Origin of the sequence: Akkermansia sp. UNK.MGS-1, assembly GCF_000980515.1 — a bacterium.
Lineage (GTDB): Bacteria > Verrucomicrobiota > Verrucomicrobiia > Verrucomicrobiales > Akkermansiaceae > Akkermansia > Akkermansia muciniphila.
Map to the genome: position 1 here is coordinate 203,070 of NZ_LBCB01000014.1, position 48,413 is coordinate 251,482.

Annotated in this window: 43 protein-coding genes and 1 pseudogene; 21 read left to right on the forward strand and 23 right to left on the reverse strand. The window is 52.1% G+C overall.

Features of this window, described 5'->3' with window-relative positions:
• The first annotated feature begins 108 nt into the window (after nucleotides 1–108).
• The gene (locus WW58_RS09535) at nucleotides 109–6,237 is read left to right on the forward strand and encodes an autotransporter domain-containing protein (protein ID WP_046437135.1); all 6,129 of its coding nucleotides are present in this window, start codon (nucleotides 109–111) and stop codon (nucleotides 6,235–6,237) included.
• A 121-nt stretch (nucleotides 6,238–6,358) separates the two neighbouring features.
• Here WW58_RS09535 and WW58_RS09540 read toward each other — a convergent pair whose 3' ends face one another.
• The 3 genes from WW58_RS09540 to ykgO form a co-directional block, all read right to left on the reverse strand.
• On the reverse strand, nucleotides 6,359–6,769 hold the full coding sequence (locus WW58_RS09540) for an OsmC family protein (RefSeq protein WP_051729568.1): 411 nt from the start codon (nucleotides 6,767–6,769) through the stop codon (nucleotides 6,359–6,361).
• Between the two features lie 198 nt (nucleotides 6,770–6,967).
• Nucleotides 6,968–8,131, reverse strand: coding sequence for a homoserine O-acetyltransferase MetX (gene metX / locus WW58_RS09545; protein ID WP_046437137.1), 1,164 nt, complete (start codon nucleotides 8,129–8,131; stop codon nucleotides 6,968–6,970).
• Nucleotides 8,132–8,217: 86 nt separating this feature from the next.
• Nucleotides 8,218–8,382: a type B 50S ribosomal protein L36 gene (ykgO, locus tag WW58_RS13440; protein WP_065529996.1), complete on the reverse strand. Its 165-nt coding sequence runs from the start codon at nucleotides 8,380–8,382 to the stop codon at nucleotides 8,218–8,220.
• Nucleotides 8,383–8,669: 287 nt separating this feature from the next.
• Between ykgO and WW58_RS09555 the strand changes: the two genes are divergently transcribed.
• Nucleotides 8,670–10,595 (forward strand): LpxL/LpxP family acyltransferase, encoded by a 1,926-nt coding sequence (locus tag WW58_RS09555; RefSeq protein ID WP_046437140.1) that lies wholly within the window; start codon nucleotides 8,670–8,672, stop codon nucleotides 10,593–10,595.
• Nucleotides 10,596–10,695: 100 nt separating this feature from the next.
• Here WW58_RS09555 and pflA read toward each other — a convergent pair whose 3' ends face one another.
• Complete coding sequence (gene pflA / locus WW58_RS09560; protein ID WP_022197052.1) at nucleotides 10,696–11,475, reverse strand: pyruvate formate-lyase-activating protein; 780 nt, start codon at nucleotides 11,473–11,475, stop codon at nucleotides 10,696–10,698.
• 16 nt (nucleotides 11,476–11,491) lie between these two features.
• A complete protein-coding gene (gene pflB, locus WW58_RS09565; protein ID WP_046437142.1) occupies nucleotides 11,492–13,759 on the reverse strand; it encodes a formate C-acetyltransferase in 2,268 nt (755 codons plus the stop codon).
• 738 nt (nucleotides 13,760–14,497) lie between these two features.
• Here pflB and WW58_RS09570 point away from each other — a divergent pair.
• On the forward strand, nucleotides 14,498–15,238 hold the full coding sequence (locus WW58_RS09570) for a GDSL-type esterase/lipase family protein (protein ID WP_237970317.1): 741 nt from the start codon (nucleotides 14,498–14,500) through the stop codon (nucleotides 15,236–15,238).
• Between the two features lie 84 nt (nucleotides 15,239–15,322).
• Nucleotides 15,323–17,110: a sialidase family protein gene (locus tag WW58_RS09575; protein WP_046437144.1), complete on the forward strand. Its 1,788-nt coding sequence runs from the start codon at nucleotides 15,323–15,325 to the stop codon at nucleotides 17,108–17,110.
• Between the two features lie 10 nt (nucleotides 17,111–17,120).
• Here the strand turns inward: WW58_RS09575 and WW58_RS09580 are convergent, their stop codons facing one another.
• Entirely contained in the window at nucleotides 17,121–18,473 is a 1,353-nt protein-coding gene (locus WW58_RS09580) for an ankyrin repeat domain-containing protein (protein WP_180975794.1), read from the reverse strand.
• Nucleotides 18,474–18,959: 486 nt separating this feature from the next.
• Between WW58_RS09580 and WW58_RS09585 the strand changes: the two genes are divergently transcribed.
• From WW58_RS09585 to WW58_RS13445, 5 genes are all read left to right on the forward strand, one after another.
• Nucleotides 18,960–19,859 (forward strand): Cof-type HAD-IIB family hydrolase, encoded by a 900-nt coding sequence (locus WW58_RS09585; protein ID WP_022197045.1) that lies wholly within the window; start codon nucleotides 18,960–18,962, stop codon nucleotides 19,857–19,859.
• A 617-nt stretch (nucleotides 19,860–20,476) separates the two neighbouring features.
• A complete protein-coding gene (locus WW58_RS09595) occupies nucleotides 20,477–20,857 on the forward strand; it encodes an NADH-quinone oxidoreductase subunit A (RefSeq protein ID WP_012420587.1) in 381 nt (126 codons plus the stop codon).
• A 220-nt stretch (nucleotides 20,858–21,077) separates the two neighbouring features.
• Complete coding sequence (locus WW58_RS09600; RefSeq protein WP_046437149.1) at nucleotides 21,078–22,238, forward strand: MFS transporter; 1,161 nt, start codon at nucleotides 21,078–21,080, stop codon at nucleotides 22,236–22,238.
• 368 nt (nucleotides 22,239–22,606) lie between these two features.
• Nucleotides 22,607–23,302, forward strand: coding sequence for a hypothetical protein (locus WW58_RS09605; protein WP_237970316.1), 696 nt, complete (start codon nucleotides 22,607–22,609; stop codon nucleotides 23,300–23,302).
• A 38-nt stretch (nucleotides 23,303–23,340) separates the two neighbouring features.
• Entirely contained in the window at nucleotides 23,341–23,805 is a 465-nt protein-coding gene (locus WW58_RS13445; protein ID WP_237970315.1) for a tyrosine-type recombinase/integrase, read from the forward strand.
• On the opposite strand, the gene WW58_RS09610 is transcribed toward WW58_RS13445, so the two are convergent.
• Nucleotides 23,774–25,099, reverse strand: coding sequence for a hypothetical protein (locus WW58_RS09610; RefSeq protein WP_046437153.1), 1,326 nt, complete (start codon nucleotides 25,097–25,099; stop codon nucleotides 23,774–23,776). The genes WW58_RS13445 and WW58_RS09610 overlap by 32 nt on opposite strands.
• Nucleotides 25,100–25,242: 143 nt before the next feature.
• On the opposite strand from WW58_RS09610, the gene WW58_RS09615 reads away from it, so the two are divergent.
• The 3 genes from WW58_RS09615 to WW58_RS09625 all read left to right on the forward strand — a co-directional run bounded on the left by WW58_RS09615 (nucleotide 25,243) and on the right by WW58_RS09625 (nucleotide 27,767).
• Nucleotides 25,243–25,563: a helix-turn-helix domain-containing protein gene (locus WW58_RS09615; protein ID WP_046437260.1), complete on the forward strand. Its 321-nt coding sequence runs from the start codon at nucleotides 25,243–25,245 to the stop codon at nucleotides 25,561–25,563.
• On the forward strand, nucleotides 25,556–26,821 hold the full coding sequence (locus tag WW58_RS09620; RefSeq protein WP_046437155.1) for a type II toxin-antitoxin system HipA family toxin: 1,266 nt from the start codon (nucleotides 25,556–25,558) through the stop codon (nucleotides 26,819–26,821). The genes WW58_RS09615 and WW58_RS09620 overlap by 8 nt, the downstream gene beginning before the upstream one ends.
• Before the next feature lie 133 nt (nucleotides 26,822–26,954).
• Nucleotides 26,955–27,767, forward strand: coding sequence for a TIGR02391 family protein (locus WW58_RS09625; protein WP_046437157.1), 813 nt, complete (start codon nucleotides 26,955–26,957; stop codon nucleotides 27,765–27,767).
• Nucleotides 27,768–27,839: 72 nt separating this feature from the next.
• Here the strand turns inward: WW58_RS09625 and WW58_RS13450 are convergent, their stop codons facing one another.
• The 5 genes from WW58_RS13450 to WW58_RS09640 are packed head-to-tail and all read right to left on the reverse strand — an operon-like array spanning nucleotide 27,840 to nucleotide 29,834.
• Entirely contained in the window at nucleotides 27,840–27,971 is a 132-nt protein-coding gene (locus tag WW58_RS13450; RefSeq protein ID WP_256151000.1) for a hypothetical protein, read from the reverse strand.
• On the reverse strand, nucleotides 27,971–28,441 hold the full coding sequence (locus WW58_RS09630) for a hypothetical protein (protein ID WP_046437160.1): 471 nt from the start codon (nucleotides 28,439–28,441) through the stop codon (nucleotides 27,971–27,973). The genes WW58_RS13450 and WW58_RS09630 overlap by 1 nt, the downstream gene beginning before the upstream one ends.
• A 28-nt stretch (nucleotides 28,442–28,469) precedes the next feature.
• Nucleotides 28,470–28,628: a hypothetical protein gene (locus WW58_RS13455; RefSeq protein ID WP_180975796.1), complete on the reverse strand. Its 159-nt coding sequence runs from the start codon at nucleotides 28,626–28,628 to the stop codon at nucleotides 28,470–28,472.
• Nucleotides 28,629–28,637: 9 nt separating this feature from the next.
• On the reverse strand, nucleotides 28,638–28,937 hold the full coding sequence (locus WW58_RS09635) for a hypothetical protein (protein WP_146023913.1): 300 nt from the start codon (nucleotides 28,935–28,937) through the stop codon (nucleotides 28,638–28,640).
• Between the two features lie 45 nt (nucleotides 28,938–28,982).
• A complete protein-coding gene (locus WW58_RS09640; RefSeq protein ID WP_215833420.1) occupies nucleotides 28,983–29,834 on the reverse strand; it encodes a DUF932 domain-containing protein in 852 nt (283 codons plus the stop codon).
• Between the two features lie 215 nt (nucleotides 29,835–30,049).
• Here WW58_RS09640 and WW58_RS09645 point away from each other — a divergent pair, with 215 nt between their 5' ends.
• The 3 genes from WW58_RS09645 (at nucleotide 30,050) to WW58_RS09655 (ending at nucleotide 33,776) form a co-directional block, all read left to right on the forward strand.
• Complete coding sequence (locus tag WW58_RS09645; protein ID WP_046437166.1) at nucleotides 30,050–32,242, forward strand: Eco57I restriction-modification methylase domain-containing protein; 2,193 nt, start codon at nucleotides 30,050–30,052, stop codon at nucleotides 32,240–32,242.
• 237 nt (nucleotides 32,243–32,479) lie between these two features.
• Nucleotides 32,480–33,100, forward strand: coding sequence for a hypothetical protein (locus tag WW58_RS09650; RefSeq protein ID WP_182916044.1), 621 nt, complete (start codon nucleotides 32,480–32,482; stop codon nucleotides 33,098–33,100).
• Between the two features lie 76 nt (nucleotides 33,101–33,176).
• Nucleotides 33,177–33,776 carry a hypothetical protein gene (locus tag WW58_RS09655; RefSeq protein WP_146018666.1) on the forward strand — a complete coding sequence of 200 codons (600 nt, stop codon included), beginning with the start codon at nucleotides 33,177–33,179 and terminating at the stop codon, nucleotides 33,774–33,776.
• 15 nt (nucleotides 33,777–33,791) lie between these two features.
• Here the strand turns inward: WW58_RS09655 and WW58_RS09660 are convergent.
• The 4 genes and pseudogenes from WW58_RS09660 to WW58_RS09680 all read right to left on the reverse strand — a co-directional run bounded on the left by WW58_RS09660 (nucleotide 33,792) and on the right by WW58_RS09680 (nucleotide 37,331).
• Nucleotides 33,792–34,661: pseudogene (locus WW58_RS09660) on the reverse strand (RecB family exonuclease).
• Nucleotides 34,662–34,663: 2 nt separating this feature from the next.
• On the reverse strand, nucleotides 34,664–35,311 hold the full coding sequence (locus WW58_RS09670; protein ID WP_215833421.1) for a hypothetical protein: 648 nt from the start codon (nucleotides 35,309–35,311) through the stop codon (nucleotides 34,664–34,666).
• Between the two features lie 394 nt (nucleotides 35,312–35,705).
• Nucleotides 35,706–36,206, reverse strand: coding sequence for a hypothetical protein (locus tag WW58_RS09675; RefSeq protein WP_102737717.1), 501 nt, complete (start codon nucleotides 36,204–36,206; stop codon nucleotides 35,706–35,708).
• Nucleotides 36,207–36,215: 9 nt separating this feature from the next.
• Nucleotides 36,216–37,331: a helix-turn-helix domain-containing protein gene (locus WW58_RS09680; protein WP_180975798.1), complete on the reverse strand. Its 1,116-nt coding sequence runs from the start codon at nucleotides 37,329–37,331 to the stop codon at nucleotides 36,216–36,218.
• A 151-nt stretch (nucleotides 37,332–37,482) separates the two neighbouring features.
• Between WW58_RS09680 and WW58_RS09685 the strand changes: the two genes are divergently transcribed.
• Nucleotides 37,483–37,710, forward strand: a complete 228-nt coding sequence (locus WW58_RS09685) for a DUF2188 domain-containing protein (protein ID WP_102737716.1) — start codon at nucleotides 37,483–37,485, stop codon at nucleotides 37,708–37,710.
• Nucleotides 37,711–38,020: 310 nt separating this feature from the next.
• Here WW58_RS09685 and WW58_RS09690 read toward each other — a convergent pair whose 3' ends face one another.
• From WW58_RS09690 to WW58_RS09710, 5 genes are all read right to left on the reverse strand, one after another.
• The gene (locus WW58_RS09690; protein WP_046437182.1) at nucleotides 38,021–38,527 is read right to left on the reverse strand and encodes a hypothetical protein; all 507 of its coding nucleotides are present in this window, start codon (nucleotides 38,525–38,527) and stop codon (nucleotides 38,021–38,023) included.
• Nucleotides 38,528–38,554: 27 nt separating this feature from the next.
• Complete coding sequence (locus WW58_RS09695; RefSeq protein ID WP_102758540.1) at nucleotides 38,555–39,460, reverse strand: ankyrin repeat domain-containing protein; 906 nt, start codon at nucleotides 39,458–39,460, stop codon at nucleotides 38,555–38,557.
• 37 nt (nucleotides 39,461–39,497) lie between these two features.
• Nucleotides 39,498–40,082, reverse strand: coding sequence for an NINE protein (locus tag WW58_RS13460; protein ID WP_102739270.1), 585 nt, complete (start codon nucleotides 40,080–40,082; stop codon nucleotides 39,498–39,500).
• Between the two features lie 94 nt (nucleotides 40,083–40,176).
• On the reverse strand, nucleotides 40,177–40,416 hold the full coding sequence (locus WW58_RS09705; protein WP_046437183.1) for a hypothetical protein: 240 nt from the start codon (nucleotides 40,414–40,416) through the stop codon (nucleotides 40,177–40,179).
• 51 nt (nucleotides 40,417–40,467) lie between these two features.
• Nucleotides 40,468–41,001, reverse strand: coding sequence for a hypothetical protein (locus WW58_RS09710; protein ID WP_146023915.1), 534 nt, complete (start codon nucleotides 40,999–41,001; stop codon nucleotides 40,468–40,470).
• 139 nt (nucleotides 41,002–41,140) lie between these two features.
• Here WW58_RS09710 and WW58_RS09715 point away from each other — a divergent pair, with 139 nt between their 5' ends.
• The 3 genes from WW58_RS09715 to WW58_RS09725 all read left to right on the forward strand — a co-directional run bounded on the left by WW58_RS09715 (nucleotide 41,141) and on the right by WW58_RS09725 (nucleotide 43,895).
• Complete coding sequence (locus WW58_RS09715) at nucleotides 41,141–41,497, forward strand: hypothetical protein (protein ID WP_046437188.1); 357 nt, start codon at nucleotides 41,141–41,143, stop codon at nucleotides 41,495–41,497.
• A 4-nt stretch (nucleotides 41,498–41,501) separates the two neighbouring features.
• A complete protein-coding gene (locus WW58_RS09720; RefSeq protein ID WP_046437189.1) occupies nucleotides 41,502–42,602 on the forward strand; it encodes a serine/threonine-protein kinase in 1,101 nt (366 codons plus the stop codon).
• Between the two features lie 117 nt (nucleotides 42,603–42,719).
• Nucleotides 42,720–43,895, forward strand: coding sequence for a hypothetical protein (locus tag WW58_RS09725; protein ID WP_046437191.1), 1,176 nt, complete (start codon nucleotides 42,720–42,722; stop codon nucleotides 43,893–43,895).
• A 194-nt stretch (nucleotides 43,896–44,089) separates the two neighbouring features.
• Here WW58_RS09725 and WW58_RS09730 read toward each other — a convergent pair whose 3' ends face one another.
• Nucleotides 44,090–45,175, reverse strand: a complete 1,086-nt coding sequence (locus WW58_RS09730) for a virulence RhuM family protein (protein ID WP_046437193.1) — start codon at nucleotides 45,173–45,175, stop codon at nucleotides 44,090–44,092.
• A 248-nt stretch (nucleotides 45,176–45,423) separates the two neighbouring features.
• On the opposite strand from WW58_RS09730, the gene WW58_RS09735 reads away from it, so the two are divergent.
• Both WW58_RS09735 and WW58_RS09740 read left to right on the forward strand, forming a co-directional pair.
• Nucleotides 45,424–46,593, forward strand: coding sequence for a Fic family protein (locus WW58_RS09735; protein WP_046437195.1), 1,170 nt, complete (start codon nucleotides 45,424–45,426; stop codon nucleotides 46,591–46,593).
• Between the two features lie 184 nt (nucleotides 46,594–46,777).
• A complete protein-coding gene (locus WW58_RS09740; protein WP_146018663.1) occupies nucleotides 46,778–47,599 on the forward strand; it encodes a hypothetical protein in 822 nt (273 codons plus the stop codon).
• A 42-nt stretch (nucleotides 47,600–47,641) separates the two neighbouring features.
• On the opposite strand, the gene WW58_RS09745 is transcribed toward WW58_RS09740, so the two are convergent.
• Nucleotides 47,642–48,413, reverse strand: a 772-nt coding sequence (locus WW58_RS09745) for a vWA domain-containing protein (protein ID WP_288143441.1), incomplete at its 5' end; no start/stop codon positions are given.

Here is a 48,413-nt window from a genome sequence, read left to right on the forward strand (position 1 = left end):
GGCGGCGCTCCCGCCACATATGCGGATGGTATGGCGGTTTCCTTTGCAGACCAGGCTGGAGTCGCTAACTCTGTCGTACATCTGGATTCTGAGGTTTCTCCAAGCTCCATGCTTGTTCGCAACTCCACCACCCGTTATGAACTGACGGGGACGGGAGAAATTACCAATACGGCCATCACCAAGGAAGGCACGGGAACGTTGGTTCTCGGTACCTCTTCCATACTTGGCACGGGTACTACTGTGGCTGTATCGCAGGGTATTCTGGCATTCGGTTATGATACGGCCCTTCCCGGCACAGGAGTAACCTGGAATACCGGTTCCTTTTTGGGTGCGGCCAATGGAGCGACGGTGACGGTGGATTTGGGAACCGTCACTAACCCGGTATTCTCCCTTTCTCCGGATGCCAACTCTTTCATCACTCTGGCAACTCCGTCCGACATCGTTTTCGGCAATGCCATTACTGGGGAAGGAACTGTCCGGAAAACCGGCACGGGCTTGCTGAAACTGACAGGGAGCAACTCCGGTCACATCGTGGTGCAGGAGGGCAACCTCCAGGTAGGGAACGGAACCTCATCCATCCGCTGGGGAAGCGCAGGTTCTTCTGTCACCCTGGAAAACGGCACGTCGCTGATCATTGCCGGCAACAGTTCGGGAACCTCCCACCATACCATCAACTCCGATTTGATTTTGGGAACAAATGCGTCCGATGCCGTTTCCCTGAAATGGGTGGACGCCTCCCAGTCAAGCGCTACGGACTATCAGCATAGCTTCACCGGAACCGTTACCGTCAACGGGGCTGTCTCCCTGGTGGGCAGGGACAACTGGGCCAAGGAAATGGGCTTCACCGGGACGCTCACTGGAGCCGGCTCCCTGACGTACAGTCGCGGAGCGGGCGACGGCAGGTATAATTCCAACGGAAAACTCATCATCAGCGGAGACGCTTCCGGATTTACCGGAATGATCACCATGAATGCCTCCAACGGCTACAGCGCCGGGCTGGATTTGCGCACTTCCGTATCTCAGGGCGGCGTCACCCTGACATCCGGAACGGACACGACCGGATTCGCTTTCATGCGCGTGCTGGGGGATGTTGAAATTGCCTCTCTGGACGGAACGGAAAATTCCCAGGTGGGAGCCGTAGGCGGCGCGCGCACGCTGACGGTGGGGGCCGGCACGTATAACGGCACGCTCACAGACCGCGGTGTTGCTCTTGGGTACGGAGCCACTTCCATTTCGTATGACGAATCCGGCGTCCTGTCTCTGACCAAGGTCGGCGAGGAAACGCTGACGCTGGGAGGAACGGTCAGTTACACGGGGCTGACGGATATTCAGGGGGGAACGCTCGCTCTTACAGCTTCCGGGGCTACGTCCCTGCGGAACATCACGATGGCGGCCAATACGCGGATGACGACTGCGGGCGCCCTGAACCTGGCGGCCAACTCTACGCTGACTCTGGATATCAGCTCCTCGCTCGAAGTGGGCGGCGCTTTCGGGGCCGGAACGTTCAATCTTACGTTGAACGGACTTGAAGGCATCACGGATGCCGGGGAATATACCCTGATTTCCGCCGCCAGCGGTCTTGATGCCGCCAGCGCCGTCTTTAACTGGGCCGGATATACCGGGGACGAAACGCTGATTTATGAACTGGAGCAGACGGGAACATCCCTCAAGCTGGTAGTGACTTCCGCCGGGGACGTATGGATCTGGCAGGGAGCGGAAGGAGAGACCTGGAGCGATACGAACACGGGCGCCATGTGGGGCATTGAAGGTTCCACGGATACGGCTGCCGGGAAGAATCTGATCTTCAACAGTACCGGGGCGGGAACCGTCACCCTGTCCGGAGCGGTGAATCCTGCTTCCATCACAGTCAACAATGCTGCCGGCAGCGATTATGTCTTCGTTTCCGACGGCGCCGGAAAAATCGCTCAGGGAACGCTGACCAAGCGCGGCGAAGGGAAGTTGACCCTTAATTTGGATAACACGGGTTGGAACGGGGACATTTCCGTCCAGCAGGGCGAACTGGTGGCCCAGGTCGCCAACTCCCTGGGGTCCGGAGCCATTACCGTTACGGACGGCATGCTCACGCTGGCTACCGCGGAGGTTCAGCCGGGAATGGGCATGATCAACCTGCAGGGCGGCAGCCTCAATCTGGCTTCCGGCTCTTTTGCCACGGCGTTTACTGCAGACAACATGGCATGGACGGGCGGTTCCATGATACTGGGCGAGGAGGTGACCGCTACCGTCGCCAAGGCTCTGGTCAATGGAAAAACCGTGGAACTGGCGGACGGTTCCGTACTGACGGTCAGCGGGGCTAATGACAACTCGGCTCTGAACCTGAATGCCTCCGGCACCGGTACCGTTTCCGTAGGGCTGGGAACCAGTTATGGGGCCAATGTCCTGAACATGAGTACGGAATTCCAGGGCATCCTGTCCGTGACATCCGGCTATTTCCAATTGAATAACGTAACGATGGGTGCGGACGGCATCTTGAAACTGGCGGATTCCAACGTCCGTACGGAATGGAACGGAACAGCGGGAGGAACGTTTGCCAATGACGTTGTCTTTACGGGCAACCAGGTCTTTGCCACCAAGGATTTCACCTTCAGCGGCGATTTGAGCGGAACGGCGTTTTCTACCCAGGGCGCGGGCAATATTACCCTGGCGGGCGGCGTCAACCTAGACGGTCAGCTCAAGGTGCACCGCGGCACGGTTACCGTGAATTCCGCCAATGTGGCCAAGCTGGGGGACAGCATTGACATCCAGAACAACTCCACGCTGGCCTTTGCCCGCGATTTCTCCTACGGAGGCGTCATCAGCGGCACGGCCGGCAGCACGGTATCCGTAAACGCCGGAACGCTGGAACTCACCGGAGCGAACACCTTCCTGGGCGCACTCTCCATTGCGGACGGCGCTACGGCGCGGCTGGGTGACGGAAGTGCCTGGGCTGGGTCCCTCTCCGGAGCCGGTTCCCTGGTTATTGACACTGCCGGAGAGATAACGCTGGCGGCCGGCAACACCGGGTTCACCGGTTCCACGACGCTTTCCGGAACGGGCACCGTCACCTTGGCGGGGGCCGACTCCCTGGGGGCCGGACGGGTCACCGTCAATAACGGCGTTCTCAATCTGTCCTCTCTGGATGCGGCCAACGTTATTCTGATTACGAAGGGAAGCCTGGCAAACGCGGAAGCCAAAACCGCCGGAAACGTGGAAGTGGCCGCTTCCGCCGGAACGCAGGGAGCCCTGAATACCATCAATCTGGGCGGTCTGTCCGGCTCCATGGTCGGCTCCATCGTCATGGAGGATTACTCCCGGCTTACAGGCGTTTCCGGTGCTCTGGACATGACGGGCAAGACGGTGACGCTGAAACTGGATTCCGGCAGCCTTACAGCGGGCGGAACTACCGGACAGGGCGTTATTGATGCGGACAGCCTGACGCTTTCCGCCGCCGCCACAACCATCAACCTCAGCAACCAGGGCGTTCTGGACCTGCTTGCCGCCAACCGGGATTCCACTGACGGCGTAGGGCTTGTACTGACAACGGGAACCCTGGCTGTGGACAATTTCAAGCAAATCGGATTCTCTCCTCTCCTGGCTTCCCTCGGCTATACCGTGACGGAAGTCCTGGGTGCGGACGGGACGCTGATGGTCAGCGGCAATACGGACCTTGTCTATCTGGTGGACACCACCCCCAATTCAGACGACCCCAATATCAGCGATTACGCCGCACTGGATCCCTACAAGGCTGTCGGCATTAATGGCACCACGCTTCATGTGAGCTTGAATGGGGCTCCGGAAGCCTCCCGGAACGGGGACGGCCTGAAAGTCAGCAACCTGGTTGGCAGCGACGGTGCGCTGGTCGTGACGAATACGGCGGATGATGCGGCCTCCAACCACGCCGTGGTGGATCTGGTTCAGAACGTTGACGCCGGCGGCAACAGCTACGGCGGAACCATCAGCGGGGACCATGTGGATTTTGTCAAGAAAGGTGCGGAAACCCTCACCGTGGAAGGCAACTTCACCGGGAATGATTCCATGCTCAGTTCCGCGGAAGGAAACATCGTCCTGAACGGTGCAGGCAATAGCCTTACTGCGCTGGAACTCGCGGGCGGAGACATAACGCTGGGCGGACGGAATGACGGCGCCTCCCGTGTAACTACGGTGGAGACGCTGGCTGCCGGCGCGGGAGGGGGAACCCTGAATTTGGGTAACGGAGCTCAGATGGTTCTTACCGGCCAGCAGGCCGGCAGCCATGTCACGGAGGTGACTATCTCCGGGGACGGTACGCTGACCTTGGGAGGTACGGGAACGGACTCCTCCCTGACACTGGGCAACGGCTCTTCCCTGAACGGTGTCCTGCTGGATATCCGTGAAGGGTCCGCCCTGTCCGCCGCAACCGGTTCCGTGAATACCGTTTCCGGACTGGCGGGCGGCGGAGCTCTGAAGCTGAGCGGTGCGGAAATGACGATCAATTCTTCTGCCTCCCATGCCTTTACCGGTACGCTGGACGGGGCATCCGGAACGCTCAACGTCAAATCCGGCAACGGAAGCGTCCAGACTATCAAGGGTGCAGGCAATGCAGGTTATCACCTGAATGTGAGTGACGGCGGCGTGCTGACCCTGGCCGGAGCGGCAGGGGAGGGCGGCAATCCCGCCCAGGCTTCCTATCAGGGGATTACCGTGAATGGCGGCACGCTCAATATCGGCAGCGCGGACGATCCCAAAACCCAGCTGACGCTTGGCTCGGACGGCTTGAGCGTGACGGGGGACAGCACGGTCGCCATTACCACTTCCTCCACAACGGTGGACGGCCTGGGCAATCCCTTTGTCACCTCCAGCGGAAATATTACGCTGGGAGACGGGACGGGAGAAGTCACGCTGGTCATGAACAATCTGGATACCCTGGTTTCCGGGAGTTCGGAAACGCTGAATATGGAATTGTTCAAGACAACGGACGGCGCGCTTGTGTCCCTGGGTGACAATGTCACCCTCCAGGATATGATTCTTGGTTCCATGTATGAAAACCTGGAGCTGACCACCAATGACAGCATGACGGCCATCATCCTCACCGGTACGGCGCGCACGGAAAACATTTTCCGTGACTCTTCCCTGACGCGGAATGCCGCCACTGGAGCGGACATCCTTTGGAATTCCCGCTATCACATGGAAGAAGGCACTGCCTTGCGCGATTTCTATACCTCTGTTCTTCTTTCCCAGAATTCAGGCGACTATTCCGGCGCCGCCCGCAAACTGGCCGCCGCCGCCGGCAGCACGGTTACCAGCCTGGGCATCGCCCAGCGCGACTCCCTGCGCGACCAGATGGGCTGGATACGCAACCGCGTGGCGCAGATGGGCGTTAACCCTGCATATGTCCATGAAGACATGCCCTACTTCCATATGTGGATGCAGGGAACCGGGTCTTATGCCAAGCTGGACACCAGGGGGGATGAAAGCGGCTACGAACTCACCACCTGGGGAGGCACGGTAGGCATGGATGTGGATATCAACGACCGCTTCACTGCGGGAGCTGCGTTTACGGCCAATTACGGAAGTCTGACGGCCAGCGCGGCGGATACGGCGGACGGAGACCTGGACAGTTACTATGTCAATCTGTTCGCCCGCTACCAGTACCGTAAATGGTCCCATCTGCTGATTCTGACGGGCGGCTGGAATGATGCCTCGCTGACGCGCACGGTGGATTACGGTACGGGGTCTTACCAGGCCCGCGGCAATACGACGGGATCCGGTTTCGGCGCCATGTACGAGTTGGCGTATGACATCGCTCTCAATGAAGACAGGAGCGTGATTCTCCAGCCTTTGTTCAACGCTTCCATCGTGACGACCCGCATGGACGGCTATCGGGAAAGCGGTTCTGCAGGAAATGCCGGACTGAAGGTGGAAGACCAGGAACTGACTACGGCTGCTGTCGCTGTGGGCGCCCGGCTCTCCGGACTCATGGGGTCCAACGTCTTCGGGCGTGAAGCGCTGGGAGAAGTACGGGTGAACGTTTCCCAGGATATGGGAGACCGCCGCGGGCAGGCCAATGTGGGCTTCTTGGCGGATCCCTCCTATACGCGTCCGGTGTATGGCGCCAAGGTCGGAAGCACGGCCTTCCAGATTGGCGCGGGGCTGAGCGTTCCCGTGGGCACTCAGGGCGTCATTTTTGTGGACGGCAACGCGGATATCCGCAGCGGTTCCAGCTCCATCAACGGGAGTATCGGCTACCGCTACAACTTCTAAAGGAAAAAACGTCAGCCAATTGGAAAGCCGCTGCGGAATCATCCGCAGCGGCTTTTTTCATGAATGGACGGGATTTCTTTAAGGATAACTTCAAGCTTGGGTTGACTTCCCTGATGGCTGTTTACTTCCATTCCCATTCAATGGGCGTTTCCAGATCGGGCCGCAGCGCCTGGCGCACAGGGCAGGACAAGGCGGTTTTTTCCAGCATGGCGCGGAGAGGGTGGCTGCCTTCCAGGGGCATGATTGCCTTCAGTTCAATTTTTTCAATTCCCTTGGATGATTCCGCCGCACGCGCCAGAACGCGCATGCCTTTCAAATCCACTCCTTTTCTGGCCGCGACCACGGAAACCAGGCTCATCATGCAGGAGGCGAGCGTGGAACCGAGCAAAACTCCGGGGGAGGGGAATTCTGCGCGGCCTTCAAAAGAAGCGGGCAGGTCCGTGGCAAACGTAACGTTGGAAGGGATAAAGGTGGTTTCGCAGCGGAATTGTCCGACGTTTTCCGTTTCGGAGGTGTAATAATGATCAGTCATGAAGATGTGACAGCGAAAACCCTGTTCGGGTTCATCCGGCTCAGGTTATTGTCACGTTGAAGAGCCGTGAAGTTCCGCTTTGCAAGGAACCTGGCCGTTCCTTCATGACATGGTTGATTTTTCCCTCTCGCTTCCGGTTCCCGGCATCATTTCTTTTTAAGCGCTGCTCCGCCGTGTCTTCTTGCGGCGGAAAAAAGCTTACGCCGTCCCCTTCGGCTTCCTTGCGGCCAGAATGCGCCGGATGGGTTCCGCATAAAGCTCCGGCTCCAGCAGGAAGGAATCGTGTCCCTTGGTGGAAGCGATGGTATGGAACTCCGTGGGAATATGGGCGGCTTCAAGCTGCGCCGCGAAATCCTGCTGTTCCGCCGGGCGGAAACAGCAGTCTGTATCAATGGAAAAGATAAGCGCGGGAATCCCTGCGCGGCGGAAGCCTTCCAGGGCGGTTTGAAATGTTCCGTCCGGGGTGTGGTCGCGGATGTCGAACTCCGCCCACATATCCGCAATGCGGATATAGGAGTTGGCGTCAAAACGTTCCGCGAACTTGGTCCCCTGGTGAAGCATGTAGCTTTGCGTGCTGCGGGTGGGGGTCATCCACGTGAGCAGGCCGTAGTTGCCTCCCACGTCTTTTCTGGCGCGCTGTTCCAGCCCCGCCTGGTAGACAAATGATTTGTGGCCGATGATACGGGCGAATGCCAGCCCTTTTTTGGGCGCCGGCCCCCGGTAATAATCCCCGCCCTGGAAATCCGGGTCAAGCTCAATGGCCAGGATTTGTTCAAACAGGGACAGGCGGTGTTCAATGGAAGCCCGGTAACCGGAGCCGATGGAGATGAAGCTCCGGACGCGTTCCGGGAACTGGCACGCGAAGCTGAGGGCGATCAGGCCGCCCACGGAGGGGCCCACAAGATGAACGCGTTCTATGCCCAGGCTGTCCAGCAGAAGGGCCTGGAGGCGTGCCTGGTCTGCGATCTCCACGTGAGGGAAACGGGAAGCGTAGGGCCGGCCGTCCGCAGGGCAGGGGGTAGCGGGGCCTGTGGTGCCGTAGCACCCTCCCAGGTAATTGGCGCAGATGATACAGAAGCGGTCCGTGTCCAGCGGCTTGCCGGGGCCGATGATGCTGTTCCACCAGCCTTCGTGGTTTTCCGGTTTCCAGAGGGAGCCGGTGCCCGGGACTTCCGGATTGTAGCCGTAGGCGTGCTGGCTGCCGGAAAGGGCATGGAACAGCAGGATGGCGTTGTCTTTTTCCGGCGTCAGGGTTCCGTACTGTTCATAGGCGACGCATACCTTGTCAAGCGTAGCTCCATTTCTCAGGGAGAAGGAGTTGGGAAGATCCAGGAATTTGGTTTGGACGGCAGGAAGCTGCATGGATGTACGGAAAGGGGCTTGGTCAGCAAAAAAAGACCGGCACCCGGCGGGCGGCGGTCTTCTTGAAATCTGTGCTGGGCCAGGGATTACTTGACGCCCTTTTTAGAAAGGCGCGTGCCTGCCGTAGCGCCCTGGCGGGCCTTGAACTTGGGATTGCTCTTGCAGATCACATACAGCGTGCCCTTGCGCTTCACGATTTGGCAGTCTGCGTGGCGGCGCTTCATAGAGGCTAAGGAAGAAAGAACTTTCATGGTGTATAACTCCGGTTTGGTGTTCGGTTCGGGAGACGAAATATACCGTTTAGTTAAGAATTGTAAAGTCATTTCTTTGCCAAAAGTAAGATGCCGTCTCGGCAGAGATGCTTTTATGAGGAAGATGCAGTAAAGCATGGGATGGCTTTGGATTCCGCGCCGGCGGAAAAATTTAGGGAAGACGTCATTTATCCGAGAAAATAAAATGCGAGAAGGGAGCTCAGCCGGGGGAATAAAGGGTTTGTGGACCGGAGGGGATTCGTATAACATCTTTTCCGGTTTTCCTTATGACTGATTCTTCCTCTCCTGATTCCTCCCCGGCTTCCCGGAATACGTTTGCCCATCATTTGGGAATGAAAGGGTTTCTGCTCATGGAAGGGCTGTTGAAGCTCGTGGGCATGAAAACGCTGTACCGGCTGGGGCGCGCGGCAGGGGCCGTGGCGTGGTATCTGCTTCCCCAGCGCCGGAACATTGTGGAAAGGAATCTGCGCATCGTTTTGAATCCGGCCCTGCGCGGAAAGGAACTGCAGAAATTAAGCCGGGAAAATTTCAAAAGGACCATTGCCAATTTCCTGTGTTCCGCGAAGACGGCCACCCTGACGGATGAGCAGTTGAAGCATTGCGTGACGGTCGGAGGGCACGAACAGTTTGCCGCGCCTGTGCTGGAAGGGCGCGGGCAGGTTTGCGCCATAGCCCACTCCGGCAACTGGGAGGCGCTGGCGAGAATACGCGCATTTTACCCGGAGGTGGAGCGTTACGGGTCCATGTACCGCCAGTTTGACAATCCGCTGATGGAGGAATACGTGTACCAGCGGCGCACGGAACGTGGAACTCAGATGTTCTCCAAGGAGGGCGGCATCAAGGCTCCCATGAAAATGCTCAAGGAAGGGGGGGCCCTGGGCGTGCTGAGCGACCAGTTCGTATGGGAGGGGGTGTATGTCCCCTTTTTCGGCAAGGTGACCGGCACGACTCCGCTGCCCGCTCTGCTGCGAAAAAGGGCTGGCGCGGACATGGTGGCCATAGCGGTGCGTACGGATGCTCCCGGCCACTGGATAGCGGATATGGGGAATGTGGTGGATTTTTCCGGGTCGGACGGCTCTCTGGCGGGGGATACTATTGAAGTGAACAGGGGGCTGGAAACATTGATCCGGGAATCCGTGCTGGATGTGTTCTGGATGCACCACCGCTGGAAATCCGTTGACCGTTTTGCTCCGCAGGATAAAAAAACGGCTGCGCTTCTGGAAAATATGGAGCTGAAGCCGTACCGCATTCTTGTAGCCGTTCCCGGGGCGTTGGATGAAGCCCTGGCGACCGTTCCCCTGATTCGTGCCCTGAAAACCGTCCGGTGCGACATGCAGGTGAACGTTATCTGCCCGTCTGCCCAGATGGGAATATGGAAGACGGTGCCGGAGGTTACCCATGTGCTGCCGCACGATTCCCTGAAGCAGCTTCGGGAAGCTTTGGTGGCAGATGAATTTTACAATGACGGCCCGCTGGATATGGGCGTCATGCTGGATGGAGATATGGAAACCCTGAAAGCGCTGGAACCGTATGGCCCCATGATGTTCTCCGGGCTGGACACGCATCCCGGCGTCCGGAAATACAAATTCCGGGTAAAGGCCCCCGTCCTGCGCGCCGCCCCCCCGGCGCACCGGGTGCAGCTTTATCTGCAATTGGGGGGGCTGCATGGGCTGGACGTCGGTAAACCGTCTTTGTTCCCTGTGAAAAAAGCGGCCCCGGCGGAAGGCGCCCCCATTTTAATTGCTCCGTTTTCCCGTCTGGGAAGCGCCAGTGAATGGAGCCGGGAGCAGTGGACGGAACTGGTTTCCCTTTTGCCGGGACGGACGGTTCTGGTGGCTCTGGAAGAAGACCGGGAGCGCGCCGCCGCGCTGGCGGAACATTTGAATGTGGAACTGGCTGTGGGTGCGCCGGAGGCTCTGTTTTCCGTCATGGACGGCGCTTCGGTGGCGGTAGCCGTGGATGGCGATTTCCCGTCCCTCTGTTCCTTCCGCGGGCTTCCGGTGGTGACTCTGTTTTCCACCCGGCTTCCGGATGTGTACCGCCCTATGGGTACATTCAACCGTTCCCTTTACAGCCACCAGTGCTGTTCCCCCTGCTTCCGGAAGGATTGTGACCGGGATGTCCCCTGCAACCGCCACATTGCCGTGCGGGAAGTGCTGGATGCTTTGCGGGAAATTTCCGGAAAGGAATAATTTGGGAAAGGGGAGAAGGGCCTTTCATCCGGAAGATGAGGAGGGGAGATATCTGTATTCGGTTTGCTGCGGTTGATGGCGCCAAGGCGCGAAAATCCGGTTAATGCACGCAATCCGGAAAGCCTTCCCGCCGGAAAATGCCGCGGACCTGTTCCGCCAGTTTTGCGGACGCTTCCGGGGTGCCCTTCAAGGTATAATCCAGCTTCAATTCATCCCATTTGAATCTCCCCATCTGGTGGAAAGGGAGCACGTCCACGCGTTCCACGTTGCCCAGGAGCGCCGCATGGCGGGAGAGTCCCTCAATTTCTTCCAGATTATCCGTAACGCCGGGTACCAGCACATACCTCAGCCACACGGGCTTGCGGAGGGAGGCCAGGCGTTCCGCAAACTCCAGCGTAGGGCGCAGTTCCCCGCCTGTCAGGGAGCGGTACCGTTCCGGATTCCATGCCTTGATATCCAGCAGGACCAGGTCCGTATCCGCCAGCATTTCTTCGCCCGCATTCACGCCCAGATGGCCGGAGGTGTCCAGGCAGGTATGCAGTCCCAGTTTCCGGCAGCCTTTCAGCACGGCGCCGGTAAAATCAGGTTGGAAGAGGGGGTCCCCGCCGGAGAGGGTGACGCCGCCGCCCGCCGCCTGCAAAAAATCCCGGTAACGGGCTATTTCCCTGAGGACATCACCCGCGCTTCTGAGCCGGCCCCGCCGAACGTATGAGGTATCCGGATTGTGGCAGTAGCGGCAGCGCAGGCTGCAGCCGGACAGGAAAAGGACAAAGCGGATGCCGGGACCGTCCACGGTGCCGCAGGATTCCACGGAATGAACCAAACCGGTGACGGAGCTTTCTCCGTCCGGATCATGGTTTTGTGGAAAAACCTGCGGCATCCGTGTGTCGTCCGGGTTAGCGGGTGTGGAAGGTGCGGTTGATGACCTCCTGCTGCTGTTCCCGGGTCAGCTTGATGAAATTCACGGCATAGCCGGAAACGCGGATGGTAAGCTGCGGGTATTTTTCCGGGTGATCCATGGCGTCGAGAAGCGTTTCCCGTTCCAGTACGTTCACATTAATGTGGTGACCTGTAGCGGCAAAGTAGGCGTCCAGCAGGGAGACGAGCTTGACGCGGCGTTCCCTTTCCTCCTTGCCCAGGGCCTGCGGAACGATGGAGAAGGTGTAGGAGATGCCGTCCAGGGAGTCGTCATAGGACAGCTTGGCTACGGAGAGCATGGACGCCACGGCTCCGTTCCTGTCCCTTCCGTGCATGGGGTTGGCGCCGGGGGCGAACGGTTCCCCGGCTCGGCGGCCGTCCGGCGTGTTGCCCGTCTTTTTGCCGTACACCACGTTGGAGGTGATCGTCAGGATGGACTGGGTGGGCAGGGAATTGCGGTAAGTGTGGAGCTTGCGCAGTTTTTCCATGAAATTGCTGACCAGGCTGCATGCTATGTCGTCCACGCGCGGGTCATTGTTCCCGTAACAGGGGAATTCCCCTTCCGTCTTGAAGTCCACAATCAGCCCCTCTTCATTGCGGATGGCTTTTACGGTGGCGTACTTGATGGCGGACAGGGAGTCCGCCGCCACGGAAAGCCCGGCGATTCCCGTGGCCATCGTGCGCAGGATTTCCGGATCATGCAGCGCCATTTCAATGCGTTCATAGCAGTATTTGTCGTGCATGTAGTGGATGATGTTCAGCGCGTCAATGTAAGTTTTGGCGAGCCAGTCCTGCATCTTGTCGTACAGGGCCATCACTTCATCATAGTTGAGAATTTCTTCCGTGTAGCGGGGGGAGGGCGGGGCCACCTGTTTGCCCTTGAGTTCATCCACGCCGCCGTTCAGGGCGTAGAGAAGGCACTTGGCGAGGTTGGCGCGCGCTCCGAAGAACTGCATCTGCTTGCCGATGCGCATGGCGGACACGCAGCATGCGATGCCGTAGTCGTCGCCCCAGTGCGGGCGCATCAGGTCGTCGTTCTCGTATTGGACGGAGGACGTTTCAATGGAAACCTTGGCGCAGAAGCTTTTGAAGGCTTCCGGCAGGTTCCGGGACCACAGAACGGTCAGGTTCGGTTCCGGAGCCGGCCCCAGGTTGTACAGGGTCTGCAGCATGCGGAAGGAACTGCGGGTGACGAGGGTGCGCCCGTCCTCTCCCATGCCGCCGATGGATTCCGTCACCCAGGTGGGGTCTCCGGAGAACAGGTTATTGTAATCAGGCGTGCGGATGAAACGGACGATGCGCAGCTTCATCACGAACTGGTCGATGATTTCCTGAACTTCCTCTTCCGTGATGAGCCCCTGTTCCAGGTCGCGGGTGAAATAAATGTCGAAGAAAGTGGAAACGCGGCCCAGGGACATGGCCGCTCCGTTCTGTTCCTTCACGGCGGCCAGGTAGCCCAGGTACGTCCATTGCACGGCTTCGCGGGCGTTTGCGGCGGGGCGAGTGAGGTCGCAGCCGTAGGAGGCGCCCAGCTGGGCGAGTTCTTCCAGGGCGCGTATTTGTTCGCTCATTTCTTCGCGCAGGCGGATCAGCTCATCCGTAAGGGGGGAATGTTCACGGTTTTTGAGGTCCTTGCGGCGTTCGGCAATCAGTCTGTCCGTGCCGTACAGGGCCACCCGGCGGTAGTCCCCGATGATGCGGCCGCGGCCATAGGCGTCCGGAAGGCCGGTAATAATGCCGGCGGAACGGGCCGCCCGGATATCGGAAGTGTAGGCGTCGAAAACGCCTTCATTGTGCGTCTTGCGTATCTTTTTGAAAATATCCGCGGTTTTCTCGCACATCTTGAACCCGTAGGATTCCAGGGCCTGCTGGGCCATGCGCAGGCCGCCAAAGGGCATCAGGGCCCGTTTCAGGGGGGCGTCCGTCTGGAGGCCTACGACCACTTCCAGTTCCTTGTCAATGTAGCCGGGCTTGTGGGAGGTGATGGAGGATACCACTTCTTCATCAGCATCCAGAACGCCGCCGTTGTCTATTTCCCTTTTCAGCAGGACTTTCAGTTCATCCCATAAACGGAGCGTGCGCTGGGAGGGGCCGGAAAGAAATTCTTCATTGCCGGAATAGGGCGTGTAGTTATGCTGGATGAAATCCCGTACGTCAATGGACTCCGTCCATGCTCCCGGCTTGAATCCCTGCCATTCCTTCGGAAGGGCGGTGGACTCCTTCAAGTCTTTTACTATGCTGATCATAAATAGGATGTAGTGAAGAAGACCGGAGAAAAACGTTCCGCAGCCGTTGAAAGGCCGGAAACGGCAAAACTCCGCGCCACGTAATTATATCGTGAATTCCGGGAGACAACAAGGCTAATTCTTTGCGAAGAGAACGCGGGTGCGCTGGCTTTGGCATGTTTCACCTGTCTGTCCGTTGCGGAGCGGAAAATGAGGGGAACATGCGATTGCGGAAAAGTGACGGAAGATTATTTCTCTTTACTTTCCTAATCTCTATTGCAGTATCTCAACGCTTACCGTTATGAAATCTTATGCATGCCTTTGTTTATTGCTGGCGGGAGTTTTTTGCGTTGCTTGTTTCTCCGGTGCCTGTGCTGATGAATTGCCGCCCACGCTGAAGCCCCAGGAGAACCAGCGGGCCGTGCATGACTGGAAAAACGCCATGAGGCAGTGATGGAACGGACCCGGACCGTCAAACGGGGGTATGTCGTTTTTGGTGAAAGCATTACCCTCCGTTGGGGAGTCGAGCTTTCCTGGGGCAACAGGGCTCTCGGAACAGGAAAGGCCGGATGCGGTGTTCGCCTGGCCGCTGTTGCGGCGGGATTTGCCGGACGGGCAGTGGTCTTTTTTACTCTGCCGGCAAAAGTGGCGCCTGCGATCTTGATGCACGGCAGGATTTGCTTAAACTGGAAACCGGTTTCACTTTTTTATCATGAATTTCTTCTCCTACATGCTCGCCATATTGCTGGGGGGGCCAGTGTGGCGTTTTCCGCACCTTCCATCCCTCCCTCCGCGTTGCCCGCAACCCTGAAGCCGGAGCCCCATCAGCGGGATCCGTATGATTGGAATGCCCGGCATGAAGCCGTTAAAAAAAGAAACCGGACCGTCAAGCCTGAATATGTGATGATAGGGGACAGCATTACCCACCACTGGGGAGGGGAGCCTTCCGGGGACGGAAAAAACACGGGAGCGGGTTCCTGGGAGAAATTATTCCGTCCGCATACTGCGACGAATATGGGCTTTGGATTTGATTATGTGGATAATGCCTATTACCGTGTGCAAAACGGGGAGCTGGACGGCATTTCTCCGCGGGTCATCATCGTGCTGCTGGGAACCAATAATCTGGGGCACCGCAAGGATACGCCGCAGGCATGTGCGGACAATATCAGGGCGTTTGTCCGCCTGGTGCGCCGGAAATGCCCCTCTTCCAAAATTCTGTTGCTGGGCGTTCTTCCAAGGAAGGAGAAAAACCTGGCGGAACCGGTGAAGCAGACGAACAGGCTGCTGGCGGAGCTGCATAACGGAAAGAACATTTTCTTTGCCGATCCGGGAAAGGCTCTTCTTTCCGCAGACGGTGCTTCTCCTCAGAATGAATTTATGAAGGATGTGGTGCATCCCAATGCCAGGGGATATGAGGTTTTGGAAAAGGAACTGGCCGTACTTTTGAAAAAGCTTGATGCAAAATACCGGGGAGGGAAGCAGGCGGGAAAGCATTCCTGATGATCGTCTTCTGATGGAAGGCAGGATTTTGCTTGAAGGGAAAGCCCCGGCTGAGGAAAATATACGGCATTTGATATTTAGTTTATGAAAAACCTGTTGTTTGCATTGTTGACCGGTTCCTTTTGTTGCTGTTATGCCCAACAGAAGGCAGCACCCGTTCCGGAGCCTGAAGTTGTCGCCACTCCGCCGGCTGATGCGGGGCGCGGCCTCATCCGTGTGGACTCCCGTGAAATACGCCATTATTCCGGTACCCGCAAGGGACCGGATTACCTGGTCAGCAGGGATAACGGAAAAATATGGGAAATGAAGGCCGCTCCGGCTGGCTACCCTCCCAACTACGGCGGCATTCCCAAGGAATCTCCGGCTATTGTGCGCAACCCCCTGACCAGGGAATTCATTCGTGTGCAGCCTATCGGAGGCTTTGTATTTCTTTCCAAGGGGGGGCTGGACGGCAAGTGGTTTGCCGTCACGAATGACGGCAAGCTGGAAGAAGACTGGAAAGATCCGGAAAAGAGGAAAAATCTGAAAAAACTGGGCGGCATCATGCGCACCCCTGTTTTTGTGAACAAGGGCCGCAGGGTGATTGTTCCGTTCCACAACATGGGCAGCGGTACCAAGTTTCATATTTCCGATGACGGGGGACTGACCTGGCATGTATCCAGGAACGGTGTTACTTCCCCCAAACATGAAGCCAGGCCCCCCCACCAGGGTGTCAGATGGTTCAACAATGCCGTGGAAGCCACGGTTTTGGAGATGAAGGACGGTTCGTTGTGGGCGCTTGTCCGTACTTCCCTGGACCAGGCGTGGCAGGCTTTCTCCAGGGATTACGGTGAAACATGGAGCAAACCGGAACCTTCCCGCTTTTTCGGCACCCTGACCATGAATACGTTGGGCCGCCTGGATGACGGAACCATCGTTTCCCTGTGGACGAATACGATGGCTCTGCCTGAAAACGCCACAGCCGGCAACGGAACGTGGGAAGACGTGTTCACGAACCGTGATTCCCACCACATTGCCATGTCCGGGGACGAGGGTAAAACCTGGTACGGATTCCGGGAGATTATCCTGGACGAACACCGCAACCATCCCGGCTATGCTACGCTGGATGGTCCGGAAGACCGCGGCAAACACCAGAGCGAAATGGTGCAGCTGGACAAAAACCGCATCCTTATTTCCCTGGGGCAGCATAAAAACCACCGCCGCCTGGTTATTGTGGACCGCCGCTGGGTAGGGGCCAAGACGCGTGCTACGCAGACGGGGAAAGATTCGGATTCCCAGTGGACCATTCATACTTATATTCCCCAGAAAAAGGGCCATTGCAGTTATAACCGCAAGCCTTCCGCAGAGCTGGTTCCGGATCCGTCCGGAAGTACGAAAAAGGTGCTGCAAATCAAGCGTCTGAATGATCCCGAACTGGTCAATGAAAAATCCAATGTGGATTACCGGAACGCTGGAGCTGCCTGGAACTTTCCGAACGGGACCACAGGGCTGGTCAAATTCCGCTTCCGTGCAGCGGACGGGGATCAGGCGGATGATTCCGGCCTTCAGGTCTCTCTGACGGATCGGCTTTTCAATGCCTGTGATTCCACTACGAAGGATTATGCCCTGTTTACCTTCCCGATCAGGCTGAGACCTGCGCCCCATCTGCTGCTGGGGATGAAAAAAGTGCCTTTCACGCCCGGCGCGTGGCATGAAATTTCCCTTCTGTGGCAGGGGGGGCAGGCTGTGGTGTCTTTGGACGGAAAGAAGGCCGGAACGTTGAAAATGGCTAATAAGTCCCCCAATGGAGCCAGTTATATTCATTTCATCAGCACCGGTTCCCAACCGGATGCCGGCATTCTGCTGGATACGGTGAATGCCCGTGTGAAATAAACGGCGGTATTCAACGGTTTTCCTTCTTCGGAAGCGGCGGAGCGCTCAATTCCGGCAGGTATTTCAGCACCATTTGGAGATGTTCGTTTGACCGGTTGCCTATCCGCTGGAGGGCTGTGCGTCCGTATTTGTCTCTCAGGGAGGGGTCTGCGCGGTGGTCCAGCAGAAGACGCGCAATACCCAGTTTCAGCCGGTCCAGGGAATCGTCTCCCAGCAACATTCCTCGGCAGCACGCCATGAGGGGAGTCTCTCCGGCGGCGTTTTGATGGTTGACGTCCGCTCCCTCGCTGATGAAGAGACTGACCAGCTCCCTGATTTGAGGGAGCTGGGACACATCAATGAAAGCCAGCTGGCGGCACAGGTTCAGCAGGGCCGTGTCCCCCGTGGTTTCCGGCAGGGTTGTGGACGCGGGCATGGCCGCATTCACGTCCGCACCGTATTCCAGCAGAATATGTGCGATTTGCAGTGCGGTGTTCGGAGTGTTCAGGTTCAGGGAAAGAAGGGGCGGGACCATTTCCCCGCGGAAATTGGGATCGTACCCGGCTTCGCAAAGCTTGCGGACCAGCAGGGGGTATCCGGCGGCCGTGGCCCATGTGAGCAGACTTGTTTTTTTACCTTTCAATTCAGGCTGGAGGGAAATATCCGCACCGCATTTCAGAAGAAACAGGGCTGATTCCTCATAGGGTGCTCCTCCAATACCGGCCACACAGGTGATGACGAGGGGCGGCCAGCCCAGCGGCCCCGGTTTATTCACATCCGCACCGTATTGAATCAGGAGATTAAGGCAGGAGATCCTGTTATGCACCGGCAGGGGCGTGGAGTCGTCCATGCCTGGCTGGCAGGCGTAAGTCAGGGGGGTATTTCCCTGTTCGGAGTCCGGAATGGAGGGAAAGGCCTGTTGCGGCAGGATGATCTGGACGTTCGGGTCCGCATGGCGCTGTAAAAGGCGGTTCAGCAACTGCACTTCTCCGAGCCCGGCGGCAAGATGCAGCAGGGTTTCATGGGATGGAGTGATGCAGCGTCCGTCTGCGCTTTCCGCCGTGTCCCGTATCATCTGAAGCCGTTCCCTGATTTCGTCCTTCATATATTGGCGCATGGAAACTTCGGAAAACATGTGCCAGTCAATATGGCGTGAATTGAGGGAAAGCCCGCGGTAAATGAAACGTTCCGGGCTTCGATGGGCTGTGAAATTCGCTACGGTAAGAATTTGTTCTTTTTCCGCTTTTGTCCAGATAGGGTTGAAATTCCATTCCGCGGGAGAAGAATCATTCCTGTTCAGCCAGAAAACGGCGAAAATCGCGGCAAGAGAGGCAAAAAAGCTCAAAGCTCCAAGAAACCAGAGAGTTTTCTTTCTTAAAGTCATGTGTATCATAAGCAGGGGTACTGCGAAAGGCCATGATGCAGGAATCCATAACTCCGGGCAATGAAAAAATAGTATGAGCAAAGAATGCCCGGGGCAAACCATGTGGGAATTCGGGTGGCGGATTGCAAATTCGGAGGAGAATTTTTTCCTCTTCATCTGGGAAAAAAGCTCGTAGATAAAGAGAATTACGAAGGAAACGGAAAATATGGTGTCATGGGCCGGACTTCACAAAAATTATGGAGTTTATGGCGTGGATCATTTAACTCCAATTATTTGAATTGTATCCGAATTTGCAATTCGGTGTGATACGCTAAATATTGCGGATGTGCGGATGGTTTCAAATTATTTGCATTTGCCGCTGCTGCACTCACGGTAGAATGAAGGAAGCTGAAACTTATGGAAGAAATGGAGATTCTCCCGTAAAATGATGGAGAGAACTGTATCCTTGCTGCTGGCCTCCTGGTCTTTCCTTTCGCTGTCCGCTCCATGCTGTCTGAAGCCGCTCTTGCCCTGGAAGTAAGGATAAACGATGATTCTGGCAGCGTTATGGATTCCGTCAAACTTATTGCGTCCGATATGGATGGGACGCTGCTTAATGGAAAAGGTGAATTGGACCCTGCGTTTTTTCCCTTGTTTAGGGAACTTGAGCTTCGCGGCATTCGTTTTGCGGCAGCAAGCGGCCGCCAGTATGACGGATTGCTCCGGACCTTTGCCCCCGTGGCGGACCGGATGCTGTTTATTGCCGAGAATGGCGCTTATGCGGCGGCGGGTAGAAAAGAATGGCTGCTTCTGGACATGGATCATGAAACGGTAGCCGGTTTGATTGCCGGGATCAGGTGCATTGAAGGAACCTGCATCGTCCTCGCAGGGCGGGATTCCGCATATATTGAGGACAAACAGCCGGAATTCGTCCGGGAGGCCCGCAAATATTACACACGCTGTCAAGAAGTGGGGGACCTGCTGGACGTGCGGGGAGACAAACTTTTGAAAATAGCAGTATATGACTTCCTGGGAGCCGGGGAAAACAGTTATCCCCGGCTGAAGCATTTGGAACATGGCTTCCAGGTGGCTGTCTCCGGAGAGAAATGGATGGATATCAGCCGGAAAGGGGCCAATAAGGGGGCCGCTCTGGAATTGATTCAGAGGAAACTGGGAATTTCTTCGGAGGAAACGATGGTTTTCGGAGATCAGATGAATGACGCTTCAATGATACGGCAGGCGCGTTTCAGTTATGCCATGGCGAATGCCGTGCCGGAAATCCGTTCCATGGCCGCATTTGAGGCGCCGTCCAATGAGGAAAACGGAGTGATGCAGGTGCTTGGAAAGATGTTGGACGCCCATTCTCCGCAGGGAAGGGCCGGGAATTGCAGGAAACCCCGTCTCTAATTGCCGGGTAATGGAATAAAATCAGGGTTATGTTGATGTTATTGTCAGATTTTTTTAATATGCTGGCGATGGCCGTGTTCGCTTGCATTGGCGGTGTTTTTCTGGGAATGGGCTTTCTGCTGCTTAAATTGGCGGGAATTTTTTTCGGAATATTGGCGGGGTGTATTATTCTGATGGAAGCGGCCGGAAGGTGGATTTCCCATTTGATGGGGGCGTGAGTCCGTTATTCCCGGCAATGAAGGGGATTCCTGTACGCTTTCCGTGAGGGGAGAGCTTTCTGATGGCTGGGCCATTGCCGGCTGCTGTTGTTGCCGGTTCATTGCCGAATGCTGAAGTGGAAGGCTGCATCCTGCCTGGATTCTGCGTGTTAAAACCGGATAGCGGAGTTTTGTGATAAACAGACGTTTGCCGTAAGATGCCCTGGAAGACAGAGCCCCGCAGAAAGGAAGTCCCAAGGATATGAAATGCCGGGCGTCCCCATGGAAGGGACTGTTGCCTTTGTACTATTTGACAGGGCGGGAGACGGAATTTTACCGTCCCTCCCGTCAGCATGAAAGCTGTTGTCCTTTTTAGTTTTGCTTTTCCGCAATGTCTGTGGTACACCCGTGCCAGACGTCATGAATCAGGAATTTTTTTCAGTGCTCGTGCAGGTGGCGGCCGCCCTGGGGCTGGCCGGCATGATCTTGTTGCTCAGTATCTTGATGGGCAAGCGTTCTTCCGTGCGTAAACCGGCGGACATTCCCTACGAATGCGGGATGATTCCCATGGGGGAAGGTGCCCCCATGTTCTCTGTAAAATTCTATATGGTGGCCATGCTCTTTGTCATTTTTGACTTGGAAGTGGTATTCCTCTACCCCTGGGCCGTCAATTTCCGGGACTATATTATGATGAATCCGGAATCGTTCACGGCCATGTGCATTTTCATTGGCATTTTGCTGGTGGCCTACCTGTATGCGCTGGGCAAGGGTGCCCTGAACTGGCACCACGATCCCCGTTGACCGTTTTTGTTCCCTTTTACCAACGCCGTGTTCCATGAGGAATACGGCGTTTTTTATGTGAAAGAAAAATTGCCTTGGAAAATGGCGGGGGAGAAATATCCGTAAATCCTGTCCTTTTTCCGGATGCCTGTTTGCGTGTAAAATCATATTGTACAAAAGATGATTTCTCTTGCCAGAAGAGTGGAATAGGGATAGCGTTTGCGCGATCAGGAAATTCATCATGAATATGCCTCTTCCTAAAACGACGCAAGGTGTTTATCGTCTGTCGGTCAGTACCTTTTATTTTCTTCAGGGTTTGGTGTTCGCCAGTTGGGCATCCCGCATCCCGGACATCAAAAGTGCATTGGGGTTGAACGATGCCGACTTGGGGTCCGTTCTCTTTGCCGTCCCGGTGGGGCAGATGTCCGCCATGGCGCTATCCGGTTACCTGGTTGGCCGTTGCGGCAGCCGGAAAATACTGATGGCGGCATCCGTCTTTTATCCTGCCGTGCTTGTATGCCTGGGTATGGCGGGGTCTTTCTGGGAACTGGCGGCCGGGTTATTTTTCTTTGGGGTAGCCGCAAATCTGACGAATATATCCGTCAATACGCAGGGAGTGGGAGTGGAACGGCTGTACCAGTGCAGCATCATGGCCCGGTTCCACGGTTTATGGAGCCTGGCGGGTTTTTTCGGAGCTTTGCTGGGAGCTGCCATGGTGGACTGGCATATTTCTGCGGAAACGCATTTCATCGCCATTTTCCTGATATGCATGATTATTCTGGCCGTTTTTTCCCCCTCTCTTCTGCCGAGGGATGCCCGGCGTTCCTCCTCCCAGGGAGGCGGCATGTTCCGGAGCATGGATGCTTATGTACTGGTCATCGGGCTGATCGCCTTCGGAAGCATGGTGAGCGAAGGAACCATGTTTGACTGGAGCGGCGTGTACTTTGAAAGCGTGGTAAAACCCGGTCCGGGGCTGGTGCAGATGGGATACGTGGCATTCATGAGCACCATGGCCCTGGGGCGTTTTACGGCAGACCGCCTGGTGATGCGCTTCGGGCCTGTGCGGGTTCTGCGCGCCAGCGGCATCCTTATTGCCTCCGGATTGCTCGTCTCCGTCCTGTTCCCGATGCTGTGGTCCGCCACGCTGGGCTTTCTGCTGGTGGGTTTTGGCACCTCTTCCATTGTCCCGCTCTGCTACAGCATGGCCGGGAAATCCCGGAAAATGATTCCCAGCATGGCGCTGGCTTCCGTCTCCACCATTGGCTTTCTGGGGTTCCTGATGGGCCCTCCGGTCATCGGGCATATCGCCCATGCTTCCTCCCTCCGGTGGTCTTTCTCCCTGATTGCCCTGATTGGACTGGGGACGGCTCTTATCGCTCCTTTACTCAAAAAATATAGGTAACCACTATTAATGATATGCCTCTATTATGAAATGGTGCGCCTGGCAGGACTCGAACCTGTACGCCTTTCGGCACCAGATCCTAAGTCTGAATCAGTATTTTAATTATCAATTAGTTAAATTTCTGTACACAGTTTGTACACACTTTCGATTTGTCAATGAAAATGAGCTATGGGATACTTTCAACCGTGAGGAGATCCCGGAAAAAACATTATGGTTCACATATCTCTCTTACCTGTAGAATGCACCGGGGAAAGAAAAAATGGCTGGTGCGCAATATGTCGGTACGTCCGCATATTCATCGGCTCTTTGATACCTATGAAAAGGCATGAGAAGCCTATCAACGGCTTCTGCATCAGTCCTTGGAGGATATGTTGCCGGAATACTTGCGAAAGCAGGAGTGGAGGGAACATGTTGATGAACATGATTACAATGCCATTCTTTTATGGCGGGAATTTAGGAACATCTATGATGAAGTGACCCAACAATCCTCCCTTCCTTTGTATTTGGTAGTACGGGAAGCCTTGAAAAACCTGAAGCAGGAAATAGCCAACGGTGCAAGTTATGGCCGGAAAGACGCTGATGGTAACTGGATTGTAACGCGAACGGACCAGGAAAATCTGGATCGACTGGAGGAACTGACAAATTTGTTTTCTCTGACCAGATTCCTTGCCAATAAAACAGAACAGGTTAAGGTCGATTTTAAAAGAAAGTTTGGTCTTCTTGCAGAACAATATCGAGAGGTTATCGACAAAAAACTTGAATCAAATCTGGTCAAGAAAGCCCATCATGACAGCATGGTCATGGAACTGCAAAAATGGGCACAGGGATGGGAAGACCTTCCGCTCAATCAGATTACATCGGACATGATCGAAGAAAAGCTGGCTTCTTCCGATATCGAAAACAACCGCTCAGCAACGCCACTAGACGACGTTACCGCACAACCCTGCATGGATTTTTTGTCTGGGCGCAGAGCAGGGACCTCATTGCATATAACCCGGTCAAAAGGACTCTTGCCCCGAGAGCTGAATCTGTCGAGATTGGCATTATCTCCCCGGGCGATCTGAAGAAACTTCTACAGGCAGCGCTTGATCATGACAAAGGCATGTTGTTTCGTTTGGTCTTGGCCGCCTTTTGTGGCCTGCGGCGCTCCGAATGTGTCAGAATAACGCCAGACGCCATTCTTGATGAAAAGGATGAAGTATTTGTCTCGGCATCTATAGCCAAAACTGGGAAGCAGCGTTTTGTACCACTTCCCACAGCAGCCAAAGCATGGCTCGCTTTGGCGAAATATGAACCACCTCCTGACGAAATTGACAGATTACATGAGAACCGCCATGGGCGTTGCCTCAAAAAACTGGCAGAAATTGCAGGAATTGTTCTGCCTCATAACGCCCTGCGCCATTCATTCGCTTCATATGCTGCCGCCAAGACACACGACATTCCCCGGGTGTCCATGTGGCTGGGACACACGAGCTCCAACATGACGGAGAAGCACTACCGGGAAGGTGTGCGAGCAGCCGAGGGCGAGGCATGGTTCAACATTTTTCCGGAAGAAGAAACGAAATAAATGCGATGTAGTCGACGACATAGGCTTGCTTTGCCTGCATGTCCAGGGCTTCATTAGCGGCTCCCTGAACTTTGTTGGCAATCGTCTCAACGCCGCCAGTGGGAGGGGCTCCGGCTTTCGCCGCCGCAGGAGCTATGCCTGGTGATGGCGGCAACGTAGGTCCTACGGGACGCCGGGCAAGTTGGTTTGGCGGCATCTTTGGTGGCTGCTGTGGAGGCATTGAAGCAGTTTTATTCCAAGGCTGTTGAGTTCCCCATACTAATCCGCCAGAAGAACGTGCGAGAGGCTGAGGCGAAGGCGCTCCTTGAATCTTGGGTTGTGCGTTTGCAGTCCTGTAAGATGACAAGTACTGCTGAGCCTCACGACGTTGTTGTACCTCTTGCTGATTGAATTGTTTAACCTTATTTACCGCAACCATGGGGCTAGCAAGAGCCGCACCGCCGGGAATCATGGTCGCCAAATTAGTAACAGCATTACTAGCCGCATCCTGCCACGACGCATACTTGTCGAGATCCTCGTCGCTGAAATCTTCATCCGGGTCAGCGGTATACCCGGCTGGAGCTGAACCTGTATTCGCGTATGAAGCTTGAGCTTGAGCTTTCGGATCTCCTTCGGTGACAGCAGGTGGTGCGACAACGTTTGCAGCAGAAGAACCGATTAGAACGCCTCCGAGGCCGCCAGCGCCCATTCCCAGAATGCCAGTCAGAGCTGTTGCTGTGTCCCCGGCTCCGAGATGGCGTGCTAGGTGAGCTGCACCTGCGCCGCCGCCCAGGGCACCTACGGTGCCTCCTACGCCAGCACCGAGAGCTTTTGCCAACAAATTGGCAAGACCGGGAGATGTGGATGCTGCTTTTGTCAAAGCGGGAAACTCGACAACATTGTCAGACTGTTGAGCCTTCGCCGTCTGCTGGGCCTTCCATTCCTCGTACGGAACAAGCTTGCCTGTTTCAGGGTCGCGCTTGAAGGAGTTGGCTCGTACGTTCTTCCGGGCCTGGAGACGTACGCCCCGGTTGAGTCCTTCGATGAGGGTGGGGCTCATTCCGGGCATGTCGATGGGCAGTTCGACTTCGGCGGCCGTGTTCGGATCTTTTTTGGAACCGGGCAGCTTGAGCTTGATTTTGCCCATGTCGGACTTGGGGTCTTTGCGGGTGAGGTACTTGCCGGTGGCAACGGCTCCCGTTGCGAGGGCTCCGGCTCCCAGGAGGCCAAGGAGAAGGTTGAGATTTCTGGAGTTGGAGGCTAAGACTAAGTTGGTCTTAGCTATAGAAGTGGCCCAAGTAGTGCGCTGTATCATAACGCTACGCGTATGATACAGCGCACTACTTGGTAATGGGAGAAAAATTATTTTGGGTTGGAATGAACTCTATATTTCTCATAATGACTCATATATTGTTCATATTTCTTGTTTTTGCTTACTATATGATACATATTTCTCTCATGAAAACCACATCCCCATTGCCGGGGCCAGTGAAAGTGGCACTCAAGAAGCTGGGAGCAGACATTAGCGATGCCCGTAAGAGGAGGCGTGTCCCCACGACGCTTATGGCAGAGAGAGCCTTTATCTCGCGTTCCACGCTTGGACGTATAGAAAAGGGCGATCCAAGTGTCTCCTTGGGCAACTATGCCGCTGTTTTGTTTGTGCTGGGGCTGACTGACCGTCTCAAAAACCTTGTCGATGCCAATAACGATCCTGTAGGCCGAGCTCTTGAAGAAGAACGTCTGCCCAAACGTATCCACCTTCCCAAGACCCATGAGTGATACTCCCATCGACGTATTTATTGACCTGCCTTCCTTCCCGGGGCCGGTACAAGCGGGCAGGTTATGGTCGCACTTTCGCAAAGGGCGTGAATCTGCCTCCTTCGAATACAACAAGGAATGGCTCGCAAATCCGCACAGATTTGCTCTTGAACCACTCCTCCCCCTGGCTGACGGCACTTTTCATACCAATCCCGGGCAAAGTGTATTCGGAGCGATTGGCGATTCCACTCCTGACAGGTGGGGGCGCATTCTGATGCGGCGGGCTGAACTGGCTCGTGCACGAACAGCCAATGAAAGCCCCCATACGCTCTCCGAACTGGACTACCTGCTCAGGGTAAACGACGAGGCAAGGCAGGGAGCGCTGCGCTTTTCACAGGATGGAGGACAATCGTTCTGCGCTCCTCCGGGATCAACACCAATTCCGCCTCTGGTCAACCTGTCCCGTCTGCTGCATGCTGCTGATCATTTCTGCCGGGACGATGAAAATGCAGAAGACCTGCGATTGCTCCTCGCTCCCGGTTCTTCTCTCGGAGGAGCTCGGCCGAAGGCATCGGTAAAAGATAAGAAGGGGAATCTCTGCATTGCCAAGTTTCCCCGGTACGATGATGAATACAACGTTGTTGCATGGGAAGCAGTCGCCTTGACTCTCGCCTCCAAAGCCGGGCTTCAAGTCCCGCGTTTCGAACTGGAGAAAATAACTGACAAGGATGTCCTGATCGTCTGGCGTTTTGATCGCACCCGGGAACAGCGAAGAATCTCCTACCTGTCGGCCATGAGCATGTTGGGAGCTAGGGATAACGAGCAACACAGTTATCTTGAAATCGTAGACGCCATACGCCAGTATGGTGCTGCGCCCAGACAAGACTTGCGCCAGCTATGGCAACGGGTCGCCTTCAGCGTCATGATTTCCAACACGGACGATCATTTGCGGAATCACGGATTTCTTCAGACGGGAGGAACAGGCTGGTCTTTATCGCCACTGTTTGACGTAAACCCGACTCCTGAAGATATACGCCCTCGCTACCTCAATACGGCTATCGACTGGGAAGATACATCCGCATCTCTGGATGTCCTTCTTAGCATCGCTCCCGAATGCGGGATTAAGACCTCTGAAACGAATGACCTGTTGGAACCGATTGCCCGGGCTGTCAGTCAGTGGCGTCAGGTTGCGGAATCATTCGGCATCAGCAAACAGGAGCAGGATCGCATGGCGTCTGCCTTTGAGCATGCAGATGGTTACTCTGCGGTATTAACGTAGGAATCTTGTCGGTATAATTGTCCCAGCCCCCGTGAATGTAGTATCAAGATGTATCAGGATTTCAGCGTAGATTTCGTTGCGATAGTTAACAGATTGTCCTTCTCAGGCTGGCAAGGGCATTGTAAAAATAAGTATGCTAATTACGGATAAATTTTCGTCCAATACAATTGAAGAGATCGCCAAAATATTGGGCGAAACTTTGACTGGAGGAGAAATTGCCCGGTTTCTTCGGGAAAGTAACATTACAGAGATTGATTGCTTGAGTACGACCAAGTGGCGCAGGTTAAATGCCAGTTTTCTTGGAAGTCAGATTTCCTTACAAAATGCCTCGGCTATTTGCAGCTGTATTGAGAATATTTTGAGTCCAATACGCTTTGTATCCAGACAGGATAATTTCGAGGAATACCAAAAAGCAATTAATGTTGTATTAGCTTTTGAAGGTCTCATGCTTTCTTTGGAAGGAAGGCTATCGCCAAGGCCAAAGGTAGCAACATTGACAGAAGCACAGAGACGAGAAAAAAGACTCCATGAAAAACTGGTTCAACGTGGGGCTCATGACAATATATTCAAGTATTGTCGTGCGGAGCTTCTTGAAGAAAACTATTTTCATTCAATTTTTGAAGCAGCCAAAAGCATTTTTGACCGCTTACGCGAATTGACAGGATTAGAACAAGATGGAGCGAAGCTTATAGACACTGTATTTAGCATTGATCGCCCTCTACTTGTGATCAATGGATTATGTACAGATAGCGAAAAATCCGAGCATAAAGGCTTTGCTACCCTTTTAAAGGGAATCTACGGAACATTCAGAAACCCTTTTGCCCATGCGGCAAAAATTAAATGGGCGACAAGCGAAACAGATGCTCTCGATATTCTGAGCACGATTTCTTTTGTTCATAGGAGATTGGATGAGGCACAGAAAACATGCTTTGCCTCCATCTCGTAAATCCGGAATCTTCATATGACAGATAAAAAACAGCTCTTCTTCATGATGAAGAAGAGTTGCTGAATGACGGCCTTATCCGTCCCTGGCTTCCAGCGTCCTGACGATCGCCTCGGCTCCACGCTTGTACACAGTTACCGCCAACAGCTCTCCGTCTCGAAAGACAGCCCAGAAGCGGGTGCCCTTGTACTTTTCAATCGTCAGCATCAGGCAAAGTCCTCCTTTCCTGGGTGATGGTGTGAGTCGAGCAGATGTCTCAGTACGGCCCCGATATTGGCTTCATACATGTCCCGTGTGTGCTTGTTGCAGGCGACAGCATAAAGGCACCGGGCATCAAGGATGTCGATGCCCTCACCACAGAGCCGGATGCAGCTTTCCAGTGTATCCAGTTCCGCATCCGGAATCGGCGAATCCAGCAGGATGCTTTCGTCTTCGTCCAGTGACTCTTGCTGTTCTTCCGTCAGTGCCGGGAGGTTCACCAGAGCCGTCATGGACGGGCCATGAATCGTCAGTTTGCTCAGACCCAGCGAAGAATCGTTCTGCTGGCTGTTGTAGAGCGACACCGCCTTTTCGATCCGTGCCAATAGTTCCGTGTCCACTTCCAGGTACACATACGGAGCATCCGTATCGTATTCGCTCGTGGAACACAGTTGAGCGATGATGGGTATCGTCTTCATGTTTCGTTCTCTTCCTTTCCTGTCAGAGTTACTTGCAGAAGAAGGCGATGACGCCCAGGATCAACAGCACGGCTAGCAGGTACGGAGCTACGGCCACCAGAGCCGACAGGATACCGACGACAATCGGCCCCACCAGACACAGCAGTACGAGCGCCGCCAGAGCAATGAGGAGGTCTTTCATGTTCATGGCCGTGCCTCATGCGGTAACTCTTGCCCGGGATGATCGACGAGCCGGAGCGGTAGCGGCCACCCATTGCCTGAGCGCCTGCCGTCCGGCATAGGTAATCAGCCAGCAGTCGGGACGAAGCAGGAATTCCTCTTCCTTCGTACGGATGATGAATTCCCGCCCTGCCAGACCACGGACGGCATGCCTGACGCTCTCTTGTTCGATGCCACGGCATTCCGCCATGATCTCCTCGTCACTGCGTTCGAAGTCGCCGTGAAGGTACAGGAGAATGGACAGTTCCAGTCCGGTCAGGGACGGAGTCCGTCTCATACGTTTCATTCTGAGATGATGTTTTCTTTTCATGATCGTCTCGGGTCAGTTGTTCAGGGTGTAGCTGTCGGCCAGATCCCAGAGCTCCCGGTTCAGTCGCGTGTTGCCGTCAATACCGTTGAGAGCCCGCAGGGAACGACGACGATAGGCACCTTCCTTCTGTGGCTTCAAGGGAACGCCTCCCCGGATCAGATTTTCCTGAACCCGGTTGAAGCACTGCCAGACGGTAGCCGGTCCTCCCGCTGTAAAGCCGATGTCGTTCCAGCGCCGGGGCGACAGAAGGGCTTCAGGACGTATCCTGTCTTCGTAGTCGTCTCCCAGGCGCAGCCGGGCCGCTTCATGAACAAAGTTCACCTGTCGCCTGTAGGGGAGTTCCACTCCCTGCATGCGGCGAATGTCGTCCATGATACGGGGCGTTTCGGAGGCCAACTGAAGACTGGCCGCAATCACCTCGTCTCCGGTATGGCCCATATGGCGGATGTTGATGGCGGCAATACGTGCCCCGACAATCAGACCGTTAGTACAGACCAGCCGGAAGATGCCTGCCATGAGCTGGTAGGAGCAGCTGCCGTTGTGACTGTTGATCATGACCACTTCGATGCGTTCGTCCCGGTTGTGTTCCAGCACATCCCGGTGGGCGAAGCGAATCAGGTGCTTGCGGGTAGGGGTGCCGTCCGGTTTCCGGGTACGCTGTTCCTGAGCTCCGACGACGAGGAACCCTGCTTCTTCCATCTGGTCGAGCAGGGAGTCAGAGGAGACGAATCGATACTTCTCCGTACGACTATCATCTTCGCGGTCGGCAAAGACGGAGGGTGCGACACGCCGGACCTGGTTTCTATCCAGCGGGCTGTTGTCGCGGTTGCGATAGAGTTCGCGTGTGGATGTATGAGTATTCATGTTCATTGATGATTGGTTTGTTGCAATAAAAAGCCCGCCTCCCGGAACAAGGCCGGGAGGCGGGCACTGGCAGAAAGTAGAGAATCCACTTCCTCATGGATATATGACGCGGGGGAGAGGGGAATTTTCATTCCTCCAAGTGTATTAGAAAAACTCGTTCAGCATTCTGAATAATTCTTGATTCTTTAACACAGGGAGATTACATTAGATTGGAGATGAAGATCTATACGGACCTTTCTGAAATAGAAAAAGATTCAGGTCTGCTCGGATATGTTCGTGCTCTTCAGCGTGCGTGGAATCCGGACGGAGGGCTTGGAATCTCTCAGATCGGATGTTTGGGAAATGTTCCTACGATTTTTATCAAGGAATGCAAACAGGTTGTCTCTCCGGAACAGCTTCATGCTTGGCATCGGCTTTTTTGGAACCAGGGTATTGCTTCCGTTCTTCTGATCATTGATCCAAGAACAGCCTATGTATTTTCTGGCATGGAGCCTCCTGAACAAAAAGGAGAAAAAAATCGGGCCATGGTTGAACGATGGGATGTTGTTCAGGACTTCTTATCGAATAAACAATCGTTGCTTACCAAGGTAGAAAGCGGCGATTTTTACAAGCAGTATAAAGCTAAATTTAACCCTTCTAAGTCAGTTGACGGCTATCTGACGGCAAATCTTCTGGAACTGCGTAATTATCTCTCCCCACGTATTGGCGAAGATTGTTCCCATGATTTCATCTGCCGTCTTCTTTTCGTCTGCTATCTGGTGGATCGTGGTATTTATTCTCTTCCCGGATATTCAGGTCTGTCTCTTCATGAAGCCTTGATCCAAATGGCAGATGATGAGGCTTTAAGATATTTATATAATCAGTTCGGTATCCTGAAGACCAAGTTCAACGGAAGCATGTTTGATCAAAACCTGAAAGAAGAATCTTCCAGATTTAAAGCTGAATATATCACAGCTTTAAAAAATTTCCTGCATGGAGATGAATTGGCTAAAGGTCAGAAAACTTTGGGTTTCTGGGCCTACGACTTCAAATGGATACCGGTAGAAACCATCAGTTGCATCTATGAGAACTTTCTGACAGGTATTGACCGTAAAGAAAAAGGAGCTTATTACACGCCCCGCTTGTTGGCTGAAATGACGATTGATTGTGCGGTCGAGAGCGATCCTGACTGGCATCAAAAACGCTATCTAGATCCTAGTTGTGGATCCGGAATTTTTTTGGTGACGCTCTTCAATCGGCTAGCTACCTACTGGCAGTTCGCGCACAAACATCAAGGTAATGGAGAATCCTTCTATGTTGAGAAAGATACAGCTCTCAGACATATTCTCGAAAAACAGATAGTCGGCATAGATATTAAACAGGCGTCCTGCGTCTTGACCTGCTTCAGCCTCTATATTGCTTTCCTCGATTTTTTTGAACCAATTGATATCCTCACCTATCAGAAAGAAAGCAAATACAAAAAACTACCAAAACTTCTCAAACGAAAATTCTCCTGCGAACAAGGCGAGTATTTTATTCCTGTTGTTATTGAGGACGATGCTCTGACAACAGAGACACTTGTTCCGGAATCCTTCGACGTCGTCTTTGGGAACCCTCCTTGGGTAGGCAGGAGTACAAAACAATTGGCTCTCCAATTTGTCGATCGTGCAAAAATGTTTCTCAAGGAAGGCGGCATTTTATGCCAGCTCTTACCATCGAAACTATTTTTGAACATTAGAAATGAAGACTGGCAAACACAATTCTTCCAACAATGGATATTGGACAGAGTCGTTCAACTGGCAGATTATAGCCACATTTTATTTTCAAGTGCTCAAGCACCCAGCATGATATTGAAAGCGTCCAAAGGTATTATAGAAAACAATAATCACAACGTCATCTATGACACTCCTAAATTCAAACCATCCTGCAGACCTCACGGAATGGTTCTAATATCTGCACTGGATCGTAAAATGGTTCGCCAATCGGAATTGCTCTTTCAATCTAAATGCAAAAAAGCGCATGTTCTTTGGAAAAGCATGTTCCGAGGAACCGGGCGGGATAACCGCCTCTTAGAGTATCTTGATCAACTCCCCAAATTGAACGACCTAGCGGGGCCGGCAAAATCGCATAAACGTTGGATCAAAGGCCAAGGATTTCAGCCAGCAGCTGTAACTCATAAAAGAACACGTAAAGAAGCCTGGTGGGATCCTGAAGACTTATACATTTCAGCTCAGCAACCTATTCTGTTTGATACAGCATATCTGTTGAAAAAGGATTGTCGCCCTGTTGGTAACGACTTTCCTCTTCTGGCAGAAGATCGGAAGAATAACAAGGAAATTTTCTCTCCTCCCATGGTTCTGATCAGCCAAGGGTTTGAAAAGATAGTATTCTGCAATTTCCCGGTGCTATTCCAAGATTCCCTTCAATAGGTTCACGCCCCCGCAGAAGATGAAGATATTCTACTTTTCCTGACAGCCTACCTGCAATCTGATCTTGCCCGGTATTATTGTTTCCACACATCTTCCACGTGGGGAATCGAACGCGATGTTGTCCGCTTTGAAGAGGTCCTTCAATTACCCTTCCCCCTACCAGAAGAAGCGCCAACGGAAAACGGACATCAAATCATCAAAACGGTAGCCGACTACATTCGTTTCAAAATGGTATCCATGGAGCAGACCAAATTTGATCTTGATGATGAATATCTGAATCAACAACGAAAGGTTGCGAAACAACAATTGAAAGAATTCGCGGCTCCGCTTATCGATGAGTATTTCGGCATCATCGATACAGAACGAATTCTTATTGAAGACACTGCTCATATTCTCTTTCCCAGTGCAACACCAAGGAGTATCGATGAAAATCTCCCGACACTGTATTCTTTGAAAGATGCATCTCGCATTCGTTCTTACGACGACGGTCTAACCTCATATGCACAAACCTTAACTGACACCATCAATCACTGGGCGGAAGAAGAAGGTTCTCCTTGGAGAGTTCAGGCTAAGGGATACATCGATCATACAAAAAACATAGCATGCCTTTCTCTGCATTTATCGAAAACTCGGGAAGCATATCAGACGCTCTCCTCAAAAGATGTTGAATCATCATGGAAATCCCGGTTGGGGCTCATGGATGACAAACAGACCGTTGCTCATCTGCAACGGCAAATATTCGTATTTGAAAACAACTCTTTTCATGTAGTTCGCCCCGATGCGTTGGCTTACTGGACAAAAACAGTAGCCTTGAACGATGCCGATGAAATCTATCGGATGGTTTTGCAAATGAAATAAAATGGAAACAACGCAAACAGAGTATTGGCCCGCTTTGTTTCCTGCCAACAGGATTCATGAGTTCATGCAGGATATCATGGATACATTCCCTTATTTACGACGTCCTGATCGTTCCATTGTCAGGCAGGAGGAACATTTAACTGGACAAATTTGCAAACGATTACGTCCTTTACGCCGATATCGAGAAGGACCTCTTGAATTCCATCAGGAATCCAACCTTCCTGATATGAACGGAAGGGCTGACATCAGAATAACATGTGGACAGGGCATCGATACCGATTTTATTGTTGAAGCAAAGCGCCTCTTTCTGAAACGACCGAATGGACGGCTTAATTCTTTAGTTGCCGCCTATACCGGAGAGGAAGGCATGATGCGTTTTGTCACAGGAAAATATGCTCCCTATCAACAGTCCAGCGCCATGCTTGGATATGTTTATGATATTGACTTGGCAGAAGCGCAAAAAAAAATCGCGTCTAAAATCGATAAATGTAAAAAAGATCTTAAGCTCGTTCAGTCGATGCAAGAAAGTACGTTGCTCGTACAACCTTCAATTCAGGAAACCCACCATCTGTTGGAAAATAATCGTCGTTTTCTAGTTTATCATATTTTCGCAAAAATACCAAATGCAGAAGACGCTTTAGATAAAAAGAAGCCACACCTCACGGCAGACTTCTGAATAGACTGCATTCCTTTACTGCCTGCACCATTCGGTGCATTCCCTCCTGTACTGGCACCACGAGCATTGCATCCCGGGCTGGGGATGGAAACGTTCGGTGGTGATGCCTTCATAGGCGATTTTGTACAGGTCAGCGATGCGTTGCTTGCGCTGTTCGTCAGCTGGGGGAGTCTTGACTCGGATCACCTGAGGCGTCTTTGTCTTGACCAAGTAGATCAGATCCAGTGACGGAGGAGTGTCTCCCGTCGCTTCTTCGATCATCACCTGGTAGGTGACCAGCTGGAGTTCATGATCGAAGGCGGCATGCCCGGCATCAGGTTTGGCGGCCGCGGATTTGTAGTCCACTGCCGTCAGGTCATGCTGAACGAGGTCGATGACACCACGCACAGGAACCGGCAGGCCGGGTATGGTGGCAGATAGTCCGACTTCCACTCCCAAAGGCATCTGTGAAGCAACCTCGTCGGAGGCCATGTAGGCCTTGACGGTGTTCCAAGCGCAGGAACGGACTTTTTGTCTCGTTTCTTCGTCGGCGTAGTCTACCGGTTCTTCCGTCTTCTCCAGCTCCAGGAAGTGGGTGGAGAAGGCTTCTTCCATGGCCGTCTCACTACTGTCCTCTCCCCGCTACCGGGCGAGATTGAAGGACTGGAGTGTTGCATGGATGGTCTTGCCGACATACAGGGCGACTGTCGTCGGCTTCCGTATCTGCGCTACCCTCTCGAAGAAGAAACGAAGGGAACATAACAGGTACGATTTGACCGAGGAGGGAGACAGATAATCCGGGCATATGGCAAAGGGAAAAGGAGCCTCCGAAGGAAACTTCTTAGTCAATGCCATAGCCGGGTGCAGGGAGGATGAACTTATTGGTCGGGTTACGGGAGCGATCATGGTTAGTACGGGTTGGAGTTGCCGGCATAGGCCGTAGCGGGACGGCGGGTGTAGTTGTTCCTGCCTGATGCCGAACGTTTGAATGATGAACCGGAGCGATTCATCAGTTCGTCGATCAGCCCGGAAGCTTCCATGCGGTTGAGCATGGCAACGACCTTGTTGAATCTCCGGGTAGCCAGTTCGTTCAGGGCAGTGTCATCCAGCCCGACCTTTCCGGCCAGTTCCAGGATGAGCGACTGTTGCTTTTCCGAGCACTTCCATGCGGGAACGGTTGCAACAGAGGTCTCGGGAGTACTTGCAGGCGGTGTTTGTTTCACGGATGATGTGGATATCATCTGTGAGCAGGAAGCCCCAAGGGCAGGCCTTTGCGTGACCTGTGAGCCGTAATGTTCGTCAGGAACAAATCCTACCTGTTGGATCTGGGCATCGACGGCGGCCTGAAGGGAACCATAGAGCCGTTCTGTCTCGAATGGCAACTCTGATGTGTTGCTGATTTCGGTTTCGATGGATACTTCGAACTGGTGGGAGGAATATCCCGGCAGCCCGAGTCGTTTGCTGTAGTTGGCGATGAGTTTGATAGCCATGGTGGTTGTTTCTTTCGTTGTTGATGAGTGGATACAGTAAAGCCGCCATGCCCGGTATGGGAGCATGGCGGCTTTGTGAAGGATGACAGACAGGTAATTACCTGTGTCTGATATATATGACGGGAGGGAAGGAGTTATTTCAGATGAGAATGACTCAAAATACTCACCAATAGCTATTTAGATGAAATGAAATCCTTCATCCAGACAGTTGACAATCTGTATACTTCCTCATACCCGGTTCCACCAAGAGGTCATTCTCCGGGAGTTCTGCAAACAACATTCCGGTTACATCTCCTCCGGTGTACATTCCGACAGGCAGGATAAACCTGATTGATTCACTCAAACAAATCCTGGATGGCAGGCAGTATTATGACAAGGTGGCTGTCCTGTAAGTAATACGGGGGGATGGTATAAGAGCTACGACAGCAGCCTGTTTCCCATAGGAAGAAACCGACTGTTCTTATTTTCCCCAGCGCTGTCTTCTTTCACCGCATTCTTCTGAGGGGATACGACCACCAGCCTCAAGAATAGCTTCTAGGGCATTCAATGCACGTTGTGGAATCAATAGCTTCCTCTCTACAATCATATCCAGAACCCATAAAATCCCTTTGACTTCGATCCCGGCTTCAGCAGATTTTGTCCGTAGCCTTTTATCACCGGAAAGCAAAATACCACCATGCCTTTTGGCCAGATGGGCTACCGATACATCCTGCAAGCTTACTTTCCACTCTTTCGCTTGCGCATTAAGAGCAGGAAGATCTGATTCATCAATGGATTCCAAAATCAATTTGTCAGCATCCACATAGGTTTGAAGCAAAGAAAACTGTTCCTCTTCCAGAATCTCCTGATAGACAAGGTGTGTCGTCCGGGTCTCAAACCCCAGCTGAAACCATAAATCAAGGAGATCGCCTTCTATCAAGTCTAGGAGCACGCAGGCGTCATGAATATAGATCCTATCCACGGATAACAGTTAGATAAGAGTTGCAACAAGTCTGCGCAGTTCGGAAAGAGAATGTCCCCATAAGCTCGCGCCCTTGGACATGCTGATTTCACCATCTATAACAGCAGTGGAAATTAATTGCTCAAAACGTCCGCTGCTTTCCGTTCCGCAATAATCTCCGGGTTCATCCTTCTTGTACCCCATTTTATTATAATAAATGAAAAAGCGCTGTTTGAGATTATTGCCTATCAAATGCAGGCGATGAGCCCTCATGACGATTGCCGGCAAAGAGACGCCAAAATACGATTTGATCGGGAACAGATTACGAATAAGGATCCTATCCCGTTTGCCGCCAAACATTTCAGAAAATGGTGCTTCAGGCATCAGAAACGCGCTCGCGAAGACATTAGCGCAATCTTCATGTTCCTTTTCCGACAGGTCTTCCGGAAGGTCTAAAACCAGATGGGCCAACTCGTGGGCAAGGGTCATTCTCATTCTGGGCAAATTACCTTCTAACCATGAAGCAATGACAACCATGGCAATCTTGGAGTAGACCGCAGAAAATCCGTCAAAAGCTTCATTGGCCGTATTGTAAATGAAGATTTTGATACCCTTGTTTTCCATAAGTTGGAGAAGGTTGACTACGGGATCTTCTCCCATGTTCCACATGTCGCGTAATTTGTATGCAGCCTGTTCCGCTTCATCGACCGTTGACGCCTGTATCCGGGTATCAAAGAAAATCGTATTGTTCGTAATGTCTTCAATCTCCATGAATCTGGCAAAATAGTCCTTTGCTCGTTCTTCAATCGCTTCACGAGCGGATTTGGACAACTTGGAGCGCTTGCGAAAATGAATACCGTCCAGAGACACGGAGGAGGCGCTGTAGAAAAAGTCAGGAGATACTTCCAATATATGAGCCAGACGAGCCAGCATTTCAGAATTGGGCGCTGCAATTCCTTTTTCATATCTCGCCAGAATGGTATGTGACGGAGTATTACCCAACTTTTCAGACAAGGCCCTCAATGAGAGCCCTGACATCTTACGTGCCTGGGTCAGGCGCTGGGGAATAAAGGGCATGGTCGCGGACATGTTTACAAAATAGTTCTTTACATTCCGGATGTAAACAGTAAAAGTCGTCTTAGCCAAAAAAAGGATGAGAGTCTGATTCACTCTCATCCTTTCAAACCCGGTCACACACCACAGGGGGAGACAATCAGGTCATTTGCATAGTTGCTAATGACCTTGTGAGGCAAGGGGCTTCTTTTGTCAAGGCGAAGTGGTGTCTATTCCAAATAGAATGAATAGAAAGAACATACATGTAGTGCCTTCTCCAAGTGGAGGATGGCAGGGCAAGAGAGAAGGAGCAACTCGTCCTTCTTTCACAACTTCGACGAAACAGGAAGCCATTGATAAAGGAAGAGGGTTATCCAAACGTGAAGGAGGAGAGCTCTTCAGTCACGGAAAAGATGGCAAAATCCAATGGAGAGACAGTCATGGAAACGATCCTTATCCACCCAGAGGTTAATTCGTGATTTCATCTCAATCCATCGCCCCTTTGCTTATTGGTGAAGGGGCGTTTTTTGTCGAGGATCAAGAGAGAAAACATGGGAAATCTGTTATTCCAAGTCACTCGCGTTTGCCACAGACCCGGCGAATTTTGGATCTTTCTCGACTTGAGGAATCTGCCCAATATAAGTTCCGCTCAGATTACTGGAAGCAGTGGATGCAAGCTTTCTGAAATAATTTATGTCCATATTTTATGAGTGATCATACGGACACTCAAGAGATAAAATAGAAGGCTACTCTCGGCCTCTGCGTGAGACCGGGAGTAGTGTTTATTTGCTGAGAAAACCGTAACGCCAGGGATTTGACGTTGCGGCTTTATACCTTTGCATGTGTGCCTCCAGCAAATCAGCTCCATTTTCCGTAAGAAGCCTCCCACGGTACACCATACTTCCATTGCGAGTTATGGCTATACGGTCCCCATTAGGCAACTTCCGAAACCTTACCGGTGATACTGTCATACGACACTCAGGTCCGTATACAAATATCTTCTTCTCAAGTTCAGGACGCATGCGAGTCATGAACGCTTCTAGGAATACGGACTCAAGCTGCCATTCCAAGGTTAAGGTATGTGTTTTCACAGGAATGTCCTCCTCTTTTGGCAGTTCTTCTATCGGCAAGTATTTTACCGAATCACACTTGTCAGACCACTTCTGATATGGCCCATACCATTGCGAAATAGTAATGATATTAACAATAGCAGAAGCGGCGATAATGATACCTAACACCCACACAGTGATCTTCGCACTCCGGGGCCACGGTTGTTTAGCTTCTTTCATGATAATAGAGTAGAAATTATTCCAACGCTACTCTTTGGCCCCGGCTTCCCGTAGCAATTTCTCGCATTTCGTACAGTTATGTCTGGTAGCCAGCATGAGAGCCGTGTTCCCTTCCTTATCTTTCATATTCACATTTACCCCAGCCGCTAACAACTCTTTCATGCATTCTCCACGGTCATGGCCAGAATAAGGACCAATCGCATACATGAGAGCCGTACGCCCGTCATTATCCTTAACATTCACGTTTGCTCCCGCTCCCAGCAATGCTTTCACACTGTCTGTAAGCTCATTATAAGTAGACCTCATTAAAGCCGTTTTTCCATCTTTATCCTTCACGTTTACGTCTGCACCAGCTTCCAGTAATGTTTTCACACAGTCCGGATACTTATCCTCAGTAGCCCACATGAGAGCTGTTCTTCCATCCTTATCCTGGGCATTCACGTTTGCTCCTGCTTCCAGCAATGCTTTCACACTGTCTGTACGTCCATTATAGGCAGCTTCCGTGAGAGGCATTTCTCCTTTTTTATTCTTTCCGTTTACATCTGCCCCGGCTTTCAGCAATACTTTTACACAATCTGTATATCCTCTATTAGCAGCCAATATGAGAGCCGTATCCCCATTCTTAGCTTCCATGTTGAGGTCTGCCCCGGCGTCTATCAATGCTTTCACGCATTCCGTATGCCTGCTATCAACAGCCCATATTAGAGCCGTCTTCCCATCTTCTCCCTTCGCATCTACACGCGCTCCGTCCTTGATCAATTTCGTCACCCAATCGATGTTCCCCTCTTTGACTGCCTTCATGAGAACCGTATTTCCTTTCGAATCTCTTTTATTGGCTTCGGGATTATCGGTTTTCCCACATGAGAGAAAAAGTAAGGTGGGAATCAACGCAAGAACGGCAATGCGATCGATTCGATATATCTTAGAATTCATATTTATGTATTAATTCGTATTATCAAATACATATCTACTACTTCATCGGAGCAGGCGGTGTCTCATTGTACTTTAGATTGTATTTCTGTACGTTTGTTAAGTACATGATTCCTTCGATGATAGAAGATATGACAATTATCCAGTGTAATAATACAAAAGGAAGAGCGATGAGTCCTAGTGGAGCAAAATCGCTATTCGAACTAATTAAGACATTGCCGACGAATGAGACAATTAGAAATATAATACACAATGCCAAATAAATAATGCCTAGCCCCCAGCTTCCATTGTAAAATTTATGAACACCTAGCGGTCCTAATACTATTGCGAACACACCTGCTGTCACATTGCTTCTTTTATTGGTAGGATTTGGAACGGGAGGAATAGCGGCAGGAAGAGGAGGTGTATTCGGTTTGCAATCGGTAATTCTCCTCTCATCATTTGTTATTCTCTCTACGTTCTGCATCATTGTTTCAATGAGTATCCAGCTATCCATTCCCTCATGCCATACAAGCGTGCCTTTTGGGTATTTACCCGCTTGATACCGGGTAATGAGATCTTTTTCATCATATGGCCCTTTCTGTGTTTGATCCGGGAGGGTGATATAATATTGTTTACTATCCATATATTTCGATGATTGTTATGCGATTAGTATGTAAAAAGAGGATGCGAAAGGTATCATTTGGAGTTAGAAGCAATACCTTTCTCACTAATGCCTCTTAAAGAGGCATACCGTTCGACTTGAGAATGCCACGGCCCTTACAGCGCTGGCATTTCTGCCCTCCGATATTACCCTTGCCCTGGCACCCCGGACAAACGATCACTCCCTGATTCTGCTGATGGCAAATGGCGTCCCCCACAGATTGCTGATGGGAGGAGGTCTGTGACTGACCAGTCATCATGCAAATAGCCGTCAACGTAATAAGTGCAGCAATGCCGCCTGTAATGTATTTCTTCATGTTGTTTCCTTTCGTTTATGTAGCTGTTGAACCGGAGCCACAAAATCCGGCTTACTCCAGAATGGACGAAGATGGTTGCAGAACATACTTTTTGACCCGCTTCCAGTTGCGGCAGGCCAATGTTCGAATACCGGAGTCCGACTGACTGATCAGGATGCCATGGGTGGCCCGTTCTCGTTCCAGTACAAATCGGCGCTCCTTCTCGCTGAGAGATCCGGGATGAGAGACCTCGACGATCACCGGGATCATCTTCCCGTCGGGGAAACAAACCATGCACCGGTGCTCTACCGTCTCCATCCCGCCCGGCCAGACAATGGCCCCGGCGCTTTGCACCTCTTCCAGAGAATACCATTGAAACCCTTCCGATGAATCATGATTATGGCAATCCGGGTGTCGACAGTCCGCACAGCGATACCCCAGCGGCTCCCCGCACAAATCGTCCACCAGAACCTTGTGCCCGACAACCAGTCCTCCCTGCCTGTCAGTCTCCAGACTCTGGACGACATAACGATGCATGGCCCGTTCGACGAGCATCAGTTGGTGACCTCCGCATTGAGGGCAGGTGAACTGGATGATACTTTTCATTGCTGGCATCTCGTTTACATTGCCTGTATATCTCCTTTTTACGATTTTAGTCAACGTAAAAATCTCACTTTAATCTCAAAAAGAGGAATGTTGTATAACCATATTGCCATTACTGAGCGATAGTGATACATTCCGAAGCATGGCAGGAGTGAATCAGGATGAGCTGAAAATGAACGTCAAGCTGTGGCTCAAGGCCAACAACTTCGACTACGCATGGCTCGCCGAACGATGTTTCGTGACGGAAGCGACCGTCCGTAACTGGATGGCTCAGAAACCCATTCCCGCCGCCAAGGAACACATCATCCGGGAATTGATCAAACAGCTCCCGCTGACTCTCCCAAGCCGGGTGCAGGTGGAAGAGGAAACGTTGATTACCCTGAAGCTTGATCCGGATACCCGCAAGGTTCTTGAGAAGAAGGCTTTCTCCCAGGGCAAGACCTTGAAGGAATTTCTGGCCGACGAAGTGCCGAGGCTCGGCAATCCCCCGCTTGCCTGAGCTTATGGAAGCTCCCGACTTTGCTCTCCCTCCGGGAACCTTGCTCGGTAATTACAAACTTCTCAAGGTACTGGGCCGGGGAGGTTTCGGCATCACCTACATTGCCTGGGACAATCAGCTCAGACGCAATATCGTTCTCAAGGAATGCTTCCCTCTGGGGCTGTGCAGCCGGGATTCGAATACGGGAGAGATTATCCCGTTACCGCACGCACCCCGGCACACCTACCGGGCAGCCATGGATTCCCTCCGCAAGGAAGCACAGACCCTGGCTTCCCTGAACCACGAACGAATCGTCCGGGTCTACGATGTCTTCGAATCCCATGGCAGTATCTTCTATGTGATGCCGTGGCTGGAAGGAGGTTCCCTGCGGGAGCGTATGGACGAAGCCGCCACAGGAGGAAAAACCATTTCTGCGGATCAAGCCCGGGAGTGGCTACTTATGGTGCTGGATGGCCTGGATTATCTGCATGGCAGGGGGATCTACCACCGCGATATCAAGCCCGGCAACATCCTCTTTGACGAACGGGAGCTGCCTGTGTTGATCGACTTTGGTGCGGCGCTCAACAAGCCGGAAGTGACCTGCACAGTTACACAGGGAGAGTTCTCGTACGCCTACGCCTCCCCGGAACAAATCACGGGAAAGGGAGAGATTGGCCCATGGACGGATCTCTACGCCCTGGCCGCTACCTGGTATGGACTGATCTCCAGCATCCCGGTAGAGCCAGCTGATCGGCGACTGATGCAGGATGATGTCGTCCCCTTTCCAGGCATGACGCTTCCCCTGCCATGTCCTCGGGAACTACTGACATCCATCGACCGGAATCTGCGGCTCAAGCCTCAAGAACGTTGCCAGGCCGCCGGGGAGTGGAAAGAATGGCTGCAACAGGGGAAGCCGCTCAGAACATCACCCAGATTGGTTCTTCTCACACGCTTGCTAATCGCAGCTGTCGTTGTCTTACTGGTTGGCGTTGCCGCCTGGGGAATATGGGGGACCATACAATCCTCCCAGCCAATAAACGCCTTGCCGAAGACGCACGAAGCAGCCATGGGAAAAACAGATCCAGCCTCAAAGTCGCCAAAGGAACTCAAGGATGCACTTTACTAAAAAGTACGTGCCCATTATAAGCTGGATGATTATCTCTCCCGGTTCCCTGAATTTACACAAAAGGCTCATACTATTCAATCCGAGTGCTTTAAGGAATTAGATGAGTTAAAACAAGAGTTGGAAAAGAAAATTCCAACTATTGCCACACATCATGAGGCCTCTTCCTATTCAGTCGCCATCAGCAAACGATATGAGGCTTTGTGTAATAAATGGGCCACAGCACACCAGACACTATCCACCAAATTCCTCAATGAGCTCATCCTCCCTCTGGCTCAAATAACCGGTCACGTCATCGAAACCTATCCTGCCGCCAACATGGAAGAAGAAGCCCTCCTTCCCGCCATGGAAGACCGAATTTACAAAGAATGTAATGATCCTCTCGTGGAAATGAATATTCTTTTGGACGGCTTGAACGAAAAGATCCATGACAAACGCACCGAACAGGAGCTTTCCCTGTTGGATCAAGTGCAAAAGCGATCCAATGAGTTACTCCAAAAGGAGGAAGAAAAAGCGTCTGTAGCTAGCCCTCCCTCGATTGAAAAGGAAATCCATCCTTCCTTCTCCGATAATGGTTTTGCTTCATATTCCACTAAAAGCCTCAAGCCTGGCGCCATCCTTCAATTCGATGGGTTAAAAGTCATCTACACAGTCAATATCGGTCACAACATGACGATAGATGACAAAGAGGTCAACGATTGGCTAACTGCGCGAGCCCATCTTTTACCTATTTCACAATGGAAATATCCTAAAAAAATAACCAATGAGACGAACCTGTCGTTTCTCTGGCTGAGTCAGGACGAAAACTATTTCACCCCATCAAAAGGAAGCAATTACCAGTACGATGGACAATCCATGTTGAAACAGTATTATCAACATGTTTCTGCCTATACTTACCATGATAAGAAAGCTACGAGATTCCTCATGTTACTGGGTATGCTCAAAGGATTCTACGTCGATCAAAACAGCCAACAGGCCTTCCCTGGATTTTGGTTGCCGTTAAGCCAGGGGATTTATTCCAAATGGACAACACTACCCAACGGTCTCCCCTGTAACTTTCTTAATGACTTCCCCATAGCTCTGTTGGAATACCTATGGGAACCTACCCATCGGATCAACTATTGCAAGGGATTCCCCAAAGGGGCCTTTAGCAAAGAGGATATGAACCTCAACTACGAATTTGACATCAAGTGGCAAGATGATTTCCCTACAAAGGTAACTATCACACTGGATCTCACCCCTCTCGAAAAAAAGTTGTATCCGGTGACTCAAAAAAAAGAAACAATTGAGCTATAAAGCCATCGAGTTGTAGGGTTTTCCATAAGATAATCACGGCAAAAAGAAAGCCCTCCAAGGAACGGGTAAACGAGAAACTGTTTTGTCCAGGAGCGTTTCTTCTCTATTGGCGGGAGGCCTGGAGGGGAGTCAAATGGAGAGAACGACATGCAGTCAATACCCTGGAGAAAAAACTAGAGCATATCCAAAAACTTTTAACGACCTGGATTTGAAGATGGCTTGTGTCCCTTCTTGTTCTCCAGCTTTTTGATATCTCGCTCCAGTTCTTTCACATAGTCCTGTTCCGCCTGACGTTCCGTTTTCAGCCTGCGGCGTTCCTCATAAAGTCGGTATTGTCCCCGGACATGCTCTTGAGCCTGCTTCTTTGACCGTTGCCCCTTGCCTTTCAGTACACGCCTTCCCATGAGACGAAGCAGTTCGTTAAGCTTGTCTTCCCACTCATGCAGGAATATCTCACGGCGGTTCTTTGCCTGATCCTCGACAAAGTCCAGGCACAGGGAGGTCAAACGATTGAAATCGCTGATTTCTTCCTCATTAAGGTAGTTCTTTGCGACCGTAACGTCGCTGATATGGATTCGGTCGCCAGCCCAGTTGGTCAACCCCATGTTGGGCGCTGATGCGTTAGCCCGCATCATCATCAATTCTGCGGCACTATGACCGGTAATGGCATAGTGCAGTTTGTTCTGAATCGAGCTGAAAAACTCCGTCGTTTCCTTTCCGGACGGTATATAGTCAGCCGCCATGGCAAAAACATCCTTGATGCGCAGGTACATGCGCCGTTCGCTGGCACGAATGTCCCGAATACGCTCGAGCAATTCATCAAAGTAGTCCGGCAACGGTGTTGTTCCAGGAATCGACGGATTCTTCAAGCGTTCGTCATCAATGGCAAACCCCTTGATCATGTATTCCTTCAGACGCTGGGTCGCCCATATGCGAAATTGAGTGCCCCGTATGCTATTTACCCGGTAACCGACGGAAATGATCATGTCGAGGTTGTAGAAGATGACAGAACGTTTCACCTGTCGTTCCCCCTCCAATCGAACTGTAAAGAATTTCTTTACAGTTCCATCCTCTTGAAGCTCACCTTCTTGCAGGATATTCGCAATATGTTGTCCGATGTTCTGTTTACTTGTCTGAAACAGCTCGGCCATCATCTGCTGGGTCATCCACAACGTCTCATCATGGATGCGAAGATCCAGACGGATGTTGCCATCCGGAGAAGTATACAATAACAGCTCTCCGGGAACCGGGGTTTCATCTTCTGTCGGCAGATGGGTCATACCTTGTCTTCTTTTCGATCAATCCATATTGCAACCCGAATAACAGCAGTCATTCTGGAACAACAAGCCCAATGGAGCATAGCAAAACCGGCATGCATGCAAAGCTCAAAGCTCACATCGTCCGACGACTTTCATCAAGAGGCATCATTCCGATGAGAAGATTTCTTGAAATAACTACAGCCGCTATTTTATGAAAACGCATAAACTTGAAATAGACAAGCAGGTTATTTTAGGTTAATCATAGCCATATGAAAAGGGAGCATACGGGAGACTACGAGATTACGGCGGTAGCGGGAGAACAGGTGAAGGCGTTTATTCCTTCGCCGTTGCCGCCCGTCCCGGGAATAGATATCAGTCCCGAATTGCAGCAATCGCATGACCAGGCTCTGATTGCGGTCGGTGAACTCAATTCCCTGACCTCTCTTTTGCCGGACTATTCACTTCTGTTGTATTCCTACGTCCGCAAGGAAGCCGTCTTGTCGTCAAGAATTGAAGGCACCCAGTCTTCACTGTCGGACTTGTTGGTGTCGGAAATGGATGGGATTCCCGGAGTTCCCCTGGAAGATGTCACGGAAGTCAGCAATTACGTTGCCGCCATGCAGTACGGCCTGGACAAGATCCGGGAAGGCCTGCCCCTGTCGTTGCGGTTGATCAGGGAGATGCACGAAGTCTTGCTAAGAAAGGGCCGGGGAGAAGGCAAGAATCCGGGAGAGTTTCGTACAAGCCAGAACTGGATCGGCGGAACAAGGCCGGGCAATGCCGTTTTTGTGCCGCCTCCTCCTCACCGGGTTATGGAATGCATGGGTAAGCTGGAACTGTTTATTCATGATCCCGCGCACCCATTGCCCGTTCTCATCAAGGCGGCGTTGGTGCATGTGCAGTTCGAGACCATTCACCCATTCCTTGACGGAAATGGTCGCTTGGGACGTTTGCTGATCACCCTGATGCTTTGTGATTCCGGCATCCTGAAAGCCCCAATTCTATACCTCAGCCTGTTCTTCAAAGTCCACCGCCAGGAATACTACCGTCTTCTCAGCGACGTAAGATCAACAGGGGACTGGGAAGCGTGGCTCTCCTATTTCCTCGAAGCCGTAACACTGACATCCCGGCAGGCCGTGACGACCGCCAGACAGATTGCCCGGCAAATATCCGATGACCGGAAGATCATCGAACAAACAGGCCGTTCCTCGGCAACGACATTGCTTATTTTCGAATGTTTTACACGAAAGCTGATTGCCGACAGCAAATACATTGTTGCGGAAACCGGCCTGAGCCCCGCCACCGTTAACAGCGGTTTGGCTCGTCTTCAGGAGCTGTACATCGTTTCGGAAATAACAGGAAAGAAGCGGGACAAGATTTACAGCTATGCCCGATGCATGGAGGTGTTGAACCAGGAACTTGATTACGATACGGAATAGTAATATTCATTTTCCGGCAAACGTTACGGAAAATGTAGTTACCTCATATGCGAGAAAGGAGAATTGTTACTCGCTATGATCAAAGATAGTATCGAAAAGAATACAAGACACTAGAACAAAAAATTTATTTATGAATATTAAAGATATAATATATTATGAGTTAGATTGAATTATTTTTTAAAAAATGAAAAACACTTACAAATCAATTAAAGAATCAAAAGAAATACTTAGTGCTTTATTGAAAAATAATACAACATTAGCTATTCATTATGCGTGCTTAAGTTTTACTAGCGAAAATAGTACGAAGACTCCAAATGTTATTGCTATTTCAATAAGAAATGTAAAAACAGGAAGTAATCGAATATTTTCCTTATTGCATTCCGCAGAAAAACTTCATCGAGATCCAACATTGGATTTAAATTGTATTGAAGAATTTGAAAAACATATGCTTCGTTCATTTTTTAGATATATAAAAAAATTCCCAGAACATGATTGGCTTCATTGGAATATGAATAGCGATACATATGGATTTTATGCCTTAGAGCACCGAGCGCAAACTCTTAATATTACGCCGACAGTAATAAAAGATAACCATAAATATAATCTTGTTGGTATTCTTTGTGGCATATATGGAGACAAATTTTCTCCACATAAATTACATACAGAAAATGATATTATAATTTACGGACAGTTATCAACCCTTCTACTTTTGAATAAAGATATAAGTACAAAAGATCTGATTCCGGGAGCATTGGAACCGCAGAAATTTCAAAACCTACAGTGGAAAGAAATAAATCTTTCTGTACAAAGAAAAACTGCATGTATCGGTGCTATCGCGAAGCAGGCAGAATTAGATAAACTACATACACAAGCTTCTTACTGGCGTAAACATGGAGGTTTCTTTTATGGCATCAGAAATTTATTATCTAATTTTTGGTTTAGGCTTATAGGTTTGATCATAGGGATAATTTCGGGAATATTAACTATATATCAGTATCTCAACTAAAAGAAAGCCCCTCATGGGAGAGACTTCCTGATGTTGCCAGTCCTACACCTGCCACATGTCATCCGGGAGAGGAGTCAACGATACCCCGTCTCCCGGCATGGACATACTGGCCATGCGGACGCTCCGGCTCAGCCATGCGAACAGTTCCGGGAACTTCTGATCATTGACCCGCATGGGAGGACGCCCCGGGCTGATGCTGCAAAGCTCCGACAGATCGGCACGGCCGATACCGAAGACGAACACACTGAGCTTGCGGGCAGCCATCAGTTCCTTCAATCGTCCCTCCAGCTCCCGGTGCCGGGCGCTGGTCGGAACCCCGTCCGTCATCACGACGAGCCAGGGTTGGTAGTATTCCACCCCGTGTGCCCGATAGGTACGTTTACGACTGTCAAGTTCAGACAAAGCCAGTTCGACGGCTTCGCCAAGGAACGTTTCATTCTCCTGTGACGTGGAGATCTTCAGGCCTGTGTCAGATTCCCGGATCGGACCGAACTCCTTCACCGTCGCCACCGTCCGGGCGAATGTGATCACCGCTACGTCGGCGGCCAGCTTGGCCAGAGGATCGGCAAGAATGTCGCTGACGAACCGCTGAAGACCAGTATTGAGCTCATCCATCCGGGTGACCATGTTATCTCCCGTGACGATATTCCAGTTGATCCCGTCAGCGTATTCCTGACGGACGATGTGTTGGTTGTCGCCCCGGATAATACCGTTCATACTGCTGCTGGTATCCAGCAGGAAGAGAACGGGAAGCCGGGCGTTGGTGTTGTTGCTGAACTCGCGCATGGCGGCGAGTTGTTCCTGTCTGGTTGGG

Excerpts from the sequence above, each read along its gene's own strand:
- WW58_RS09710 (WP_146023915.1), bottom strand. The coding sequence starts at position 41,001 with ATGAAAAGTATCATCCAGTTCACCTGCCCTCAATGCGGAGGTCACCAA.
- WW58_RS09730 (WP_046437193.1), bottom strand. The coding sequence starts at position 45,175 with ATGACCCATCTGCCGACAGAAGATGAAACCCCGGTTCCCGGAGAGCTG.
- WW58_RS09610 (WP_046437153.1), bottom strand. The coding sequence starts at position 25,099 with ATGATACAGCGCACTACTTGGGCCACTTCTATAGCTAAGACCAACTTA.
- WW58_RS09740 (WP_146018663.1), top strand. The coding sequence starts at position 46,778 with ATGAAAAACACTTACAAATCAATTAAAGAATCAAAAGAAATACTTAGT.
- WW58_RS09705 (WP_046437183.1), bottom strand. The coding sequence starts at position 40,416 with ATGAAGAAATACATTACAGGCGGCATTGCTGCACTTATTACGTTGACG.
- WW58_RS09695 (WP_102758540.1), bottom strand. The coding sequence starts at position 39,460 with ATGAATTCTAAGATATATCGAATCGATCGCATTGCCGTTCTTGCGTTG.
- pflB (WP_046437142.1), bottom strand. The coding sequence starts at position 13,759 with ATGATCAGCATAGTAAAAGACTTGAAGGAGTCCACCGCCCTTCCGAAG.
- WW58_RS09535 (WP_046437135.1), top strand. The coding sequence starts at position 109 with ATGCTTGTTCGCAACTCCACCACCCGTTATGAACTGACGGGGACGGGA.
- WW58_RS13455 (WP_180975796.1), bottom strand. The coding sequence starts at position 28,628 with ATGAACATGAAAGACCTCCTCATTGCTCTGGCGGCGCTCGTACTGCTG.
- WW58_RS09540 (WP_051729568.1), bottom strand. The coding sequence starts at position 6,769 with ATGACTGATCATTATTACACCTCCGAAACGGAAAACGTCGGACAATTC.
- WW58_RS09585 (WP_022197045.1), top strand. The coding sequence starts at position 18,960 with ATGCTGTCTGAAGCCGCTCTTGCCCTGGAAGTAAGGATAAACGATGAT.
- WW58_RS09605 (WP_237970316.1), top strand. The coding sequence starts at position 22,607 with ATGTTGCCGGAATACTTGCGAAAGCAGGAGTGGAGGGAACATGTTGAT.
- WW58_RS13460 (WP_102739270.1), bottom strand. The coding sequence starts at position 40,082 with ATGGATAGTAAACAATATTATATCACCCTCCCGGATCAAACACAGAAA.
- WW58_RS13445 (WP_237970315.1), top strand. The coding sequence starts at position 23,341 with ATGTTGTTTCGTTTGGTCTTGGCCGCCTTTTGTGGCCTGCGGCGCTCC.
- WW58_RS09715 (WP_046437188.1), top strand. The coding sequence starts at position 41,141 with ATGGCAGGAGTGAATCAGGATGAGCTGAAAATGAACGTCAAGCTGTGG.
- WW58_RS09655 (WP_146018666.1), top strand. The coding sequence starts at position 33,177 with ATGGATACATTCCCTTATTTACGACGTCCTGATCGTTCCATTGTCAGG.
- WW58_RS09615 (WP_046437260.1), top strand. The coding sequence starts at position 25,243 with ATGAAAACCACATCCCCATTGCCGGGGCCAGTGAAAGTGGCACTCAAG.
- metX (WP_046437137.1), bottom strand. The coding sequence starts at position 8,131 with ATGCAGCTTCCTGCCGTCCAAACCAAATTCCTGGATCTTCCCAACTCC.
- WW58_RS09690 (WP_046437182.1), bottom strand. The coding sequence starts at position 38,527 with ATGAAAGAAGCTAAACAACCGTGGCCCCGGAGTGCGAAGATCACTGTG.
- ykgO (WP_065529996.1), bottom strand. The coding sequence starts at position 8,382 with ATGAAAGTTCTTTCTTCCTTAGCCTCTATGAAGCGCCGCCACGCAGAC.
- WW58_RS09645 (WP_046437166.1), top strand. The coding sequence starts at position 30,050 with ATGAAGATCTATACGGACCTTTCTGAAATAGAAAAAGATTCAGGTCTG.
- WW58_RS09580 (WP_180975794.1), bottom strand. The coding sequence starts at position 18,473 with ATGACTTTAAGAAAGAAAACTCTCTGGTTTCTTGGAGCTTTGAGCTTT.
- pflA (WP_022197052.1), bottom strand. The coding sequence starts at position 11,475 with ATGCCGCAGGTTTTTCCACAAAACCATGATCCGGACGGAGAAAGCTCC.
- WW58_RS09685 (WP_102737716.1), top strand. The coding sequence starts at position 37,483 with ATGAATAGAAAGAACATACATGTAGTGCCTTCTCCAAGTGGAGGATGG.
- WW58_RS09640 (WP_215833420.1), bottom strand. The coding sequence starts at position 29,834 with ATGAATACTCATACATCCACACGCGAACTCTATCGCAACCGCGACAAC.
- WW58_RS09650 (WP_182916044.1), top strand. The coding sequence starts at position 32,480 with ATGGAGCAGACCAAATTTGATCTTGATGATGAATATCTGAATCAACAA.
- WW58_RS09595 (WP_012420587.1), top strand. The coding sequence starts at position 20,477 with ATGAATCAGGAATTTTTTTCAGTGCTCGTGCAGGTGGCGGCCGCCCTG.
- WW58_RS09575 (WP_046437144.1), top strand. The coding sequence starts at position 15,323 with ATGAAAAACCTGTTGTTTGCATTGTTGACCGGTTCCTTTTGTTGCTGT.
- WW58_RS09600 (WP_046437149.1), top strand. The coding sequence starts at position 21,078 with ATGAATATGCCTCTTCCTAAAACGACGCAAGGTGTTTATCGTCTGTCG.
- WW58_RS09670 (WP_215833421.1), bottom strand. The coding sequence starts at position 35,311 with ATGCTCCCATACCGGGCATGGCGGCTTTACTGTATCCACTCATCAACA.
- WW58_RS13450 (WP_256151000.1), bottom strand. The coding sequence starts at position 27,971 with ATGCTGACGATTGAAAAGTACAAGGGCACCCGCTTCTGGGCTGTCTTT.
- WW58_RS09625 (WP_046437157.1), top strand. The coding sequence starts at position 26,955 with ATGCTAATTACGGATAAATTTTCGTCCAATACAATTGAAGAGATCGCC.
- WW58_RS09555 (WP_046437140.1), top strand. The coding sequence starts at position 8,670 with ATGACTGATTCTTCCTCTCCTGATTCCTCCCCGGCTTCCCGGAATACG.
- WW58_RS09720 (WP_046437189.1), top strand. The coding sequence starts at position 41,502 with ATGGAAGCTCCCGACTTTGCTCTCCCTCCGGGAACCTTGCTCGGTAAT.
- WW58_RS09620 (WP_046437155.1), top strand. The coding sequence starts at position 25,556 with ATGAGTGATACTCCCATCGACGTATTTATTGACCTGCCTTCCTTCCCG.
- WW58_RS09735 (WP_046437195.1), top strand. The coding sequence starts at position 45,424 with ATGAAAAGGGAGCATACGGGAGACTACGAGATTACGGCGGTAGCGGGA.
- WW58_RS09635 (WP_146023913.1), bottom strand. The coding sequence starts at position 28,937 with ATGAGACGGACTCCGTCCCTGACCGGACTGGAACTGTCCATTCTCCTG.
- WW58_RS09630 (WP_046437160.1), bottom strand. The coding sequence starts at position 28,441 with ATGAAGACGATACCCATCATCGCTCAACTGTGTTCCACGAGCGAATAC.